This is a genomic window from Pseudomonas sp. KBN10P06128 (genome assembly GCF_037574945.1).
GTDB lineage: Bacteria > Pseudomonadota > Gammaproteobacteria > Pseudomonadales > Pseudomonadaceae > Pseudomonas > Pseudomonas aeruginosa.
This window is the reverse complement of the sequence record NZ_JBBELR010000001.1, coordinates 2,877,622-2,930,320: the sequence shown is the minus strand read 5'-3', so window position 1 is coordinate 2,930,320 and position 52,699 is coordinate 2,877,622. Positions and strand designations below refer to the sequence as shown.

63 protein-coding genes (2 of these 63 running past the window's edge) are annotated in these 52,699 nt (G+C 66.6%); 17 read left to right on the top strand and 46 right to left on the bottom strand.

Translation table 11 applies throughout. The features are described 5' to 3' along the window. On the top strand, nt 1-66 hold the 3' portion of the coding sequence (locus tag VQ065_RS14000; protein ID WP_003087777.1) for a hypothetical protein. The gene continues 282 nt to the left of window position 1, outside the view; the window shows 66 of its 348 coding nt (coding positions 283-348); its start codon lies off the left edge, out of view; it ends in the stop codon at nt 64-66. A 56-nt stretch (nt 67-122) separates the two neighbouring features. Here the strand turns inward: VQ065_RS14000 and cysB are convergent, their stop codons facing one another. The 4 genes from cysB to VQ065_RS13980 form a co-directional block, all read right to left on the bottom strand. Beyond that, entirely contained in the window at nt 123-1,097 is a 975-nt protein-coding gene (gene cysB, locus VQ065_RS13995) for an HTH-type transcriptional regulator CysB (RefSeq protein ID WP_003087775.1), read from the bottom strand. 131 nt (nt 1,098-1,228) lie between these two features. Beyond that, the gene (locus tag VQ065_RS13990; protein WP_003087770.1) at nt 1,229-1,726 is read right to left on the bottom strand and encodes a universal stress protein; all 498 of its coding nucleotides are present in this window, start codon (nt 1,724-1,726) and stop codon (nt 1,229-1,231) included. Between the two features lie 162 nt (nt 1,727-1,888). Next, the gene (locus VQ065_RS13985; RefSeq protein WP_003113573.1) at nt 1,889-2,836 is read right to left on the bottom strand and encodes a putative 2-dehydropantoate 2-reductase; all 948 of its coding nucleotides are present in this window, start codon (nt 2,834-2,836) and stop codon (nt 1,889-1,891) included. Next, nucleotides 2,836-3,213, bottom strand: a complete 378-nt coding sequence (locus VQ065_RS13980) for a thioredoxin family protein (protein WP_003120319.1) — start codon at nt 3,211-3,213, stop codon at nt 2,836-2,838. The genes VQ065_RS13985 and VQ065_RS13980 overlap by 1 nt, the downstream gene beginning before the upstream one ends. 317 nt (nt 3,214-3,530) lie before the next feature. Here VQ065_RS13980 and VQ065_RS13975 point away from each other — a divergent pair, with 317 nt between their 5' ends. After that, entirely contained in the window at nt 3,531-4,607 is a 1,077-nt protein-coding gene (locus VQ065_RS13975; RefSeq protein ID WP_003087765.1) for a 3-deoxy-7-phosphoheptulonate synthase, read from the top strand. A 56-nt stretch (nt 4,608-4,663) separates the two neighbouring features. Here the strand turns inward: VQ065_RS13975 and VQ065_RS13970 are convergent, their stop codons facing one another. Then, a complete protein-coding gene (locus tag VQ065_RS13970) occupies nt 4,664-4,948 on the bottom strand; it encodes a GNAT family N-acetyltransferase (protein WP_003087762.1) in 285 nt (94 codons plus the stop codon). Nucleotides 4,949-5,332: 384 nt separating this feature from the next. On the opposite strand from VQ065_RS13970, the gene VQ065_RS13965 reads away from it, so the two are divergent. Further along, complete coding sequence (locus VQ065_RS13965; RefSeq protein ID WP_003087759.1) at nt 5,333-6,022, top strand: crotonase/enoyl-CoA hydratase family protein; 690 nt, start codon at nt 5,333-5,335, stop codon at nt 6,020-6,022. A 150-nt stretch (nt 6,023-6,172) separates the two neighbouring features. Continuing rightward, on the top strand, nt 6,173-6,361 hold the full coding sequence (locus VQ065_RS13960) for a hypothetical protein (RefSeq protein WP_003087758.1): 189 nt from the start codon (nt 6,173-6,175) through the stop codon (nt 6,359-6,361). A 71-nt stretch (nt 6,362-6,432) separates the two neighbouring features. Here VQ065_RS13960 and VQ065_RS13955 read toward each other — a convergent pair whose 3' ends face one another. Continuing rightward, the gene (locus VQ065_RS13955; protein WP_003087757.1) at nt 6,433-6,939 is read right to left on the bottom strand and encodes a macro domain-containing protein; all 507 of its coding nucleotides are present in this window, start codon (nt 6,937-6,939) and stop codon (nt 6,433-6,435) included. Between the two features lie 220 nt (nt 6,940-7,159). Here VQ065_RS13955 and VQ065_RS13950 point away from each other — a divergent pair, with 220 nt between their 5' ends. The 3 genes from VQ065_RS13950 (at nt 7,160) to VQ065_RS13940 (ending at nt 8,288) form a co-directional block, all read left to right on the top strand. Beyond that, a complete protein-coding gene (locus VQ065_RS13950) occupies nt 7,160-7,648 on the top strand; it encodes a hypothetical protein (RefSeq protein ID WP_003087756.1) in 489 nt (162 codons plus the stop codon). 154 nt (nt 7,649-7,802) lie between these two features. Then, nucleotides 7,803-8,021, top strand: coding sequence for a hypothetical protein (locus VQ065_RS13945; protein ID WP_003087755.1), 219 nt, complete (start codon nt 7,803-7,805; stop codon nt 8,019-8,021). Between the two features lie 27 nt (nt 8,022-8,048). Further along, nucleotides 8,049-8,288 (top strand): hypothetical protein, encoded by a 240-nt coding sequence (locus tag VQ065_RS13940; protein ID WP_003087754.1) that lies wholly within the window; start codon nt 8,049-8,051, stop codon nt 8,286-8,288. 57 nt (nt 8,289-8,345) lie between these two features. Here VQ065_RS13940 and VQ065_RS13935 read toward each other — a convergent pair whose 3' ends face one another. Then, nucleotides 8,346-9,068 (bottom strand): amidotransferase, encoded by a 723-nt coding sequence (locus VQ065_RS13935; protein WP_003087753.1) that lies wholly within the window; start codon nt 9,066-9,068, stop codon nt 8,346-8,348. 244 nt (nt 9,069-9,312) lie between these two features. Here VQ065_RS13935 and VQ065_RS13930 point away from each other — a divergent pair, with 244 nt between their 5' ends. Continuing rightward, nucleotides 9,313-9,684 carry a glutaredoxin family protein gene (locus tag VQ065_RS13930; protein ID WP_003087752.1) on the top strand — a complete coding sequence of 124 codons (372 nt, stop codon included), beginning with the start codon at nt 9,313-9,315 and terminating at the stop codon, nt 9,682-9,684. 8 nt (nt 9,685-9,692) lie between these two features. Here the strand turns inward: VQ065_RS13930 and VQ065_RS13925 are convergent, their stop codons facing one another. Both VQ065_RS13925 and VQ065_RS13920 read right to left on the bottom strand, forming a co-directional pair. Beyond that, nucleotides 9,693-10,691, bottom strand: coding sequence for a Vgb family protein (locus tag VQ065_RS13925; protein WP_003087751.1), 999 nt, complete (start codon nt 10,689-10,691; stop codon nt 9,693-9,695). Between the two features lie 22 nt (nt 10,692-10,713). Further along, complete coding sequence (locus VQ065_RS13920) at nt 10,714-11,685, bottom strand: aldo/keto reductase (RefSeq protein WP_014603717.1); 972 nt, start codon at nt 11,683-11,685, stop codon at nt 10,714-10,716. A 151-nt stretch (nt 11,686-11,836) separates the two neighbouring features. Here VQ065_RS13920 and VQ065_RS13915 point away from each other — a divergent pair, with 151 nt between their 5' ends. Further along, nucleotides 11,837-12,751, top strand: coding sequence for a LysR family transcriptional regulator (locus VQ065_RS13915; protein ID WP_003087749.1), 915 nt, complete (start codon nt 11,837-11,839; stop codon nt 12,749-12,751). A gap of 250 nt (nt 12,752-13,001) precedes the next feature. On the opposite strand, the gene VQ065_RS13910 is transcribed toward VQ065_RS13915, so the two are convergent. The 3 genes from VQ065_RS13910 to VQ065_RS13900 all read right to left on the bottom strand — a co-directional run bounded on the left by VQ065_RS13910 (nt 13,002) and on the right by VQ065_RS13900 (nt 17,824). After that, nucleotides 13,002-15,146, bottom strand: a complete 2,145-nt coding sequence (locus tag VQ065_RS13910; RefSeq protein WP_003087748.1) for a 3-hydroxyacyl-CoA dehydrogenase NAD-binding domain-containing protein — start codon at nt 15,144-15,146, stop codon at nt 13,002-13,004. A gap of 13 nt (nt 15,147-15,159) precedes the next feature. Beyond that, nucleotides 15,160-16,365: an acetyl-CoA C-acetyltransferase gene (locus VQ065_RS13905; RefSeq protein ID WP_003087747.1), complete on the bottom strand. Its 1,206-nt coding sequence runs from the start codon at nt 16,363-16,365 to the stop codon at nt 15,160-15,162. 571 nt (nt 16,366-16,936) lie between these two features. After that, nucleotides 16,937-17,824, bottom strand: a complete 888-nt coding sequence (locus VQ065_RS13900; RefSeq protein WP_003087746.1) for an AEC family transporter — start codon at nt 17,822-17,824, stop codon at nt 16,937-16,939. Nucleotides 17,825-17,936: 112 nt separating this feature from the next. Here VQ065_RS13900 and VQ065_RS13895 point away from each other — a divergent pair, with 112 nt between their 5' ends. After that, on the top strand, nt 17,937-18,758 hold the full coding sequence (locus VQ065_RS13895) for a cytochrome c (protein WP_003087745.1): 822 nt from the start codon (nt 17,937-17,939) through the stop codon (nt 18,756-18,758). Between the two features lie 7 nt (nt 18,759-18,765). Here the strand turns inward: VQ065_RS13895 and VQ065_RS13890 are convergent, their stop codons facing one another. The 6 genes from VQ065_RS13890 to VQ065_RS13865 all read right to left on the bottom strand — a co-directional run bounded on the left by VQ065_RS13890 (nt 18,766) and on the right by VQ065_RS13865 (nt 24,231). Next, on the bottom strand, nt 18,766-19,497 hold the full coding sequence (locus VQ065_RS13890) for a proteasome-type protease (RefSeq protein WP_003087744.1): 732 nt from the start codon (nt 19,495-19,497) through the stop codon (nt 18,766-18,768). Nucleotides 19,498-19,578: 81 nt separating this feature from the next. Continuing rightward, the gene (locus VQ065_RS13885) at nt 19,579-20,379 is read right to left on the bottom strand and encodes a transglutaminase family protein (protein WP_003087743.1); all 801 of its coding nucleotides are present in this window, start codon (nt 20,377-20,379) and stop codon (nt 19,579-19,581) included. Further along, entirely contained in the window at nt 20,376-21,329 is a 954-nt protein-coding gene (locus VQ065_RS13880) for an alpha-E domain-containing protein (protein ID WP_003087742.1), read from the bottom strand. The genes VQ065_RS13885 and VQ065_RS13880 overlap by 4 nt, the downstream gene beginning before the upstream one ends. A 2-nt stretch (nt 21,330-21,331) precedes the next feature. Next, entirely contained in the window at nt 21,332-22,744 is a 1,413-nt protein-coding gene (locus tag VQ065_RS13875) for a circularly permuted type 2 ATP-grasp protein (protein ID WP_003087741.1), read from the bottom strand. A gap of 349 nt (nt 22,745-23,093) precedes the next feature. Beyond that, nucleotides 23,094-23,792, bottom strand: coding sequence for a type 1 glutamine amidotransferase (locus tag VQ065_RS13870; RefSeq protein ID WP_003087739.1), 699 nt, complete (start codon nt 23,790-23,792; stop codon nt 23,094-23,096). 97 nt (nt 23,793-23,889) lie between these two features. Continuing rightward, on the bottom strand, nt 23,890-24,231 hold the full coding sequence (locus VQ065_RS13865) for a ribonuclease E inhibitor RraB (RefSeq protein WP_003087738.1): 342 nt from the start codon (nt 24,229-24,231) through the stop codon (nt 23,890-23,892). A 352-nt stretch (nt 24,232-24,583) separates the two neighbouring features. Here VQ065_RS13865 and VQ065_RS13860 point away from each other — a divergent pair, with 352 nt between their 5' ends. Then, nucleotides 24,584-26,641, top strand: coding sequence for a putative bifunctional diguanylate cyclase/phosphodiesterase (locus VQ065_RS13860; protein WP_003087737.1), 2,058 nt, complete (start codon nt 24,584-24,586; stop codon nt 26,639-26,641). Between the two features lie 170 nt (nt 26,642-26,811). Further along, nucleotides 26,812-29,106, top strand: a complete 2,295-nt coding sequence (gene bglX / locus VQ065_RS13855; protein ID WP_003087736.1) for a beta-glucosidase BglX — start codon at nt 26,812-26,814, stop codon at nt 29,104-29,106. A gap of 102 nt (nt 29,107-29,208) precedes the next feature. Here the strand turns inward: bglX and pscL are convergent, their stop codons facing one another. The 28 genes from pscL to popN form a co-directional block, all read right to left on the bottom strand. Beyond that, nucleotides 29,209-29,853, bottom strand: coding sequence for a SctL family type III secretion system stator protein PscL (gene pscL, locus VQ065_RS13850; RefSeq protein ID WP_003087735.1), 645 nt, complete (start codon nt 29,851-29,853; stop codon nt 29,209-29,211). Continuing rightward, nucleotides 29,832-30,452 carry a SctK family type III secretion system sorting platform protein PscK gene (pscK, locus tag VQ065_RS13845; protein ID WP_003087734.1) on the bottom strand — a complete coding sequence of 207 codons (621 nt, stop codon included), beginning with the start codon at nt 30,450-30,452 and terminating at the stop codon, nt 29,832-29,834. The genes pscL and pscK overlap by 22 nt, the downstream gene beginning before the upstream one ends. An 8-nt stretch (nt 30,453-30,460) precedes the next feature. Then, a complete protein-coding gene (gene pscJ, locus VQ065_RS13840; RefSeq protein ID WP_003120329.1) occupies nt 30,461-31,207 on the bottom strand; it encodes a SctJ family type III secretion inner membrane ring lipoprotein Psc in 747 nt (248 codons plus the stop codon). Beyond that, the gene (gene pscI, locus VQ065_RS13835; RefSeq protein ID WP_003120330.1) at nt 31,204-31,542 is read right to left on the bottom strand and encodes a SctI family type III secretion system inner rod subunit PscI; all 339 of its coding nucleotides are present in this window, start codon (nt 31,540-31,542) and stop codon (nt 31,204-31,206) included. Before pscI ends, pscJ begins: the two co-directional genes overlap by 4 nt. After that, nucleotides 31,542-31,973 (bottom strand): YopR family T3SS polymerization control protein PscH, encoded by a 432-nt coding sequence (pscH, locus tag VQ065_RS13830; RefSeq protein ID WP_003087731.1) that lies wholly within the window; start codon nt 31,971-31,973, stop codon nt 31,542-31,544. Before pscH ends, pscI begins: the two co-directional genes overlap by 1 nt. After that, nucleotides 31,970-32,317, bottom strand: a complete 348-nt coding sequence (pscG, locus tag VQ065_RS13825) for a YscG family type III secretion system chaperone PscG (RefSeq protein ID WP_003109513.1) — start codon at nt 32,315-32,317, stop codon at nt 31,970-31,972. The genes pscH and pscG overlap by 4 nt, the downstream gene beginning before the upstream one ends. 2 nt (nt 32,318-32,319) lie before the next feature. Continuing rightward, nucleotides 32,320-32,577 (bottom strand): type III secretion system needle filament protein PscF, encoded by a 258-nt coding sequence (gene pscF, locus VQ065_RS13820; protein WP_003087729.1) that lies wholly within the window; start codon nt 32,575-32,577, stop codon nt 32,320-32,322. Between the two features lie 2 nt (nt 32,578-32,579). Beyond that, a complete protein-coding gene (gene pscE / locus VQ065_RS13815) occupies nt 32,580-32,783 on the bottom strand; it encodes a YscE family type III secretion system co-chaperone PscE (RefSeq protein ID WP_003100751.1) in 204 nt (67 codons plus the stop codon). Further along, nucleotides 32,746-34,044: a SctD family type III secretion system inner membrane ring subunit PscD gene (pscD, locus tag VQ065_RS13810; RefSeq protein WP_003087726.1), complete on the bottom strand. Its 1,299-nt coding sequence runs from the start codon at nt 34,042-34,044 to the stop codon at nt 32,746-32,748. Before pscD ends, pscE begins: the two co-directional genes overlap by 38 nt. Before the next feature lies 1 nt (nt 34,045). Next, nucleotides 34,046-35,848 (bottom strand): SctC family type III secretion system outer membrane ring subunit PscC, encoded by a 1,803-nt coding sequence (gene pscC / locus VQ065_RS13805; protein ID WP_023094103.1) that lies wholly within the window; start codon nt 35,846-35,848, stop codon nt 34,046-34,048. Continuing rightward, entirely contained in the window at nt 35,848-36,270 is a 423-nt protein-coding gene (pscB, locus tag VQ065_RS13800) for a YscB family type III secretion system chaperone PscB (RefSeq protein WP_003109510.1), read from the bottom strand. The genes pscC and pscB overlap by 1 nt, the downstream gene beginning before the upstream one ends. A 33-nt stretch (nt 36,271-36,303) precedes the next feature. Continuing rightward, nucleotides 36,304-37,134 carry a T3SS regulon anti-activator ExsD gene (exsD, locus tag VQ065_RS13795; protein ID WP_003109509.1) on the bottom strand — a complete coding sequence of 277 codons (831 nt, stop codon included), beginning with the start codon at nt 37,132-37,134 and terminating at the stop codon, nt 36,304-36,306. A 97-nt stretch (nt 37,135-37,231) separates the two neighbouring features. Continuing rightward, nucleotides 37,232-38,068 (bottom strand): T3SS regulon transcriptional activator ExsA, encoded by an 837-nt coding sequence (gene exsA, locus VQ065_RS13790; RefSeq protein WP_003120334.1) that lies wholly within the window; start codon nt 38,066-38,068, stop codon nt 37,232-37,234. Nucleotides 38,069-38,365: 297 nt separating this feature from the next. Next, nucleotides 38,366-38,779, bottom strand: a complete 414-nt coding sequence (gene exsB, locus VQ065_RS13785) for a YscW family type III secretion system pilotin ExsB (protein ID WP_003087711.1) — start codon at nt 38,777-38,779, stop codon at nt 38,366-38,368. An 8-nt stretch (nt 38,780-38,787) separates the two neighbouring features. Continuing rightward, the gene (gene exsE, locus VQ065_RS13780) at nt 38,788-39,033 is read right to left on the bottom strand and encodes a T3SS regulon translocated regulator ExsE (RefSeq protein WP_003117722.1); all 246 of its coding nucleotides are present in this window, start codon (nt 39,031-39,033) and stop codon (nt 38,788-38,790) included. A gap of 8 nt (nt 39,034-39,041) precedes the next feature. After that, complete coding sequence (exsC, locus tag VQ065_RS13775; RefSeq protein ID WP_003100769.1) at nt 39,042-39,479, bottom strand: type III secretion system regulatory chaperone ExsC; 438 nt, start codon at nt 39,477-39,479, stop codon at nt 39,042-39,044. A gap of 125 nt (nt 39,480-39,604) precedes the next feature. After that, a complete protein-coding gene (gene popD / locus VQ065_RS13770; RefSeq protein ID WP_014603714.1) occupies nt 39,605-40,492 on the bottom strand; it encodes a type III secretion system translocon subunit PopD in 888 nt (295 codons plus the stop codon). An 11-nt stretch (nt 40,493-40,503) separates the two neighbouring features. Continuing rightward, nucleotides 40,504-41,676, bottom strand: coding sequence for a type III secretion system translocon subunit PopB (gene popB, locus VQ065_RS13765; RefSeq protein WP_003087710.1), 1,173 nt, complete (start codon nt 41,674-41,676; stop codon nt 40,504-40,506). Then, nucleotides 41,657-42,163, bottom strand: a complete 507-nt coding sequence (pcrH, locus tag VQ065_RS13760; RefSeq protein WP_003087708.1) for a SycD/LcrH family type III secretion system chaperone PcrH — start codon at nt 42,161-42,163, stop codon at nt 41,657-41,659. Before pcrH ends, popB begins: the two co-directional genes overlap by 20 nt. A gap of 8 nt (nt 42,164-42,171) precedes the next feature. After that, nucleotides 42,172-43,056 (bottom strand): type III secretion system needle tip protein PcrV, encoded by an 885-nt coding sequence (gene pcrV / locus VQ065_RS13755; RefSeq protein ID WP_003087704.1) that lies wholly within the window; start codon nt 43,054-43,056, stop codon nt 42,172-42,174. Nucleotides 43,057-43,065: 9 nt separating this feature from the next. Next, nucleotides 43,066-43,362 carry an LcrG family type III secretion system chaperone PcrG gene (gene pcrG, locus VQ065_RS13750; protein ID WP_003087702.1) on the bottom strand — a complete coding sequence of 99 codons (297 nt, stop codon included), beginning with the start codon at nt 43,360-43,362 and terminating at the stop codon, nt 43,066-43,068. 27 nt (nt 43,363-43,389) lie between these two features. Continuing rightward, the gene (gene pcrR / locus VQ065_RS13745; protein WP_003087699.1) at nt 43,390-43,824 is read right to left on the bottom strand and encodes an LcrR family type III secretion system chaperone PcrR; all 435 of its coding nucleotides are present in this window, start codon (nt 43,822-43,824) and stop codon (nt 43,390-43,392) included. Continuing rightward, nucleotides 43,821-45,941, bottom strand: a complete 2,121-nt coding sequence (gene pcrD / locus VQ065_RS13740) for a SctV family type III secretion system export apparatus subunit PcrD (protein WP_003087696.1) — start codon at nt 45,939-45,941, stop codon at nt 43,821-43,823. The genes pcrR and pcrD overlap by 4 nt, the downstream gene beginning before the upstream one ends. Then, nucleotides 45,938-46,267 (bottom strand): type III secretion system chaperone PscY, encoded by a 330-nt coding sequence (gene pscY / locus VQ065_RS13735; RefSeq protein WP_003087695.1) that lies wholly within the window; start codon nt 46,265-46,267, stop codon nt 45,938-45,940. The genes pcrD and pscY overlap by 4 nt, the downstream gene beginning before the upstream one ends. A 4-nt stretch (nt 46,268-46,271) precedes the next feature. Continuing rightward, the gene (gene pscX, locus VQ065_RS13730; RefSeq protein ID WP_003109499.1) at nt 46,272-46,637 is read right to left on the bottom strand and encodes a type III secretion system protein PscX; all 366 of its coding nucleotides are present in this window, start codon (nt 46,635-46,637) and stop codon (nt 46,272-46,274) included. Beyond that, on the bottom strand, nt 46,634-47,005 hold the full coding sequence (gene sycN / locus VQ065_RS13725; RefSeq protein ID WP_003087694.1) for a type III secretion chaperone SycN: 372 nt from the start codon (nt 47,003-47,005) through the stop codon (nt 46,634-46,636). The genes pscX and sycN overlap by 4 nt, the downstream gene beginning before the upstream one ends. Then, a complete protein-coding gene (pcr1, locus tag VQ065_RS13720; RefSeq protein ID WP_003087693.1) occupies nt 46,992-47,270 on the bottom strand; it encodes an Acr1 family type III secretion system gatekeeper subunit Pcr1 in 279 nt (92 codons plus the stop codon). The genes sycN and pcr1 overlap by 14 nt, the downstream gene beginning before the upstream one ends. Beyond that, the gene (gene popN / locus VQ065_RS13715) at nt 47,251-48,117 is read right to left on the bottom strand and encodes a SctW family type III secretion system gatekeeper subunit PopN (protein ID WP_003087692.1); all 867 of its coding nucleotides are present in this window, start codon (nt 48,115-48,117) and stop codon (nt 47,251-47,253) included. The genes pcr1 and popN overlap by 20 nt, the downstream gene beginning before the upstream one ends. Nucleotides 48,118-48,307: 190 nt before the next feature. Between popN and pscN the strand changes: the two genes are divergently transcribed. The 5 genes in view from pscN to pscR are tightly spaced (each overlapping or abutting the next) and all read left to right on the top strand, a layout consistent with a single transcriptional unit that may run on beyond the window. Beyond that, nucleotides 48,308-49,630: a SctN family type III secretion system ATPase PscN gene (gene pscN / locus VQ065_RS13710; protein WP_003100796.1), complete on the top strand. Its 1,323-nt coding sequence runs from the start codon at nt 48,308-48,310 to the stop codon at nt 49,628-49,630. Beyond that, the gene (gene pscO, locus VQ065_RS13705) at nt 49,627-50,103 is read left to right on the top strand and encodes a type III secretion system central stalk protein PscO (RefSeq protein ID WP_003087688.1); all 477 of its coding nucleotides are present in this window, start codon (nt 49,627-49,629) and stop codon (nt 50,101-50,103) included. Before pscN ends, pscO begins: the two co-directional genes overlap by 4 nt. Beyond that, complete coding sequence (gene pscP / locus VQ065_RS13700; RefSeq protein WP_074198390.1) at nt 50,091-51,215, top strand: type III secretion system needle length determinant PscP; 1,125 nt, start codon at nt 50,091-50,093, stop codon at nt 51,213-51,215. The genes pscO and pscP overlap by 13 nt, the downstream gene beginning before the upstream one ends. Further along, nucleotides 51,212-52,141 carry a SctQ family type III secretion system cytoplasmic ring protein PscQ gene (gene pscQ, locus VQ065_RS13695; protein ID WP_003087676.1) on the top strand — a complete coding sequence of 310 codons (930 nt, stop codon included), beginning with the start codon at nt 51,212-51,214 and terminating at the stop codon, nt 52,139-52,141. Before pscP ends, pscQ begins: the two co-directional genes overlap by 4 nt. Continuing rightward, a protein-coding gene (gene pscR / locus VQ065_RS13690; RefSeq protein ID WP_003087674.1) for a SctR family type III secretion system export apparatus subunit PscR crosses the window boundary here: on the top strand, nt 52,138-52,699 show its 5' portion. It continues 92 nt past the right edge of the window; only the first 562 of its 654 coding nucleotides appear in the window; the start codon lies at nt 52,138-52,140; the stop codon falls past the right edge of the window. Before pscQ ends, pscR begins: the two co-directional genes overlap by 4 nt.

The window sequence follows — 52,699 nt, the reverse complement described above, 5'->3', positions numbered from 1 at the left end:
GCCGCGGACGCCGATCGCGAAGCGCTGGCCAGGCTGGCCGGACGCGACAATCTCGACATGCTCTGAGGGCCAGCCATGAAAAAGCCCGGCACCAGGCCGGGCTTTTTCATGGGCCGAGGCGATCAGTAGACCGGCAGTTCGATGCCGTCGAACAACTCGTCCAGCTCGGCCTTGTTGTGGCATTGCACGGCCTTGGCCAGCAGCTCGCGGGTCAGGTGCGGAGCGAATTTCTCGATGAAGTCGCACATGAAGCCGCGCAGGAAGGTGCCGCGGCGGAAGCCGATCTTGGTCACGCTGGACTCGAACAGGTGGCTGGCGTCGAGGATCACCAGGTCGTTGTCGAGCTTCGGATCGACCGCCATGTGCGCCACGATGCCGACCCCCAGGCCCAACCGCACGTAGGTCTTGATCACGTCGGCATCGGCCGCGGTGAATACCACCTTGGGCACCAGTCCGCGCTGGCTGAAGGCTTCGTCGAGCTTGGAACGGCCGGTGAAGCCGAACACGTAGGTGACGATCGGCTGCTCGGCCAGGGCTTCCAGGGTCAGTTTCGGCAGCTTGGTCAGCGGATGCCCGTGGGGCACGATGACACAGCGATTCCAGCGGTAGCAGGGCATCATGATCAGGTCGCCGAACAACTCCAGCGCCTCGGTGGCGATGGCGAAGTCGACGGTGCCGTCGGCCGCCATTTCGGCGATCTGCATCGGCGTGCCCTGGTGCATGTGCAGGGAGACGTCCGGGTACTGCTTGATGAAGCCGCTGATCACGTTGGGCAGCGCATAGCGCGCCTGGGTGTGGGTAGTGGCGATGGACAGCGTGCCCTTCTTCTCGTTGGAGAATTCCTGGGCGATCTGCTTGATGCTCTCGACCTTGCGCAGGATCTCGCCGGCGGTATGGATGATCCGCTCCCCCGCCGGCGTCACCCGGGTCAGGTGCTTGCCGCTGCGAGCGAACACCTCGACGCCCAGTTCGTCCTCCAGCAGGCGGATCTGCTTGCTGATGCCCGGCTGCGAAGTATAGAGGCTCTGCGCCGTGGCGGAGACGTTGAGGTCGTGGTGCGCAACCTCCCAGATATAGCGCAATTGCTGAAGCTTCATGGAGATTCCTCGAAAAGGTTGTCGCGACCGGCGATCAAGAACCGAAGGTATATAACCATATTAATGGTTTGAGGAATAAAATTAGACGTTTTTTTTGATTTTGCACGCTTTTTCACCAGCCGACCGCTGGCCTACAGGTCGCGACTACGGTGCTGCAACATCGGCACCAGGTACACCGGTACCTCCGCCAGTTGCACCAGACGCGCGGCAGTCCGGCCCAGCGGCGTATCGAGCTGGGTGCCGTGGCTATGGCTGCCGGCGACGATCAGGTCCACGGCCAGCTTTTCCGCCTCATCGAGGATCATCTGCGGCGGGTCGCCCTGCACCACCCGCACGCTCTTGACCAGCGCCGCATCCTGGGGCAACTCGCCGAGTTCATCGCGAAACCCTTCCAGGACCCGCTTCTCGATGCTTTCCATGACGTTGTCCAGCCCTTGCGCCCGCAGGTCCTGGAGACGCTCGGTGTCAAGGTAAGTCTGCAGGACCGACTCGGCGAACAGCCCGAGGGGCTCCACCACATGGACGACATAGAGCTCGGCGTTGTAGGCGCGGGTCAGCGACAGGGCGTGTTGCAGGACATAGGGAGCATAGAGCCCCAGATCGGTGGCATAGAGAATCGAACGAATCATGCGGCCTCCTCGACAGCCTGCGCGGCGGGCCTCATTAGCAGATTAGCAGCAAGCATCCATTCTCCTAGCGTTCCCTGCTGTTTCGGGCTTTTTCCGGCCCGTTGGGGTAAATCCCTTTTCTCCCTGCGAGCGCGGCGCCGGCTGGTCGCCGCGCTCGGCCCTTCAGCGCGGTTGCGCTTCGAGGAAGCGCAACGCCTGGTGCAGCGCCTCGACCCTGGGCATCCGGTAGCCCGCAGCAGCAGCGCGGGCCAGGGGCGCGGCATAGATCGCCGCCAGCTCCAGTGGCCGCCCATGGGCGAAGTCGTGGTACATGCTCGGCCGATAGTCGGGCATCCGCTCGGTCGCCGCCAACAGTTGGTCCGCATAGCCCTCAGGCAGGATGAAGCCGCAGGCGCCGGCAGCACCGATGACTTCCTCCATGATCGCCTCGATCAGCGACCGACTGTCCGCGTTGGCCATCAGCGGCGCGGTGCTGCTCTTCAGCAATACCGACAGCCCGTTGTAGGGGATGTTCCAGACCAGCTTCTGCCAGCGCGCCTGCTCCAGGTCGGGCATCGCCGTGGACTCCAGCCCGGACTCGCGGAACAGCGCGGCACCCTCCTCGACGATCTCGCGCCGGCGGCGCTCGTCGGCCGGTCCGGAATGATAGCCGAGATTCACTCCGCCGTAGGCCTGGTGCTCGATCACGCCCGGTTCGCCGCGATGCACACAGATGAAGCAGAGGCCGCCCAGCAGATGCAGGCTTTCCGGCAGCAGCGGCCGCAGCCGCTCCTCCACGCCCAGACCGTTCTGCAGCAGCAGAACCTTGGCTCCCGGCGCCGCCGCTGCGCGGATCAGGGGTGCCAGTTCGTCATTGCCGGTGGTCTTGGCGCCCACCAGCAACCAGTCGCAGGGCGGCATGTCCTGCGCCGAATGGTAGGCCTGGACCGGCGCCAGGCGCCGGAAGCCATGCACCGCACTATTCAGGCTGAGTCCGGCGCGATTGACCGCCTCGAACTCGCTGCGCAGGAGAAAATGCACGTCGTGACCGGCATGCGCCAGCATCAATCCATAGAAGCCGCCGATGGCTCCCGTACCGATGACGCCGATCCGTTGCTGCTTTGAATCCATCAGGGCAACTCCTCAGGTAAAGCGGTCGACCCCGCCAGCACCGCACCCCGCAAGGCTTCCTGGTGCAGCGGAACGTTCAGTGCGCCATGGAAGCGGCCGTCGCGGACCATGAACAGGGCCGGCAGGTGAAAGACGCCGTAGCGTTCCACCAGGCCGCCATTGCGGCCGGCGTCCACCCAGCACAGGCGCTCGATGGGCAGGTCCATCGCGGGGAGATGGCGCCGGGCCCAGCGGCACGACGCGCAGCCTTCGCTGGTGAATACCAACAGCGAAACCCCTTCCAGGGCAAGCAACTGCCGGTCGGCGTCCAGATCGGTGAGTTCCAGGGACGGCACGCTGCTGACCTCGATAGAAAGGAAGAAATGGGGCCCGACCATCATCCGTATGCTTCGGCTCCTGCGATAGCGCTGGCGCCCTCCTCGGCCAGCGGATACGCGCAAGGCGCGCCCCTCCGCAGCACCTGCACAATATCGTCCGCGGCGGCCTCGCCTGCAACTCCGCTGGCAGCCTTGGCCCGGAGCAACGAAGAAAACGTGCGCAGAGCGGGGAAAACACCGGCGAACCGCGTCCCGCCCATTGTCTAGGCCCGGCCCGACACGTTAAGGTTCGTCTCCCCGTTTGCGAACTTCATGCCTGCGCCCTTTCGCAGGGGGCCTCCCGGCGGCCGGCGCCCGTGACCTGATTGAGTACCACGATGGCTGATTTACAGATCGACGACCTTAACGTTGCCTCCAACGAGACCCTGATCACGCCGGAGCAGCTCAAGCGTGAAATTCCCCTGACCGACAAGGCGCTGCAGACCGTGGCCCATGGTCGCCAGGTGGTGCGCGACATTCTGGATGGCAAGGACCACCGTCTGTTCGTGGTGATCGGCCCCTGCTCCATCCACGACATCAAGGCCGCCCACGAATACGCCGACCGCCTCAAGGCGCTCGCGGCCGAAGTGGCGGATACGCTGTTCCTGGTGATGCGCGTGTACTTCGAGAAGCCGCGTACCACGGTGGGCTGGAAAGGCCTGATCAACGATCCGTACCTGGACGACTCGTTCAAGATCCAGGATGGCCTGCACATCGGCCGCCAACTGCTCCGCGACCTCGCCGAGAAAGGCTTGCCCACCGCCACCGAAGCGCTCGACCCGATTTCCCCGCAGTACCTGCAGGACCTGATCAGTTGGTCGGCGATCGGCGCCCGTACCACCGAATCGCAGACCCACCGCGAGATGGCCTCCGGCCTGTCTTCCGCGGTCGGCTTCAAGAACGGCACCGATGGCAGCCTGACCGTGGCGATCAATGCCCTGCAGTCGGTCTCCAGCCCGCATCGCTTCCTCGGCATCAACCAGCAGGGCGGCGTATCCATCGTCACCACCAAGGGCAACCGCTACGGTCACGTGGTGTTGCGCGGCGGCAACGGCAAGCCGAACTACGATTCGGTCAGCGTCGCGCTCTGCGAGCAGGACCTGAACAAGGCGAAAATCCCGCTGAACATCATGGTCGACTGCAGCCACGCCAACTCCAACAAGGACCCGGCCCTGCAACCGCTGGTGATGGACAACGTCAGCAACCAGATCGTCGAAGGCAACAACTCGATCGTCGGCCTGATGGTGGAAAGCCACCTGGGCTGGGGCAGCCAGCCGATTCCGAAGGATCTCGACCAACTTCAGTACGGCGTCTCCATCACCGACGCCTGCATCGACTGGGCGACCACCGAGAAGAGCATCCGCAGCATGCACGCCAAGCTCAAGGACGTGCTGCCGAAACGCCAGCGCGGCTGAGCGAGGTGGAAACGAAAACGCCGGGCTGATGCCCGGCGTTTTCATTGCGCGCCTGCTCAGGCGGCCGGATCGGCCTGACGCTGGCGACGCTCGATGTAACGCTCCACGTAGGAGCAGGACGGGATCACGCTGTAGCCCATGCGGTCGGCGTACTGCAGGGCGTGCTCGGTCAACGCGGCGGCGATACCGCGACCACGCAGCGAATCCGGTACGAAGGTCCGGTAGATATCCAGCGTCTGCTTGCCCAGGTCCATATAGGCCAGATAGGCACGATGGCCATCCACCGTCGTCTCGAATTGATGGCCGCCCACGTCATGATGGATGGACAGGGACTCGCTCACTTTGGATCTCCTCAACGGGTTCGTAACCCGACCCGCGCCTGATTGATAGGTTCCTCGCGAGGAAGCCCCCGCGTACCGGCCTCCAGCGGACCGCCGGAGACCTTCGTCCGTTCTCGTCCCGGTGGCGGATCGCGCCTGGCGGACATCCTCGAAACGGCTGGCCTGCACCGCATGCAAGGCCGGACTAACGATAGGGCCCATATTGCTGTCTTCCCCGGTCAGACTCAACCGTTTCTTCTGGCAGGAACGCGCAGGCGTCGCTGGAGCCCTGGCCGGGAGGCCGCGCAAGCGCAATCGCGCATGACCCGCGGGTCAGCCAAAGCGCTTTACGCCGACGGCGGCCATCAGTAAGGTCTGCGCCACTCCACCAAAAGGAATCCTGCCATGAGCGAGTTGATCAGCTACCAGTTCGAAGACGGCATCGCCACCCTGACCCTCAACAACGGCAAGGTGAACGCCATCTCCCCGGCGGTGATCGACGCCTTCAACCAGGCTCTCGACCAGGCCTTGCAGGACAAGGCCGTGGTCATCGTCACTGGCCAGCCGGGCATCCTCTCCGGTGGCTACGACCTGAAGGTCATGACCTCCGGCCCGGAGAATGCCGTCAACCTGGTCGCCGCCGGCTCGACCCTGGCTCGCCGCCTGCTCTCCCATCCCTACCCGGTGATCGTCGCCTGCCCCGGGCACGCGGTAGCCAAGGGCGCCTTCCTGCTGCTCTCGGCCGACTACCGGATCGGCGTCGACGGGCCGTTCCAGATCGGCCTGAACGAAGTCGCCATCGGCATGACCATGCACCATGTCGGCATCGAACTGGCCCGCGATCGCCTGCGCAAGTCGGCGTTCACCCGCTCGGTCATCAATGCCGAGATGTTCAGTCCGGCCGCTGCGGTGGATGCCGGCTTCCTCGACACCCTGGTCAGCGCCGACCAGTTGCAGGAAAGCGCGCGTGCAGCGGCCCAGCAGTTGAAGAAACTCAACATGACCGCGCACCGCAATACCAAGCTCAAGGTGCGCAAGGCACTGCTGGAAACCCTCGACCAGGCGATCGAGCTGGACAAGAAGCACCTGGGCTAAGGCCCGCTCCAGCGAAAGCCCGGTTGATACCGGGCTTTTTTTGCGCCCAATAATTACTTATTACGCAAAGGTAACTCTCCAGAACTGCTATTTTTAAAAAATTATTACGAATTATCCTGATGACATTCCCAAGGAAAACCGGAGGTCATCATGAAACGCAACGTCTTCGCCGCCATTCTCCTCGGCATGGCTACCACCCTCGCAGTGCAAGCCAGCTTCGCCGACGAATCCAGCCTGATGGAAAACCGCATGGTCCAACTGAACCAGCACGCCATCGAGCAGGCCCAGCAGCAACAGGCCACGGCGCCAACCGCGAGCGACACCGATGCGCAGGGTTGAACGCCGCCTGCCAGGAACGTTTTTCTTTTCCCCGCAACCCTGAAAAGCCCGGCTCACGCCGGGCTTTTCGTTCAGGCCAGCTTTTCCTCGGCCGCCACGCCCTTGCGATAGACCTCGTAGAGAATCACCGGGATCTCCAGGTCGCCCAGGTGGCGAACCACCAGCGGCTTGACCTCGGACCAGTCCAGCCCGCCCACTCCCGTCGCCACGCAGGGCAGAGCCAGGCTGCTCACCCCTTCGCTGCGCACATAGCGGGCCAGCTCGCGCAGGGCATGGCCGACATCCTCCAGGCTCGCCTTGCCCGGCTTGGCGCTACGACCGCTGTGCAGCATGCCCTGGGTGATCAGGTTGACGATGCACTGGGTCTTGCCCTGCTCGTCGACCCCGGCCCAGACCCAGATGCCGCCCGGCTCGGGCGCCCTGGCATGGGCGGCATGCCGGTAGTCGCGAACCATCGACGGCCAGCGTTCGCGCAAGGCGAGGGCCAGGCCGCTGTCGAAATGGTCCTGGGGCGCGATGCCGTGGGCGATCACCTGGGCCCCGGAAAGCAGAATGTCACCTTCAACTTCACGAATCATGAGCGTTTCCTTCTTGGCTTCGGGACAGGCGCTTCGTGCGCCGCCCTGCATCTTTCACCGTACGCCTTGCCCGCCGGCGCCAGTTGATGCGTATCAAGAACGGCCGGTCCCATCCGCTACGGGCCGACTAGACTGCATGCGAGGGAACCTTGGAGGCGCCTCGCCTCTCCATTGGATTCCAGCCTCGTGCCGTCTCATCCATGACAAGGAAACAACCGCCATGCCGAAATGGATTGCACTTTGCCTGATCCCGCTGTTGGCAAGCTGCGCCACCTGCCGCCAGGACAGCGACAGGGAAAAACTGCTGTACGAGAACGACATGCTGCAGGCGAAACTGATCATCGTCGCCAACGACCGCGATCGCCTGCCGCTGGCCCAGGCCCTGCTGGAGCGCGCGGCGCGCGACGACCGCAGCGGCGAGGCGGACTTCTACCAGGCCGTGCTGATCGCTCGCCGCGACGGCCAGGCCAGCGATTGCGAGCGCATCACCCGCCTCCTCGAACGTTCCGCCGAGCGACGCTACCCGCTGGCCAACGCGATGCTCTACAAGATCTACGCCGAGCCCTTCCTGTTGCCGCGCGCCGACATTCCCAAGGCCGAGACCTATCGCCAGGCCTACGCCGAGCTGCCGGTCGCGCGCAGCGGCTACCCCTCCTTCGAGCGAGCCCGGCAGGTGGTCGATCGCCTGCTCGCGCCGACTTCGTCCTGATCCATCGGGCCCGAACCCGGGCCCCGCAACCCGTACCGGTCGTTCGGCCAAAGCATCATTTCTGTCGATAGTTAATAGCGCGACAATTCGTTATCCAATCGAATTCTTCTCCGCGATCCTATGCCCATCCGAGGTATCGATCACGGAAGCCGCCATGAAACGTCGCAGCCCACGCCATTACGCCCGCAACACCGCCCTGGCCACCCTGGGTCTATACGCCATCCTCATGCTGGTCGTGCTGAGCCTCGTCGCCGGCGCCGAAAGCGTCAGGAACGCCACACCGGACAACGACACCGCCACGACCTTCTCCAACCAGATCGGCCAGGCCCTGCCAGGCCTGCTCTCGGGGTTGAACAGTCGACGCGCCGGTTGAACGCCGGCTTCTTTCCCGGGAAACAGCATGAGAAGGCAAACACGGAAATTCTGGATCGTCGCCGCCCTGGCGATATTGACCAATGGCTACTCGCTACTCGGCCTCGCCCAAGGCTCGGCAGGCGCACTGGCGCGCACCATCGAATGCAACCAGGCGATGGTCCGCGCGCTGGCGGCCAACCTGGCGCTGAAGCTGCAGAGCGGCACCCCGCCGGCACGCCCGCAGCGCTGGATCCCGGAGCGCTTCATCCTCGACTGCCCGGCCTGAAACGAAAACGCCGCCAACCCCGGGAGGCTGGCGGCGCTCGCATGGCGCGGGGCCGGCTCAGGCGCCGGTCGGCTGGCGCGCGACGAAACGCATCATCCATTCGGCGACGACGGTGCCCTGGTGATCCCTCGCCAGGCTATCGACCCCCTTGCGATAGAGTTCCTCGCCCAGGTGCTGCTGGCGCAGTTCGAGCAGTTCGCGGGAATAGTCGTGGACGAACTCGGGATGCCCCTGGAAGCACAGCACCTGGTCGCCGATGGCGTAGGCGGCATAGGGACAGAAGTCGCTGGAAGCGATCACCCGCGCGTTTTCCGGCAGCCGGGTGACCTGGTCCTGGTGGCTGATCAACAGGGTCAGGTCCGGCAGCGCCGGGCTCATCCAGTCGGCCCGTTCGTTCAACTGGTACTGGTGGATGCCCATGCCCCAGCCCTGGCTGGCGCGCTCGGCCTTGCCACCGAGCAGCAGGGCCAGCAACTGGTGGCCGAAACACACGCCGAGGAGCTTGTCGCCGCGCTCGTAGCGGTCCAGGAGGAAGGTCTTCAGGGTCTGGATCCACGGGTCGGGACCGAAGGAGTCGGCCTTGCTGCCGGTCACCAGGTAGGCGTCGAAGCGCTCGTCGTCCGCCGGATAGCGCCCCTCCACCACGTTGTAGATGACGAATTCGGCGGCGATCGGTTGCTTGGCGAACAGTTGCTGGAACATCCGGCCGTAGCCTTCGTAGCGCTCGATCAGCTCGGGACGAAGGATATCGGTTTCCAGGATACAGATGCGGAGCGACATAAAGACTCTCTGAAGAAGTGGGGTTATTGTCGTTTTCGTTTGATTTAATTAACACAGGAGCGCGGGCAAGGGAACCGTCGCCCTGGCCTCGAAAGGAATATCCGGACGATTCGCCAAAAAACAAGCAGCCCGCAGAAAGATTCCCGAGACGCCCAGCCGTAAAGAAATCTGCACAGGAGACGGAAGGACTCCCCATGCCCGGAACCGCCACGTAAACTGGCGGTTTTCCCGCGAGGCACACGCCATGTTGCTCAAGGCAGTACGTAACGGACTGGGTCAGGCGATTATCCTCGCCGACTTCGTCAGCCGCCCCCGCAAGCTGCAGCGCAGCGCCGAGGCTCAGGCCGAGGTCGAGCGGGCGCTGCGGAACCTGTCGCTCTACCAGTTCCGCGCCTGTCCGTTCTGCGTGAAGACACGCCGCGCCATGCACCGGCTGAACCTGCCGATGCAACTCAAGGACGCCATGAACGATCCGCAGGCCCGCCAGGCTTTGCTGGAAGGCGGCGGCAAGGTCAAGGTGCCGTGTCTGCGCATCGAGGAAAACGGCCAGGTGCGCTGGATGTACGAATCCAGCGAGATCATCGCCTATCTGGAAGGTCGTTTCGCCAACGCCTGAGCGGCCGATCAACGGCCCCCGGCCGCGTCCAGGGGCAGCCGGTGGATCAGGAAACGCGCCGGCACCTCGCCCTCGCGCCCCGGCAACAGGCGGTGGCGAATGCGGGACTCACTGACATAGGCGCAACCCTGTCCGGTGACGGTCAGGTTGACCGGCGACTCCAGGCCCTCGCGTATCACTTCGATGCCGCGCCGCCCTGGAGCGAGCGGCTCGGCGATCCGCAGCACCTTGCCGGCGCCGCTGCGGATGGCGTTCTCCAGCACGATCAGCGAGCCGTCCGGAGCCAGCGCCATGCCATCCGGATTCTCCAGCGTTCGGGGCAGCTCCATCTCGCGCAGCCGCGGACGCGTGGCGACCCCTTCGACGACATGGATCGCCCCGCTACCGAAGTTGCCGACCAGCAGGGTGTCGTCGTCCACCCGGACGATGCCCGCCGCGCCCAGCCCGCCGGGGCCGGCCAGGCGGCTGTCGCGCAGCAACACCTGGAACGCCGGTTCCCCGGGCCGCAGCCGCATCAGGCTGCCATCCCGGGTTTCGCTCAGGTAGACCGTTCCGTCGGGCGCCACCGCGAGATCGTTACCCATCCCGTCGCCGGGCAGGGTCAGATATCGGCGCACGGCACCGCTCGCGAGATCCAGGGCGAACACCCCATGCGGCCGGCGCCGGCCAGCGGGTAGGAAGTCCGGCGAATTGCCCCAGAGCAGGCCACGCGGCTCGTCCAGCCGCAGCGCGGTGGCAGCGAAGATCGCCGGGCTGCCGGCGAAGAAGGTTTCCCACTCGCCCCCGGGAGGCTTGCGCAGGATGCGCCCGCTGGTGACCAGGCCGACGTACAGCGTTCCATCGGCGGCATGGGCGATGCCGTTGGGATACCGGGCCCCCGCTGGCAGGACGATGCTCGTCGCGGCGCAGGACGGCTCGCGCTCGCCCGGCGCACGGGCGAAAACCGGCAAGACGGTCGCCGATACCATGGATACCAGCAGCAACACGGAAGCCTGTCGTCTCATCATGCTTTCTCCGTCGATGTGCGCCCTACCAGCGCGGGGTCCGGGCGCGCACCGTGAGCGGCGCCTCCAGCGTGGCGCACTCCTCTTCGGCGAGGTCCAGCGTCAGCGCCGCGAGGGCATCCTCGAGGTGATGCGGCCTGGACAGGCCGACGATCGGCGCGGCGACACCGTTCCGGCCAAGCAGCCAGGCCAGGGCGAGTTGCGCCGGTGGAAGCCCGCGGGCTGCGGCGATTTTCTCCAACGCGCCGAGGGTCGACTCGACTTCCTCCCTGCCGCCGTACCAGCGCGGGGCCTGTTCGTCCGTCCGGGTCCGCAGCGTGCCGGCGCTTCGCGCTCCTGCCAGCAGCCCACGCGCCAGCGGCGACCAGGGCGTCAACGCGATCCCCTCTTCCCGGCACAGCGGCACGAGGTCCTCCTCGTCCTCGCGAACGATCAGGTTGTACTGGCTCTGCATCGAGATGAATTGCGCCAGGCCGTGGTGGCGCTGGAAGGCGAGCATCTTCATGAAGCGCCAGGCCGGCATCGACGAGGCGCCGAGGTAACGGACCTTGCCGACGCGCACCAGGCTGTCGAGGGTTTCGCAGGTTTCCTCGATCGGGGTGTCCGGATCGAAGCGATGGATCACGAAGAGATCCAGGTAGTCCGTACCCAACCGCCGCAGCGAGGCATCCACGCTGGCAAGCAGGTGCTTGCGCGACAAGCCGCAGGCGTTGGGCCTGTCGCTCATGGGAAAGAACGCCTTGGTGGCGATTACCAGGTCCTCGCGCTGCGCGAAGTCCCTGAGCGCGCGCCCGAGGATCCGCTCGCTCTCGCCGGTGGAATAGATATCGGCACTGTCGAAGAAGTCGATCCCGGCTTCCAGCGCCTCGCGAATGAACGGACGCGCCCGTTCCTCGTCCAGCACCCACGGACGCCACGCCGGATCGCCATAGGTCATGCACCCCAGGCAGAGTCGGGAGACTTTCAGGCCGCTGTTGCCAAGACGGACATGCTGCATCGTACGACCTCGTCGGAAGGCTCTGAAAAGAGCGGTTTCCCCGGCCCCACCCTGTTCATGAGCCAGGTTTCCCGACGATGCTATATTGCTGCCGAATAGCTAACTATCCTGGAAAAATCTCTTTCATTGATCGAGTTATTTTAATAATCCAATGAAGAAGCCCGATCTCGCCGGTCTCGCCGCCTTCGTCGCCATCGCTCGCGAACGCAGTTTCCGCCGCGCCGCCGCCACCCTCGGCGTAACCCCGCCGACGCTCAGCCACACCCTGCGCGAACTGGAAACCCAGCTCGGCATCCGCCTGCTCAACCGCACCACTCGCAACGTCTCGCCGACCGAGGCCGGCGAGCACCTGCTGGCACACCTGGACCCGGCGTTCGAAGACATCGCCGCCGCGCTGGACAGCCTTAACCGCTTTCGCGAAACGCCTCACGGCCTGGTACGAATCAACGCACCGCGAAACGCCATCGGTCTCGTCCTCGCACCACGTTTCGGCGAACTGGCCCGCGACTATCCCGGCATCACCCTGGAAGTGGTGGCGGACGAGGGTTTCGCCAATATCGTCGAAGCCGGTTTCGACGCCGGCATCCGCCTCGGCGAAGACCTCCAGCACGGCATGCGCGCCGTGCGGGTCGGCCCGGACCTGCGCTTGGCCATCGTCGCGACCCCGGCCTACTTCCGACGGCAAGGCAGGCCGGGTAGCCCGGAGGAATTGCTCGGCCACCGTTGCATCGGCTGGCGCAAGGTGTCTTCCGGAGAGCTGTACAAATGGCAATTCAGCAAGGGCACGAAAGCGCTTTCGGTGGCCGTGAGCGGACCGCTGGTCCTCGACGACCCGCGCCTGATGCTACAGGCGGCGCTGGCCGATGTCGGGATTGCCTTCGCCATCGAGGAGGAAGTCGCCGAGCACCTCGCCGCCGGCCGCCTGGAACGGGTCCTGGCGGATTGGTGCGCCCCCTTTCCCGGTTTCCATCTCTATTATCCGAACCGCCGCAACCACCCGGCGGCGTTGAGCGCCGTGATCGACCTGCTGCGCTACCCCGGCGAGGAACACCCAGGTCCCGCGTAGGCACATCGGCGGAAGCGCCCGTGGCAGCCTGGAGGCTGGCCCGTACCGACGCACGGCGTAGGGCGGATAACCGCATCGCGGTTATCCGCCAAACTCGGCATATCGGCGGATAGCGCCCATGGCGCTATTCGCCCTACCCGTGGCGGCCTGGCTGGCAAGAACCAGGGGATACCGGGGTGGCGTCATCCGCCGCGGTACGCGACCACGAGAAAGCCGGCCCGAAGGCCGGCTCTCCATGCGACGTCAGGACTCAGAACAGCTCGCCCTTCGCCGCCTTCTCCAGCAACAGCGCCGGCGGCTCGAAGCGCTCGCCGTACTGTTCGACCAGGTATTGGGCGCGGGCGATGAAGTCCTTCAGGCCGTACTGGTTGATGAACTGCAAGGCGCCCCCGCTCCAGGCGGCGAAACCGATACCGAAGATCGAGCCGATGTTCGCGTCGGCGGTGGAGTGCAATACCCCCTCCTCCACGCAACGCACGGTCTCGATGGCCTGGATGAACAGCAGGCGGTCGCGTACGTCCTCGGCGGATATTTGCGCATCGGGCTTCTCGAAGCGGCTCTTGAGTTCCGCCCAGAGATGTTTCCTGCCGTTCGCCGGGTAGTCGTAGAAGCCGGCGCCGGCCGCCTTGCCCGGGCGCTTGTACTCATTGACCATCAGGTCGATCACGGCGAACGCGGGGTGCGTCGGCAGAGCCTTGCCCTCGGCCTCGAGGTCACGGGCGGTCTGGTTGCGGATGTGGGTCATCAGGCTCAGCGAGACTTCGTCGGAAATCGCCAGCGGCCCCACCGGCATACCGGCCTGGCGCGCCTGGTTGTCGATCATCGCGGCGCTCACGCCTTCGCCGAGCATGGCGATGCCTTCGTTGGTGAAGGTGCCGAATACCCGCGAGGTGAAGAAGCCGCGGCTGTCGTTGACCACGATCGGCGTTTTCTTGATCTGCAGCACGTAGTCGAAACCGCGTGCCAGGGTTTCGTCGCTGGTCTTTTCGCCGCGGATGATCTCCACCAGCGGCATCTTGTCCACCGGGCTGAAGAAGTGCAGGCCGATGAACTTCTCCGGCCGCGCCACCGCCTGGGCCAGCCCGGTGATCGGCAGGGTCGATGTATTGGACGCCACCACCGCATCGGCCAGGGCATGCTTCTCGGCCTCGGCGGTGACCTTGCCTTTCAGCGCGCGGTCCTCGAAGACCGCCTCGATGATCAGGTCGCAGCCTTCGAAGTCGGCTTCGCTGACGCTCGGCACGATCCGCGCGAGGAAGGCGTCGCGCTTCTCGGCGGACAGGTGCCCGCGCGCAACCTTCTTGTCCAGCAGCCTGGCCGAATAAGCCTTGCCCTTCTCCGCCGCTTCCAGCGAGACGTCCTTGAGCACCACCTCGATGCCGGCCGCCGCCGATACGTAGGCGATGCCCGCGCCCATCATCCCGGCGCCGAGCACGCCGACCTTTTTCGTCTCCCGCACCGGATACCCCTGCGGCCGCGACTTGCCGGCGTTGATCTCGTTGAGCTGGAACCAGAAGGTGCCGATCATGTTCTTCGCCACCTGGCCGGTGGTCAGCTCGGTGAAATAGCGCGCCTCGATCAGTTGCGCGGTGTCGAAATCGACCTGGGCGCCCTCCACCGCCGCGCACATGATCTTCTCGGGCGCCGGGAAGCAACCCTTGGTCTTGTCGCGCAGCACCGACGGTGCGATGGCCAGCATCTGCGCCACGTTGGGACTGGCAGGCGTACCGCCGGGAATCTTGTAGCCGGCGCTGTCCCAGGGCTGCTTCGCCGCCGGGTTGGCGAGGATCCAGGCGCGGGCCTTCTCCAGCATTTCCTCGGGGCTGTCGGCCAGTTCGTGGATCAGCCCGGCCTTGAGCGCTTCCGCCGGACGCACCTTCTTGCCTTCGGCGAGGTACGGCAGGGCTTTCTCCAGGCCAAGCAGGCGCACCATACGTACCACCCCGCCGCCGCCCGGCAACAGGCCGAGAGTCACCTCCGGCAGGCCGAGCTGCACGCCGGGATTGTCCAGGGCGATGCGGTGGTGGCAGGCCAGGCAGATCTCCCAGCCGCCGCCCAGCGCAGCGCCGTTGATCGCGGCGACCACCGGCTTGCCGAGGGTCTCCAGGCGCCGCAGTTGGCCCTTGAGTTCGAGGATGCCCTGGTAGAAGGCCGGGGCGTCGGCCTTGGTGACCTTGATCAGCTCGTTGAGATCGCCGCCGGCGAAGAAGGTCTTCTTCGCCGAGGTCAGCACCACGCCGGCGATCCCCTCTTTCTCCGCCTCCAGCCGCGCGATGGTCTTCGCCATCGCCTCGCGGTAGACACCGTTCATGGTGTTGGCGCTCTGCCCGGGCATGTCCATGGTCAGGACGACGACGTTGTCCTGGCCTTTTTCGTAACGGATAGCGTCAGTCATTCCGGTTCTCCCTTCACACGCGCTCGATGATGGTGGCGATGCCCATGCCGCCACCTACGCAGAGGGTGGCCAGGCCGTAGCGCAGGTTGCGCCGCTCCAGTTCGTCGAGCAGCGTGCCGAGGATGATGCAGCCGGTGGCGCCGAGCGGGTGGCCCATGGCGATGGCGCCGCCGTTGACGTTGACCTTGCTTTCCGCCACGCCCATGTCCTTCATGAATTTCATCACCACCGAAGCGAACGCCTCGTTGACTTCGAACAGGTCGATGTCTTCCACCTTCAGGCCGGCCTTGGCCAGGGCCTTGCGGGTCGCCGGCGCGGGGCCGGTAAGCATGATGGTGGGGTCGGTGGAGGTCACCGCGGTAGCGACGATCCGCGCCCGCGCCTTCAGGCCCAGTTCGCGGCCCTTGGCCTCGGAGCCGATGAGCATGGCGCTGGCGCCGTCGACGATCCCCGAGCTGTTGCCCGGCGTATGCACGTGCTCGATGCGCTCGACCTGGCTGTACTTGCGCAGCGCGGTGGCGTCGAAGCCCATCTGCCCCATCATCTCGAAACTCGGCTTGAGCGCGGCGAGCCCTTCCAGGGTGGAGTCGGCGCGAATGAACTCATCGTGGTCGAGCAGGACGATGCCGTTCTGGTCGGCGACCGGCACCAGCGACTTGCCGAACAGCCCTTCGGCGCGGGCCTTGGCGGCCTTCTGCTGGGAGCGCAGGGCGAAGGCATCGACATCGGCGCGACTGAAGCCTTCCAGGGTGGCGATCAGGTCGGCGCCGATCCCTTGCGGGACGAAGCTGGTGTGCAGGTTGGTTTCCGGATCCAGTGCCCAGGCGCCGCCGTCGGAGCCCATCGGCACGCGTGACATGGACTCGACGCCGCCGACCAGGACCAGGTCCTCGAAGCCGGAGCGTACCTTCATCGCCCCCAGGTTCACCGCCTCCAGGCCGGAGGCGCAGAAACGGTTGATCTGCACGCCGGCAACCTGTTCGTCCCAGTCGGCCACCAGCGCCGCGGTCTTGGCGATATCGGCACCCTGGTCGCCCACCGGCGTCACGCAGCCGAGCACGATATCGTCGACCTGGGCGGTATCCAGGTCGTTGCGCCGCTGGACCGCGCGCAACAGCCCGGCCATCAGGTTCACCGGCTTGACGCTGTGCAGCGCGCCATCCTTCTTGCCCTTGCCGCGGGGAGTACGCACGGCGTCGTAAATGAATGCGTCGGTCATGGCGGTCTCTCTTATCCTGTTCTCGTCCGGCCGAGCGGGCCTCCGCCTACCTTAAACAGGCTCGCCGGCGGGACAATGACCGAACCGCTCAGGCTGATTGACCGCCCAGCTCAGCCTGCAACGCCGGGAAGATAGCACCATGCCATCTTTCGACCGGAAACCCGGACACCGGACGAACGGTCGAGACGCACGCCAGAGCCGTCACCACGCTGTCATATAGAGGGAATATGTCTAGACCGGAGCAGCTTGTATCCAAGTGGTCTAAGCCCGCGCAGGCCGGGGCTTAGACTGATTCATGCAAGCGTTCGAAAGGGAGGTCGACGCCGGGGATGCCGGGCCGACCGAAGAGTACGCCACTGCGTGGCAAGCCGTTCCGCCGGGCCGTAGCGCGGAGCAGGCAGCCACCCGACAACAAGAAAGGCAGACAGGCCATGTTGAACGAGCAGCCAAAAAGATGGCGGCAAGCGAGCCTCATCGTCTTCGCCACCACAGTCATCCTGATCCTTCCCAACCTTAACAGTCTGATCCGCTAGGGCACCCTGCTGCCTGCACGCTGCGCACCGCCTCGCGGTCAGCGCAGCGCAGGCAGCCACCAGGTCAGCAGCAGCGGAATGAAGGCGAACGACAGCAAGGTCGAACACAGCACCAGGCTGGCGACCTGATCCGGCGAACGATTGCCGCGCAAGGCGTAGAGATAGTTGAACACCGCCACCGGCATCGACGATTGCACCACCAGCACCCCCTGCGCCAGCGGCGGCAATTGCAACGCCAGCGCCACCGACCAGCCCACCAGCGCCCCCAGCAGAAGACGCAGGCCGCCATAGAAGAAGCCATTGCCCAGTTGCCGCGGACGGATGCTGGCCAGGGACACGCCGAGGGTGATCAGCATCAGCGGAATGGTCAGCCCGGCCATCAGGTCGACGGTATTCGCCATCCAGCGCGGCAGTTGCAGGTCGAGCCCCATCAACAACAAGGCCAGCAGCACGCTGAGCAGAATCGGATTGCCCAGCAGCGAGCGCCAGGAGCGCTCGCCGCTCATCCAGAACACGCCGAGGCTGAAGTTGCCGATCGACATGATCAGGTAGAACGCCACCGCTAGGGTCATCCCCGCCTCGCCGAACGCATACAGGCACACCGGCAGGCCCATGTTGCCGACATTCGGGAAGCTGTAGGCCGGCACCAGCACCTGCCACTCCTGGCGCCCGAGGCGCGCCGCCGCCCAGCCCAGCGCAGCCATGCAGACGCAGATCAGCGCGCTGGCCAGGGCCATCCGGCCGAAGCTATGCAGGTCCACCCGGGTATGCGCCAGGGTGGCGAGGATCAGGCATGGCGAACCGATGTTGAACACGATGCGCGAAACGAACTCGGTCGGATAGGCGTGTCCGAGACGGACCCAGACATAACCGACACCGGCGCCGAACAGCACGGGCGCCATCACGGCGAACAACTCGGCGAGCACGGGAACCCCTTGGTTAGCCAGCTATGCAATGGCCCGCATGCTACCGCGAGGCCCCCGTTCCGTGCCAATCTCTCGCTCCATGTCATAACCGGCGGATGCACGAGGAACCCGCATGCCTGTCACTCTCCCGCGCCTGGCGTTGCTAGGTGCCCTGCTCTTCCCTGTGGCTGCCGCCTGGGCCGCCGAGCTCCGCCTGGAACTGCCGGGGGGCACGCAGACCTGGAGCAGCGAAGAACTGCTCAGGCATCCGCAGGCCCGCGACCTGGACATCCCGGCCGACGTCGCCTACCGCCGGAACATGCGCTACCGCGCCGTGCCACTGGCGGCCTTGTTGAAAGGCGTGCATCCCGAAGACCATTTGCAGGCCGTGGCCAGCGATGGCTTCGCCGCCGAGTTGCCGGCCGCCCCGCTGCTCGCCGAACAGGGCTCGCAAGCCTGGCTGGCGATAGAGGATCCGCAGCGCCCCTGGCCGCCGTTGGGCGCCGGCAAGCCGTCCGCCGGGCCGTTCTATCTGGTCTGGAGCAAACCCGAGGAAAAACGCATCGGTCCGGAGCAATGGCCCTTCCAGGTCGTCCGCATCCGCTATCAGCCCCCTCTGGCCGAACGCTTCCCGGCCCTGCTGCCGGCCGCCGACGCCAGCGCGGAAGTGCGCGCCGGCTTCGCCGTGTTCCAGAAGAACTGCCTGGCCTGCCACCGTCTCAACGGTGCCGGCGACGCCCAGTTCGGCCCGGACCTGAACCTGCCGTACAACCCCACCGAGTACTTCCAGCCGCAATTCCTCGCCCGCTACATCCGCGACCCGCAGGCGCTGCGGCAATGGCCACAGGCGAAAATGCCGGCGTTCCCGGAACGGGTGATCGACGACCAGGAGTTGCGCCAGCTGATCGGCTACCTGCGCCACATGGCCGGCCGCAAAGCGGGCGCGGCCGGCTGAAGCGGCGTCAGATGTTGTACGCCGAGGGCGGCGACGGCAGGCGCTCCAGCAAGTCGTGCAGGCCGGCGCTCCACTGGCGGCGGATGGCGCTGAAATAGGCGTCGTCCTCGGTGACCCGGTAGCCCTCCGGCAGGATCAGGCTGTCGCGGTGGTAGACCAGCAGGTCCAGCGGCATGCCCACCGAGAGGTTGCTGCGGATCGTCGAGTCGAACGACACCAGCGCGCAGCGCAGGGCCTGCTCCAGCGGCGTGTCGAAAGTCAGGTTGCGGTCGAGGATCGGCTTGCCGTACTTGCTTTCGCCCAGTTGCAGGAAAGGCGTGTCCGGCGTGGCCTGGATGAAGTTGCCCTGGGGGTAGATGCTGTACAGCGCCGGCGGTCCGCCGGCGATCTGCCCGCCGACCAGGAAGGAGCAGCTCAGGTCGGTATTGCCGGCCAGATTGCCGCCGTCGCGGGTCATCACCTCGCGGGTGGTCTCGGCGATCAGCGCCGTGGCGTCGTAGACCGAGGGCACGTTGAGCAGGCTGGCGCCGTCCCGGCGGATGCGCTGCTGCAGCAGGTTGATCACCGATTGCGAGGTCGCCAGGTTGCCGGCCGTCTGCACCACCAGCAGGCGCTCGCCGGGCGTGCCGAAGGTGAACAGCTTGCGGAAGGTGGCGATATGGTCGATCCCGGCGTTGGTCCGCGAATCGGAGGCGAACACCAAGCCGTCGGCCAGGTGCATCGCGACACAGTAGGTCATCTCGAATCTTCCTTATTCCGTCCGTCCCCGCCCCTCAAGCGTAAAGGCAATCGCCGATAACGCCAGGCGCGCAATGGATCGTCACTGTTGCTGCACCTGCAGCAGCGGCGCGCTGACCAGCACCCGCGCATGCATCTGCTCGCAACCGCCGCCACGGCGCAAGCCGCGCACCGGGCAGGCATCCAGGTAGTCGAGGCCGACGGCCAGCTTGAGATGGCGCTCCGGACGGCCGAGCCGGTTGGTCACGTCGAAGCTGTACCAGCCGTCGCCGAGCCAGGCCTCGGCCCAGGCATGGCTGGCCAGGTGCGTGTCGTCCTCGGTGTAGAGGTAGCCGGAGACATAGCGCCCCGGCACACCCTGGCTGCGGATGCAGGCGAGGAAGGCATGGGCATGGTCCTGGCAGACCCCGGCCCGTGCGCCGAAGGCCTCGATGGCGGTGCTGTCGACGCGGGTCGCCCCCGGCTGGTAGAGGATATGCTCGTGCAGCGCATGCATCAGGTCGAGCAGGCCGCCGCGGTCCTTGCGGCCGCCCATGGCGCGTTCGGCGAAGGCGCGCATCTCGGCATCGGCGCCGGTCAGGCGGGTGCTGCGCAGGAACGGCAACGGCGACTGGCGATCGTGCTCGACCTCGCGCTCCTCATCGATCTCGACCAGGCCGTGGGCGGCGATCAGGACCGACTCATGCGGTTCGTCCAGGGTCAGGACGTGCAGGATGTTGCCGTACGGATCGCGCAGCGGCCGCGCCGGGCGCGGCAGGTCCAGGCGCCAATCGACCACGTGCTGGCGCTCGCTGTCCTGCGGGGTCAGGCGCAGGTACTGGATGCTGGCGCGCACCCGGTCTTCGTAGCGATAGGTGGTGTCGTGGGTGATCGAGAGTCTCATGCGGCCTCCAGGTAGGAGCTGTGAATGGCGTTGGCCAACTGGCGAACCAGCAGGATGTAGTCGGTGATCCAGGTATGCAGGCCCTGCTCCAGCACCTCGTCGATGCCGGTGTAGCGCACCCGCGCCTCCAGCTCGGCGGCCAGGCGCTGCGCCGGCCGGCCGTTGACGCCGGGCAGGCCGGAAAGGATCTCGCTCAGTTCCTCGATGCAGGACAGCAGCGAACGCGGCACGTCCTCGCGCAACAGCAGCAATTCGGCGATGTTGCGCGCGTTGGGCGAGGCGCGGTACAGCTCGGTGTAGCCCTCGAAGGCGGATAGCGCCCGCAGCAGCGCGCTCCACTGGTAGTAGCCGCGCGCGGTGCCCTCGTCCGCCCCGGCGAGCGCCGCTTCGCCCTGGGTCTGGTAGCGCGCATCGAGCAGGCGCAAGGTATTGTCGGCGCGTTCGATGAAGGTTCCGAGACGGATGAAGCGGAACGCATCGTTGCGCATGCTGGTGGCGAAGGTCGCGCCGCGGAACAGGTGCGAGCGGTCCTTCACCCATTCGCAGAAACGACTGATGCCATAGCGCAGGATGCCCTCGGCGGCGATGCCGCGCATTTCCAGCCAGGTGGCGTTGATGTTCTCCCACATGTCCAGGGTGATCCGCCCGCGTACCGCATGGGCACTGGCGCGCGCTGCAGCCAGGCAGCTGTAGATGCTCGCCGGGTTGTCCGGGTCGAGGGCGAAGAAACTCAGCAGGCGCTCGGCGGCCAGTTCGCCGTGGCGCTCCAGGTAGGCGTCGAGGGTGCCGGTGATCAGCAGCGGCATGGCCAGTTCGTCCAGGCCGCCGCCGTTGCGGTCCTGCGGCAACAGCGACAGCGAGTAGCTGACGTCGAGCATGCGGGCGAGGTTCTCCGCGCGTTCCAGGTAGCGCGACATCCAGTACAGGTCGGAAGCGGTCCGGCTGAGCATGCTTATTCCTCCACCACCCAGGTGTCCTTGGTGCCGCCGCCCTGGGACGAATTGACCACCAGCGAGCCTTCGCGCAACGCCACCCGGGTCAGCCCGCCAGGCACCAGGCGAACCCGATCCGGCGCCGACAGGACGAACGGCCGCAGGTCGATATGGCGCGGCGCGACGCCGCTCTCGACGAAGGTCGGACAGGTCGACAGGGACAGCGTCGGTTGCGCGATATAGGCCTCCGGGCGAGCCTTCAGGCGCTCGCGGAACAGCTCGATTTCCTCCCGGCTGGCCGCCGGTCCGACCAGCATGCCGTAGCCGCCGGAACCCTGGGTCTCCTTCACCACCAGCTCCGGCAGGTGCGCCAGGACGTGCGCCAGTTCCTTCGGCTTGCGACATTGCCAGGTCGGCACGTTGTGCAGCAGCGGGTCTTCGCCGAGGTAGAAGCGGATCATGTCCGGCACGTAGGGGTAGATCGACTTGTCGTCGGCCACCCCGGTACCGATCGCGTTGGCCAGCACCAGGTTGCCTGCCCGGTAGGCGGCCAGCAGGCCGGGCACGCCGAGCAGCGAATCCGGGTTGAACGCCAGCGGGTCGAGGAAGGCGTCGTCGATCCTTCGGTAGATCACGTCCACCGGTTGCGGTCCGGCCGTCGTGCGCATGTAGACCCGCTCGTCGCGGACGAACAGATCGGCGCCTTCGACCAGTTCCACGCCCATCTCGCGGGCGAGGAAGGCGTGTTCGAAGTAGGCGCTGTTGAAACGTCCCGGCGTCAATACCACCACGCTCGGCGATTCGACGTCACTGGCCCGCTTGAGGGTGTCGAGCAGCAGGTCCGGGTAGTGGTCGATCGGCGCCACGCGCTGGCGGACGAACAGCTCGGGGAACAGGCGCATCATCATCTTGCGGTTTTCCAGCATGTAGGAAACACCGCTGGGCGTGCGCAGGTTGTCCTCCAGCACGTAGTAGTTGCCGCTGCCGTCGCGGACCAGGTCGACCCCGGCAATGTGCGCGTAGACGTTGCCCGGCAGGTCCAGTCCCTGCATCGCCAGTTGGTACTGGTCGTTGGCCAGGACCTGCTCGGCAGGAATCACGCCGGCCTTGAGGATGCGCTGTTCGTGGTAGAGATCGGCGAGGAACAGGTTCAGCGCCTGGACGCGCTGGATGCAGCCGGCCTCGATGTGCGCCCACTCCGCCGCGGGAATGCTGCGCGGGATGGTGTCGAAGGGGATCAGGCGCTCGGTGCCCTGCTCGTCGCCGTACAGGGTGAAGGTGATGCCGGCGCGGTGGAACAGCAGGTCGGCTTCGCGCCGGCGTTGCAGCAATTGCTCTTCAGGGGTGTCGGCCAGCCAGCGAGCGAATTCCCGATAATGCGAGCGGCATTCGCCGCCAGCATCGTGCATCTCGTCGTAAAACATGCGTGCCATGCCGGACTCCTTGTCGTCACGAACGATGGGGAACTCGCAAAGCCCGTGCCAGCGCGCGGATCACGGCTCGTCGGCGATTCGCAGGGTCGGCGCGGCGGGTTCGCCCCAGTCTGGTGCATCCTGCCCACAGGGAGAGGAAGGGCGCCCCGTTCGACGGCATGCGCGCCCCGCGGCCACGGACCGGCATCGACCTGCCGATCGCGAAGCGACCTGTGGGACCGATAAGTCTAGAACAGACCCGGAAGGGAGACGGCTTCTCCCCTCCCTTCCATGCAGACAGCCGTCTCGCTCGAACGAGCGATAAAGCGGACCGGCGGTAGTGCCAGGGAGGCGCCCGCGGCCGGGAAGGTCAATCGATCAGCGACAGCCAATGACGGTAGAAACCCTCGGCCACCCGATTCAGCCCGGCAACCTTGGCAGGCAACCCGGCCAGCATGTCCTCGGCGGATTGCTGGCTGGGCTGGGAGGGATCGAGCAGGTGCGGCCAGCCGGCGATCCAGCGCCGCACCAGTTCCTCGGTCATTTCCGGATGGCCTTGCAGGCCGAGTACGTGATCGCCCCAGGAAAACCCCTGGTTCTCGCACCACGGGCTGGACAGCAGGCGCTCGGCGCCCTGCGGCAGGTCGAAGGCATCGCCGTGCCACTGGAAGATCGAGAAGCGCTCCGGCAGCCCGGCCAGCCATGGACTGTCGCGGCTTTCCCGCTGCATGGGCTGCCAGCCCATTTCGGTGTAGGGCTGGTGCCGCACCGTCGCGCCCAGGGCGCGGGCCAGCAACTGGCCGCCGAGGCAATGGCCGATCAGCGGGATGCGCCGCTCGATGAAGCGACGCAGCAGCGCCAGTTCGTCGCGCAACCAGGGCAGGTCGTCGTTGACGCTCATCGGCCCACCCATGATCGCCACCGCTCGCGGGCGTTCGGCGTCGAGACCGGCGAGTTCGCCGAGGTCGGCGCGGATCACGCGGAAGTCCAGGCCGCGCGCCGCCAGCACGGCACCCAGATGGCCTGGCGGACAGAACTCGGCATGGGTCAGGATCAGAATATCGCTCATGGCTTACCTCCTTCCCCAGTCTGAAGGAAAGCCTTCGAGGAAGGAAAGCCCGACGCAGGAGCCCCGGCCCAGGATCGCGGCCGGGGTCCCGCCGCCGTCACGGACGCAGCGAAGTGACCTCCTGGGTCACGCCCCACCCGTCCAGCACGCCGCCCAGCGGCACCACGACTTCCTCCAGGTCGTGTTCGAAGGCACCGATGGCGGCATGGGTGGCGTACATCACCTTGCTGACCTGCAGGTTCCAGGAGCCATCGTCGCGAGCGACGACCTGGGCCCTGAGCGACTCGCCGCGAAACTGGCCCGCTGCCTGGCGGGCCTCCCGCTCACTGGGAAAGATGGCGAAGAAGTCGATGGGATGGATGCGCGCGAAGTCGAAGCCGCCTTCTTTCATGCGACGCAGGACATTCACGCTGACATCATCCGAGAAGGGCTTTTCCATGAGACGCACCTCCTGTCGAGACATTCAGAAAATTCACCGATTCCCCATTCAGCTGAAGCCATCGTCGGCGATCATGAGAGTTTTGTGATCAGGCCAGAGGAGGATCGGACGACCATGGCTTCTTTCAGGGTAGCGTCAACCTGCCAGCGCTGCCGAGCTTTCCGCCGCCTGCCCCGGCGGGCGGCGACCGGCGGCAGACAAAGCGCTGTACAAAAGGCCCGGCCGTTGAGCAAGATTCCGCCTGCGCCGGCGACCGTTGGTCCTGCCCGATGGCATTGGCGAAAGCGACTCGTGCAATAATGTCAGGTTGATATCAACCACTTCTCTCCCGCTATCCCGTTCGGACGCTTTCATGCTTATCAGCAGCTACAACCAGGTTCTTGTCGCCTTTTCCCTGATTGTGGCCATCCTGGCGTCCTACACCGCTCTCGACATGGCCGGCCGGGTGACCCTGGCGAAAGGCCGCGAGGCGCTCTCCTGGCTGATCGGCGGCGCTTTCGCCATGGGCTTCGGCATCTGGTCGATGCATTTCGTCGGCATGCTCGCCTTCAGCCTGCCGATCCCGCTCGGCTACGACCTGGGCCTGACCCTGCTGTCGCTGCTACTGGCCGTCGGCAGTTCGGCCTTCGCCCTCTGGCTGGTGTGCCAGGCGGAACTCCCCTGGCAACGCCTGGCGCTGGGCGCCCTGCTGATGGGCAGCGGCATCGCCGCCATGCACTACACCGGGATGGCCGCCCTGCTGATGATGCCGGGGATCGTCTACGACCCGCTGTGGCTCGGCCTCTCCATCCTGATCGCGGTGATCGCCTCCGGCGCCGCGCTGTGGATCGCCTTCCGCCTGCGCCATGGCAGCCGGCGCATCGTCCTGGTCCGGGCCGGCGCCGCCCTGGTGATGGGCTGCGCCATCGTCGGCATGCACTACACCGGGATGGCCGCCGCGCAGTTCCCCCTGGGCAGCTTCTGCGGCGCCGCCGGCCGAGGCATCGACAACGGCTGGCTGGCGGTGCTGGTCATCGTGATCACCCTGGCGGTGATCGCCATCGCCCTGATCGTCTCGGTGCTGGACTCGCGCCTGGAGGCACGTACCTCGGTGCTCGCCACCTCCCTCGCACGAGCCAACCGCGAGCTGATCCAGTTGGCCCTGCACGACAACCTGACCAAGCTGCCCAACCGCATGCTCCTCGACGACCGCCTGGAGCAGGCGATCCAGCAGGCGATCCGCGACGATCGCCGGTTCGCCGTGCTGTTCATGGACCTGGACGGCTTCAAGGCGGTCAACGATGCCTACGGCCATCACCTCGGCGACCTGTTGCTGATCGAAGTCGCCGAGCGTATCCGCGCCAACGTCCGCGCCCAGGACACCATCGCCCGCCTCGGCGGCGACGAGTTCGTCCTGCTGATCGAGGCCCGCGAGCCCGCCGACGCCGCGACCCTGGCCGAGAAACTGGTGAAGCGGATCAGCCAGCCGTACCAGATATCCCGCCACGAGGTGCGGATCTCGGCGAGCATCGGCATCGCGCTCTACCCCGGCGACGGGCAGACCCGCCACGAACTGATGATCAATGCCGACGCGGCGATGTATCACGCCAAGGACCAGGGACGGAACGGCTACTGCTTCTTCGAGAGTTCGATGAACGCCAACGCCCAGGAACAGTTGCAACTGCTCCATGACCTGCGCCAGGCCCTGGAGCGCCGGCAGTTGGTCTTGCACTACCAACCCAAGGTACTGGCGCCGAACGGACCGATGGTCGGCGTGGAAGCGCTGCTGCGCTGGGAGCATCCGCAACACGGACTGATCCCCCCCGACCAGTTCCTGCCGCTGGCGGAAAAAACCGGCCTGATCGTGCAGATCGGCGAGTGGGTGCTCGACGAAGCCTGCCGGCAGATGCGCCTCTGGCTGGACGGCGGGCATGCGGAGTGGAACATCGCGGTGAACCTTTCGGCCCTGCAGTTCGCCCATGCCGGCCTGGTCGACTCGGTGCGCAACGCACTCCTGCGCCACAGCCTGGAGCCCAGCCACCTGATCCTCGAGGTGACCGAATCGACCGCCATGCGCGATGCCGATGCCAGCCTGGTGATCCTCGAGCAGTTGTCGGCGATGGGCGTCGGCATCTCCATCGACGACTTCGGCACCGGCTACTCCAGCCTGCTCTATCTCAAGCGCCTGCCGGCGAGCGAACTGAAGATCGACCGTGGCTTCATCAACGAGCTGGCCCACGACAGCGACGACGCCGCGATCGTCTCGGCGATCGTCGCCCTCGGCCGCACGCTGAACCTGAAGATCGTCGCCGAGGGCGTGGAAACCGAGGCCCAGCAGGAGTTCCTGACCCGCCTCGGCTGCAATTCGCTGCAAGGCTTCCTGCTCGGCAGGCCGATGCCGGCCGAGCAGTTGCTCGCCAGCGTCGCCTGAGCGCCGCCAGCGGCGCGCCACGTGACCTGTCAGAACCGGCAGATTCGCCCATCGCCGTCTCGTTGACTTCCGCCCGCGCTGCGAACACCTTATGTCGCGCCCGCCGGGCGGCATGCCGCGACATGTCACGCCGCCACGACGAGCGTCTATCCAATAACGAGAAAACATGCATGAACAGGCTGTGTGTACTGGGGCTTCTCATCGGGCTGAGCGGGAGCCCGGCACTGGCGGCTGGCCAGGGCGAATCCGGCAATCCACCGGCTACCGACAAGGAGCGTTTCATCGCCAGCCTGATGGCTCGCATGAGCAACGCGGAAAAGATCGGCCAGCTACGCCTGGTCAGCGTCGGCGCCGACCATCCCAAGGAAGCGCTGATGGCGGACATCCGCGCCGGCAAGGTCGGCGCCATCTTCAATACCGTGACCCGCCCGGACATTCGCGCCATGCAGGATCAGGTCCGCCATAGCCGCCTGAAGATCCCGCTGTTCCATGCCTACGACGTGGCCCACGGCCACCGCACCATCTTCCCCATCAGCCTCGGCCTGGCCGCCAGCTGGGACCCCGAGGTGGTCGCCCGCAGCGCGCGGATCTCCGCCCTCGAAGCCAGCGCCGACGGGCTCGACATGAGCTTCTCGCCGATGGTCGACATCACCCGCGACGCGCGCTGGGGGCGGGTCTCGGAAGGCTTCGGCGAAGACACCTACCTGACCTCGCTGCTGTCCGGCGTGATGGTCCGTGCCTACCAGGGCTCCAATCTGGCCGCCCCGGACAGCATCATGGCGGCGGTCAAGCACTTCGCCCTGTACGGCGCGGCCGAAGGCGGCCGCGACTACAACACCGTGGACATGAGCCTGCCGCGCATGTTCCAGGACTACCTGCCGCCCTACAAGGCCGCGGTGGACGCCGGCGCCGGCGCGGTGATGGTCTCGCTGAACACCATCAACGGCGTGCCCGCCACCGCCAACCGCTGGCTGCTGACCGACCTGTTGCGCCAGCAGTGGGGCTTCAAGGGGCTGACCATCAGTGACCACGGCGCGGTGAAGGAACTGATCAAGCACGGCCTCGCCGGCAACGAGCGGGACGCCACGCGCCTGGCGATCCAGGCCGGTGTCGACATGAACATGAACGACGATCTCTACTCGACCTGGCTACCGAAGCTGCTGGCGGCCGGCGAGATCGACCAGGCCGACATCGATCGCGCCTGCCGCGACGTGCTGGCGGCGAAGTACGACCTCGGCCTGTTCGCCGATCCCTACCGGCGCCTGGGCAAGCCGGACGACCCGCCGTTCGACACCAACGCCGAGAGCCGCCTGCACCGCCAGGCCGCCCGCGAGGTGGCTCGCGAAGGACTGGTCCTGCTGAAGAACCGCGACGGCCTGCTGCCGCTGAAGAAGCAGGGGCGGATCGCGGTGATCGGCCCGCTGGCCAAGAGCCAGCGCGACGTCATCGGCAGTTGGTCGGCAGCCGGCGTGCCACGCCAGGCGGTAACCGTCTACCAGGGCCTGGCCAATGCCGTCGGCGAGCGTGCCACCCTGCTCTACGCCAAGGGTGCCAACGTCAGTGGCGACCAGGCGATCCTCGACTACCTGAACAGCTACAACCCGGAAGTCGAGGTCGATCCGCGCTCCGCCGAGGCGATGCTCGAGGAGGCCTTGCGCACCGCGCGCGACGCCGACCTGGTGGTCGCCGTGGTCGGCGAATCGCAGGGCATGGCCCACGAGGCCTCCAGTCGCACCGACCTGCGCATCCCGGCCAGCCAGCGGCGGCTGCTGAAGGCACTGAAGGCCACCGGCAAGCCGCTGGTGCTGGTGCTGATGAACGGCCGACCGCTGTCGCTGGGCTGGGAGCAGGAAAACGCCGACGCGATCCTGGAAACCTGGTTCAGTGGCACCGAAGGCGGCAATGCCATCGCCGACGTGCTGTTCGGCGAGCACAACCCCAGCGGCAAGCTGACCATGTCCTTCCCGCGCTCGGTGGGCCAGGTACCGGTCTACTACAACCACCTGAACACCGGCCGGCCGATGGACCACGACAACCCCGGCAAATACACCTCGCGCTATTTCGACGAAGCCAACGGCCCGCTCTACCCGTTCGGCTACGGCCTCAGCTACACCGAGTTCAGTCTCTCGCCCCTGCGCCTGTCCAGCGAACGGCTGGCCCGCGGCGACACCCTGGAAGCGCGGGTCACGCTCAGCAACAGCGGCAAGCGCGCCGGCGCCACGGTGGTCCAGCTTTACCTGCAGGACCCGGTCGCCAGCCTCAGCCGTCCAGTGAAGGAACTGCGCGGGTTCCGCAAGGTGATGCTGGAGCCCGGCGAATCGCGGGAGATCGTCTTCCGCCTCGGCGAGGCGGACCTGAAGTTCTACGACAGCCAGCTCAGGCACACGGCCGAGCCAGGCGAGTTCAAGGTCTTCGTCGGCCTGGACTCGGCGCAAACCGAAAGCCGCAGCTTCACCCTGCTCTGAAGGCGCCGACCGCACCGCCAGCGTCGCCGCCGCGGGCGAACGGCAGCGCCTCAGCCCTCGGCCCGGAGCCAACACCCGGGCCGGGGGCGGCGCCTGGTTCCCTCAACCGGCGTCCCCTTCCTCCTCGCCGCTCCGCGCCACGCCCTCCGTCAATGCGGCCTGCAACGCCGCCAACTGGCTGTCGAGCGATGCGTCGATGATCCCGATCTCGGTTTCCAGGATGCAACCGCCCTGGTCCAGCCGGGCATCGCCGACCACTTCCAGGTAGCCCACCTCGGGGAAATCCTTAAGCACCCGGGCGACCTGCTCGCGCACCGCGACCAGCTGTTCCGGCTGGACGTGCAGGATCACCTGCTTCTGGTTGCTCACCAATGCCAGTGCCTCGCGCGTGGCCGCCAGGGTCAGCTCGACAGCGTCGTAGTGGCGCAACACCTTGCGCACCGCCTGCAGCACCACCTCGCCAAGCTGGCGATCGACCTGCCGGTAGTAGCGATTGCAGCGCAGTAGCGTTTCCTGGATCAGCCCGGCCTGGCGCAGACGCGCCTCCTCCAATCCGGCCTCCCAGCCCAGGCGCTTCTGCTCCTGGTAAACCTCGTGGGCCTCGCGCTCGATTTCGGCGGCACGCTCGCGTGCCGCTTCCACCAGGCGGTTGGCGCTGAGGTAGTCCTGGTAGTCGCGGGCGCGCAACAGGGCCTGCCCGGGGGCCAGCCGTACGCGACTGGCGTCTAGTTCAACAAATGGAAGCATTCATCGCTCGCTTGTCGGGCGACCTTCAGGCACAGGGTCCGCGCCAGGGATCGCCGTTGTTCGTCGAAGGTCCAGTCCGCCGGGGCCGGCATGGCCTCCAGACGCAGGCGCAGGCGCCGCGAGAAACCGCAGTCGGCATCGCTACAGGCGGCCAGCCAGAAAGCCAGGCCGCAGCGCCGGAAATAGCCGTCTTCCGGGTTTTCCGGCAAGGCCCGCTGCCAGCCGGGCGGCCAGCGACCGATGAGCAGGTCGAGCTGCTCCAGGCAGAAGCGCTGGCCCTGTTCGCCGATCTGCGCGCGGATGCGCCGTACCCGCGCACCGTCCAGCACCTGCCGCAAGGCCTGGCCGTGCAGCAGCGCGCCGAGCCAGCCCAGGGTCCGTTCCAGCGCCGCCTGCGGGTAAAGGGCCAGCCCACCCAGTTGCGCGGGCATGCGGAACGCGCAGTCCAGTTCCAGCTGCTCCAGCAGCCAGGCGTTGAGAACGCTCTGTCGCCGCCAGTCCGGCAGCGCCGGCAGCAACCGCAGCAATACCGCGGGCAAGTGCGACTCGTGGATGTAGCGGGCCGGGCAGAAGCGCAACTGGTAGGCCGTCAATGGCATCGCGCCGCTCAGCCCCGTTGCCGGTGCCAGAAGAACTGCGCCAGGTTGCTCGCCAGCAGCAACGCCAGCAGCAGGCCGAACAGACCGAGCAGGCGTCCGCGCGAGTGCTCCGCCACCTGGATCGAGAAGACACTCTCGAAGCGTGGCGCCAGCGGGACCTGGCGGACCCCGGCCGACGGCACCAGCACCACGCTGATGCGGTCGTAGCTGAGGCCTTCGATGCCGTTGTTCACCAGTTGCTTGATCTGCGGCACGTAGGCATCCAGTTGCACGTCGGCGGCGTGCTTGATGAACACCGAGGCCGATGCCGGCGAGGACTTCCTGCCCAGTCCGTCGCGCTCCTCGGGCAGCACCACATGGACCCGCGCCACCAGCACGCCATCGATCTCGGAAAGGGTATGGGAAATCTCCTGGGCCTTGGCGTAGTTGAGCCGCGCGCGCTCTTCGATGGGCGAGGAAATCAGCCCGTCCTTGGGAAACACATCCTTCAGCGTGGAGAAGTTCTCCCGCGGATAGCCCTTGCGCTTGAGCACCTCCACCGCCTCGGCGATATCCGACTCCTCCACCAGCAGGCGCACGGTGCCATCCTTGTCCGCCTGCTTGTCCGCGGAAACGCCCTCCGAACGCAACAGCGCCAGCATCTCGTTGCCTTCCTTCTGGCTGATCCCGGTATAGAGTTCGACCTTGCACCCGCCCAACGCCAGGACCAGCGCCAGGAGCGCCATGCGCGACAGACCTTTCACCGTTCGCCTCATTGGGTCTTCATCAGGGTTTCGACGTTCTGGCTCATGCGCCCGACGGTCTTGGCGATCAGCTCTTCCTGCATGGTGATGCGCATCAGCGACCACTGCATCTGCATCAGGCTGTTGGGATCGTCGCCGGGCGTCGACAGCTCCACCTGCAACTCCTGCTTGGCCTGGCTGAAACGCTCCCTGATCTGCCCCAGTTCGCTGAGCAGGTCGCCGCCCAGGCTGCCGGCACCGCCCATCGCCCGTTCGAACTCGGCGACGTGGGCCGCGCCGGCCGGGCCGCCGGAGAGTTCTTCGAGACTGGTGATCTGCGCCTGGGCGCCCATCCGAGAGATATCCATCATGACTCCAGGTCGAGTTTGTGGCTGTTGCGCACGAGGTTGTCGAGCATGCCGTTGAGCGGGATCAGCACCTGCAATTCGCGACGCACCAGTTGCGCCAGGTATTCGCCGCCCGGCGCATGCTCGACTGCACCGAGCAACTGGAGGAGAAAGGTTTGCTGCTGGCGCCCCAGCGGCAGTTCCGCGCGGAGCATCGCCTTCAGCTCCAGGCGGTCCGCCTCCAACCCTTGCAGCGGCTGGGCAAAGCGCTGCAGCAGGCGCTCGCCGAGAGCGCCGCTCTCCAACCCGGCCAGGCGGCGTCCGGCCGCCGGCGGCTCGCCGCCGAGGGCCTGCTCGAAAGCCAGCACCTGATCGACAGCCGGCAGGTTCGCCGCCTTTGGACTGGCCGACGGATAGACGGCGAATCCCGGCGGCGTGTCGATGCGGCTCATGTCCGCACCTGGGCGCGCATGCCGGCGGCGAAGTCGGCCAGGGCAGGATCGCTGCTGCCGCCCAGCCCGGCCAGCCTGCGGTCCAGCGCGGCGCCCAGCCCCAGGTGCCACTCGCACAAGGCGAACCAGGGCTCCAGCGCCGGCCAGGGATTGCCATGGGCGAAGACCAGGGCCTCCTGATAGCGCCCCTGGTTGGCCAGGCTGGAAATCCGGATCAGCCGTGCCGCTTCGTCCTGTCCGAGGCGCTCCAGCCACTCGGCGATGCACAGCGCCTCTTCGTGGCAGTGCTGCCCGCTGCCGGCCAGCGCCAGTTCCGCCAATTCGCGTATCAGTGAAGTGTCCATGTTCAGATCTTCTGCAGGATGCCTTGCATCAGGTCGCGCAGCGCCCGGGTCACCGTCGAGTTGATGTTGTAGATGACCGACCACTTGTTGATCTTGTGTTGCAGCTCGGCCAGCAGCGCCGGGTTGTCGGCATTGTCGGTCCCCTGCAAGGCCTTGATCGCGTCGTTGACGTCCTTGTTCGCTGCGTTGGCCTGCTCCTTCAGGGCATTGGCCACGGTATCGAGGGTATTCCCCGGGTTGGGGTTGAATATCTGCGCCATGCTTAGTCCTCTGTGAGCTGCGAAAGAATGCCGAGACCGCCTTCGAGGGCCCGGGCCTGCTGTTGCAGGAATTGAAAGCGCTCCGGGCCGGCGCCTCTGGCCAGTTCCCGGCGACACTCCGCCAGCGCCGCCTGCAGACGCTGCCGGAGCGCTGCGGCATGCGTGCCGTCAGCGACCGACAGTCGCGTTTCCAAGGCTGTCATCATGGAGCACCTCCCCTTTGAGATTGATGATGAAACGCTGCTTGCCGCGGGCCACCAGGATCGACTCCGGCTCGATGGCGAGGATTCGCACACCGCGGGATGTCGAGGCGCCCACCGGGTATTTCTGGCCGTCGCCGAGCACTACATAGGGCACCCGCCCCAGCGACACCGAGCGCACCGTGAACTCCAGTTCGTCGCCGCTGGCGCGCTTGCCGCGACTGAGCAGCTCCAGGCTCGGGCGGTTGCCGAACTCCTGCTGGAACTCGCGCTGCAGGCGGTAGAAGGCGTTGAGCTGGACCTCGTCGAGCGTACCGCTCAGCTCGATGCGCTCGCCGCGCTCGCGGAAACTCAGTTGCCGGTCGAGGCCGGCGTCCGCCAGCAGGCGCTCGAGGCGGCGCAGGTGTGAGCCGGCCACCCGGACCTGGTTTTCCACCCCGAGCAGGCCCGGCACCTCGGACTCCAGCAATGCGTCGATCCGCGCCCAGCGTTCGTCCTGTTCCGCCAGTTCGCCGTTGAGCCGGACCCAGCCAGGCTTGTCCGCGTTGCTGCTGAGGATCTGCCGATAGCCGAATTTCTGCAGGATGAAATCCACGCCCTGGCGAATGTCTTCCATGCTCCGTGCTTCCAGTCGGTAGTCCACGCCGCTGCCATCGAGGTAGCGCTGCAGCGCCAGGCGCCGTGCGTTGTCCTCCAGGTAGCCGCCGAGCAGGAGACTGTCGCCCTGGCGCTGCACATCCACCTCGCTCATGCCCTGCTCGCGCAGGTAGGCGCGCACCTTCGCCAGGGGCTCCTCGCCGGCCATGCCGTGCTGGCGGGCCGACCAGGGTTCGACGAGCATGCCCAGCAGACACAGCGCCAGCGCCAGGCTGACGCCGAGCAGCCAGACCCCGCCGGCACGGGCGGACGACTTGCGGCGCACTGGCGCGGTCTGCACCTCGGCTTCGGGGAAACGCTCGGGAAAACTCCGCTGCGGGTCGCAGAATGCCCAGCGCAGCGGGCCGCAGGTCTGCCCGGCAAGCGCCTGCAGGATCGCTCCGGCGACTTGCGCCTGGCCGTCCTGGCGAGGCTCGCAGCCCTCCGCCCACTCCAGCAGGCGCACGCCCTGGGCATCGACCTCGAGCACCAGGTGGACTGCCGCGATGCCCTCGTCGAGCAACACCAGGTCGGCCTGCAACGGATCGCTGCCAAGCGCCACCCGGCCCTCTCCGAGCGAGACTTCGGCGCCCTGGTTCAGCCCGCTGTAGAAGCGGATCTTCCAGGCCATGCTAATTCCCGCGCTCCGCGCCGACGCACCAGGCGCCGTCCTTGGGACAGGCGCCGTCGGTCACCCGCCAGCCCTCCTGCGCCCCCATCCGGCAGGGCGTGAGGAACGAACCCTGGCCGGCCTGGCGCAAGCGCTCCTGTTCGGCCTTGGCCGGCGCCAGCGCCTGGCAGCGGGCGCTACCGAGCAGCTTGCGCAACGACAGGCTCTGGTTCGACAACTCGTCGATTTCAAGCAGGCCGCCGCGCAGGTCGCGACGGTTGTTCAGCGCCAGGTAATGGCCGACGCCATCGTCGATCAGGCGCGGCTCGATGAGGAACAGCCGCACCGAGCGGCGCACGGTGTCCGCGGTAGTGCGGAACAGCGCGCCGAGATAGGGAATGTCGCCGAGCCAGGGTACCTTGCGCTGGCTCTGGCTCAGTTCGTCGCGGTAGATGCCGCCGATCAGCAGGCTCTGGCCATGGCCCACGCGGGCGATGGTATCGATCACCGTGCGGTTGATCGTGGGGATCTTGTCCAGGCCGGCGCTGTTGGGTTTCTGGCTGCCGTCCTCGATGTGCAGGCTGAGGCTGATCTCCGGCGTATCGCCGAGAGTTACCACTCGCGGTGTCATTTTCAGCATGGTGCCGTAGGTGATCGCCTTCAGCTCGGCCACCCGCTCGCCCGTGACCCGCACATAGTAGGTTTCGCTCTGGTCGAGCACCGCCTGGGTATTCTCCTGGGTCAGCAGGGTCGGCCGGGATCCGATCTGCGCCTGCCCCTGGCTCTGCAACAGGGTGACCTTGGCCAGCAGGAAATCCAGCCCGCGACTGTCCACCAGGCTGCCGACCGCCCCGTTACCGGCGCCGCCGCCCTCCTCGCTATCCTGGCCGGTGGTGCGGATCTGGATCGACTTGTTGTTGCCCAGGCGAATCCCGGCGCTCCAGTCGACGCCCAGCTGGGCGAGGTTCTCGGCATTGATGTCGATGATCGACAAGCCGACCTCGATCCGCGCCGAGGGCCGGTCGAGGGCTTCGATCAGGCGGCGATACATGGGCAACCGGTCCTTGTGGTCGCGCACCACCACCGCGTTCAGCGACGGTTCCGCCTGGACCACCGCATGGCTCGATTGCGGTCCCGGGCGCAGCTTGCCCGGCTCGTCGCCCACCGCAACCACGTTGGCATCGCTGAGCACCCGCGAGAGGATGCTGGCGATGCCCGGCGCCTCGATCTCGTCGTCGCGGTACTCGATCTTGCGGTCCTCGGCGACCGCATAGCGCAGCGGGAAGATCTCCACGCTGAGGTCGCCGGTCTTTTCGCTGCGCAGGGTGTATTGCTGCTCCAGCACCTGGGCGGTCTGCTCGACCAGTTCGAGATAGCGCCCCGGACCGGACACGTGCACCAGCCGCCCGGAAGGGTCGGCACGCCAGCCGAAGCGCGGTTCCCAGATGCCGGCGGCGGTCAGCGCGCGCTTCAGCTCGGCCTCGCCGACCTGCTCCAGCCTCACCAGCCGCGATTGCATCTCGGTGGTCTTGAATACGTACAGCACGGTGCCGTCGTAGTACCAGCCGAGGTTGTAGAGGGAGGCCATCAACTGCAGGAAGGCCTGCGGGCTTTCCAGGTCGAAGCGACCGCTGACCTGGTCGTTGACCTTGTCGCTGACGATCACCGAGGCATCGTAGTTGGCGCCGAAGTTGGCCAGCACGTCGCGCAGGCTTTCGCCCTGCGCCACATAGTCGTAAGGCAGGCTGGGCCAGTCCAGCGGCTGCGCGCGCAAGACCGCGCCAGGCAGCAGCGCCAGCAGTCCGCCGATCAGCAGGCGGCGCATCAGGGACGCCACACCGGAACCTGCGGCGGCAACCCGCGGGGCAGCGGCTCCAGCTCCGGCGCCAGCGCCTCGAGCAGCCCCACCTGGGCGGCCAGGGCCCGTTCGAGTCGCTCGGGATCGAGGCCATCGAGGCCCAGCCGCGCCTGCAACAGCAGGCGCCCGTCCGCATCCAGGACGATGGCCTGGGGATAGCGCCGGCTCCAACTGGCGACCCGCGACAACAGCGCCCGCAGCAACCCCTGCTGGTCGCGCTGCGGGTCCAGGGGGGCGTGCTCCAGCGGGCTTTCCAGCAGCAGGTCGTCGCCCTGGCGCAGCAACAGGACGCTCTGTCCGTCGATGCGCAGGTGGTACGAACCCGTCCGATCGGCAACAAAGGGCCCTTGGCCCAGGCGAGTGGCCAATCCGCTCAACAGATGATCCATGATTCCTCGGTAGGGCCGGCTTTCGCCGGCCGCTCAGCTCTGCCAGTAGAAGTGATCCTGTGCCTGGCACAGGTTGCGTTCGTGCAGCCAGGCCTGGACGGCGTCCGCCGCGCCGACGTCGTCGTCCAGCCGGCAGAGAGGTTGCCAGAGGCATTCGAGGACCTCGGGGATCGGCTCGAAGCCGGCCAGCCCGCCGCTGGCGAGCAGCGTCGCCATGCCCCGCTGCCAGTTCGGCCAGGCGCTCTTCGCCAATGCCGAAGCCGTCTCCAGCTTGCCGGCCAGTTCGGCCACCTGTTCCTGGGTGCGCGCCTGGCACTTGGCGACCCTGGCCAGTTCCTCGCGGGCCTGCTCCGGCTCCAGCTCGGCCACGCGGGACCAGAATTCGGACTTGATTCGCAGTTGCCGAGACTGGGTTTCCAGCTCCACCAGCGACAGGCGCCAGCCGGGGATCGCCTGGTCGAGCAGGCTTTCCCACCAGCCATAGACCGGCAGCAGGACCCAATCGATCATCGACTGCGGCACGGCGAGGTTGACCCGATCGCCCAGTTCGGCGCACCAGCCGTCGTCGTCCTGCGCCGCGCAGAGGAGAATCTGCCGCACCTCTTCGCGCCCCAGTGCCAGGCCGCGCGCCAGGCGCTGCTGCAACCATTCGCAGCGGAACAGTTGCTCCAGCCGCAGGCGCGGCAGCATCCGCTGCAGCAACGCCAGTTGCCGCGCACTGATGATTCCGGACTCACGATACAAACTGCTCGATGCGTAACCCGGCACCCGACCCCGCGAGCGGGCGTCCGAGCCCACCACGGATACCCGCCTGCCGGCGAACACCGCTTCTCGGGAGTACTGCTTATCGTCTTCCTGCTCCATTCTCTGCCTTGGCTTCCTCACTACATTGCGCGCTCGTCAGAGCCTGCAATTTGGGCCGATTCTACTCATGCAGCCGCTACCGGGCTTTCAAAAAACGTCAGTTATTTTTAGCCCGGCATTCGTCCTTCCCCTGCCGCGAGCGGCTCGGTGTGCAGCCGAAACGGCGGCGATAGCTCTGGGTGAAATAGGACTGACTGGAAAAGCCCGCCTCCATGGCGATGTCGACGATGCTCATGTCGCTGTTGAGCAGCAACTGATGGGCATAGAGGATTCTCCGCTCGCTGATCCAGGCGCGCGGCGAAACCCCGTAGACACTGCCGAACAGCTCCTTGAAGGTGGTCAGCCCCATGCCGAACTCGCGGGAGAAGTCGGACAGCTTCCACTCGTTGAGGTAGTGCTTCTCCATGAATAGCTGCAGACGCTCGACATGCCGGTTGCTCAGTTGCCGCAGGACCGACATCAGCAGCGGCCCCTGCGGACTGAACGCGAAGAGCATCAGCAACTCCTCGATCTTCAGGCAGGCGAGCATCGGCGGATGCTCATGCACAAGCAATTCCTTCAACCCCTTGACGCAACCGGCCAGCAGAGGCGTGGCAGCGAACGCGATGATGCCCGGCACGGGCTCGTCGCAACGCTCGACTTCGCTCAACAGCGCGCCGAAGCGCTGGACGAAGCCTTGTAGAAACTGGGCAGATAATGGAATCCAGAGTATTCGGCTGTCCTTTCCCTTGGTACTTACGACATAGCTTCCGCGGCGGACGAAAAGCAACTCGCCAGGCGCCAGGCAAAAAGTGGAATCGATGTCCTGGACGGTCAGTTCGCCCTCGAGCAGAACATATACGCCCTCTTCCTTGTTTACCCTGTATTCGAAAGTTGGAATGTTCCAATGACAAGACGTTATCTGCTTTCGGCCAAGAGATTTGGCTCCTTGCATATTATAAGAACCCCAACACTTCCCGTCGTACCTTGAATGCCCCGCCTAGCGGAGAGGCATGAATACGCTCCGTTTTATTGATTTTCAAAGCCATGAGCACGGAGTCGATTTTATAATAATCAGGATTATCCGACGTGCGCTGATTCGCAGAGCGAGTCGGCTTCCGCCAATTAATCCAGCCTTCTTTAGAAGCGGAACAAAAGTACCAGTTTTATTATTCGAGGCCTTCCCTGACAACGAACGAGACTTGCACTTCTTTAATCTCCATACGCACTTTCCGAAACAGCAGGCAATGTATCAATCGTTGCCAGATCTTTCTTCCGGGCGAGCGGCCGTACAATTCGGAAAACAGTCGCGCCGAACCAGCCGGACCCGCTCATCGACGCCCGCCGCCACCCGCTGCCAGGCGCTCGCCTGGACCGCCGCGACGCCCACCCAGGAAAGCTCGGTGCGCAGGTACAACGCCTCGCCCTCCAACCTGTCGACCTCCAGATCGAAGGCATAGCGCAACGGCAACCCGGACACCCGGTAGCGCCGCTCGGCAATCGTTTGCATTCTTCCCTGAACGACGGCATACAGGCGCAGCCTGAGTTGCGCCTGGCGCGCCTGCAGGGAAACGCCGCCCACCGAACCGCCCACCGTCACCTTCGGCGACATCGGCGCGGGCTGGCTGACGCAACCGCCGAGCAGCAACGCCAGCGGCAACAGCATCCAGCACCTCACCTGCGCCGGACCGTGCGCGCCTCCAGCGGCGTGCCGTCGCCGTCGGCGAGGCGCTGCAAGGCCTGCTCGCTGCGCGGATCGCCAGCCACGTTGCGCGCCAGCCAGCGCGCCAGCCCGGCCACGCTGGAACGGTCGTCGCCGCGAACGGCCGCGCGGGTCACCGAACGCCCCTCGAAATGCCCCACCGTCTCGGCTCCTGCGTCTTGGGACGGCTGCACCGGCGAAATCGATTCGATTTTCATGGGGCCACTCAAACCCTCATGCCGACCGCAGCGACCGCCTCGCGATCGCTGTCGCACGGCAGCAGGCGTTGCCAGAACTCGGCGTGGTCGAGCAGGTTGGCCAGGGTCGCCTCGAAGCATTCGAGGGTCAGTTGCGCTGCGAGAATCTGCGCATACAACTGGACCTTGCCGGTCAGCTCGTCGAAGCCGAAATGCAGATCGAAACGGTGCCAATGGCGGTTGAAGCTGGCGAGCTGGCGAAAGATCCCCTCGCCCAGCACATCGATGCCCGCCACATCGGCCTCCAGCAACAGACGCTCGCGCTCGGCGAGCAGCAACAGGGTGACGCCCACCTGTTCGTCGAACAGCAGGCTCGCCATGCCCTCTTCGTCGAGGGACAGGGAAGGCAAACCGATACGGCCTGCGAACTCGGCAAGCAGTCGGTTGACCTTGCTCGTTAAATCCATGGGGGCGCCTCCTAAAGCTCAGCGCATGCTAGCACCGGGCTATGCATCGCTTTTGTCACTGAGAGACTTTTCTTTTAAGAAAAAAGCCACATCGCTGTGGCCTTTTCCTCCCGCGCGGAGACGGCTCAGACCACTCCGGCCGCCGCACGCCAGGCCTGGTTATGGCTCTGGGTGTACTGCTGGATGAGCTGCAGGACGTCCTTCATGAAGCCGGTATCGAAGCTCATCTGGTCCTCGACCTTCTGCTTCTGGCTCTGCCCGATGGTGGCGTTGACCTCCTCTTCCCGGGCGCTCGCCTGCGACTCGCCCTGGCGCACCTGGACCGAGGCGTTGGCCATCTGGACGAAGGACTGGATCACCGTGTTGGCCACCTGCAGGGCGCCGTTGCGGCTCTCGAAGGCACGGCCCGCCGCGCGCAACGCCACACTGTCCTGCGCCTGGTCCGCCGCCCAGACCTTGCCGACGATCTTGCGATCCTCATCGGAGGTCTTGCCCAGCGCCTGCATCTTCGCGTCGATCAGTTCGTTGCGCCCATCGATGTTCTTCTGCAGGGTCTTCTCCTGGCTGATGGCCTTGCCGTTCTTCAACGCGCCGAGACTGCCGACCACTGCCGAGGCCAACGCGCCGACGCCGGCGATCACCGCCATGGCGATCATCAGCGTGGCGCCGCTGCGCATCTCGTCCACCTGCGCCTTCTGCGCATGGATGATCGCCTGGTTCTCGTTGTCGCGCTGGAGCACGCCCAGCTCGCGCGCCTTCTGCGCGATGCGGAAGAGAATCAGCAGAAGCTCGACGCTGCTGTCCAGCTCGCTGCCGGCCGCTTCCATGCGCACCGGGTCGAGCGCCTGGCGCGGAGCGTTCAGCTCGACCCGGTCGGCCCGCGTGGCCGGCGCCTGCGCCAGTTCCGCAGCCGCTTGCGGCGTGCCGACGGAACGCCCGGCGGCGCCGGGAGCGATCGGCTCGGAGGGGATCGCGGCCTGGGTAGCCGCCAGGGAATATTGCGTATCGATCATGTGACGCCTCCTCAGATCGCTGCCGGTCGGCTGGACAGGTTGTGCAGGGTTTCACCCTTGGCCTGGAGCATGGCGAAGATCCGCTCCATGATTTCCTGGAATGCTTCCAGCATGCGGCTCAGCTCTTCCTTCAGGCGCTCGATCACGCCCTGCAGGGTGGTCAGGTCGGCACGCGATTCCTGCACGTCGGCCTGGCGGTTCGCGGCCTTCGCCTGGAATCCCGAATGAGTGGCCTGGGCCGCGCCGTTGGCGACGTCCAGGGTCAGGTCGGAAACCTGCACGCCGAGTTTCAGCGAGTGCGACAGCGATTGGCCGGCCAAACTGCCGAACTTGCCGCCCAGGTCGGCGACCTTGCTCGCCAGGCTGGCGGTCATCTCGGCCGCCTTGCCGCCGATCTTCGCGCCCAGCTTGGCCAGCCCGCCGACCGCTGAGCCGCCGAAGCTGACCACCGCCGCCAGCAGCGCGACGGCGATCTCGATACCCATCAGTGCCGGGCCGAGCTTTTCCATCACTTCCTTGCTGATCAATCCGTCCGCGGCTGCCTGCTGTACCGACTGGGAGACCACTCCCATGACACCGCCCGCGATCATCAGTGCACCCGCGGCCGCGCCGACGCCGGTTGCCACCATGATTGCGCCGACGATGATCGAAGCTATTGCACTGATCCAACCAAAGATTTTGGCTGCCAGACCGGACTTCTGGGCTTCTTTCGCGGCTTCTTCCGATTCCCTGATCTTCTGCTGGTTGTCCTCCATCTTCTGCAGGTTCTGCTTTCGCGCCTGCTCGATTTCGGTCAGCTTGAGTTTCTTCTGCTGGTTCTCGACTTCGCCGGTGATTTTCGCCAGCTCGATCTCGAACGCCTGCGGCGACATCAGGCCGGCGGACAACAGCGTCGAAGCGCCGGCCAGCACAACCTGCCGCGCCAGTCCGGCATCCTCGCCCACTGCTTGCACCAGGCTGGCGATCTCCGCACGATTGGCGACCTCCAGGCGCTGCTGGCTGGCTGCGGAAGGCGGCGTCAGCGCCACCCCCGTGCCGCTCGCGGAAGCCGCGGCCGGCGCCGCCAGGCGCTCCACCCGCAGACTCTCGACATCCCTCGCGACCGGCCTGCCGAGCGCCGGGATATCCCCGGCGTCGGCCACCCCGTAGGGCAGTCCGGCGCGTTCAAGCGTTATCGGATTCATATGTTCGATCCTTTCTCGCGGTTACGGCTTCCAACATGGCGCCGGCACGCGCGGCCAGGGCCTCGTGCGCCGGCTGTGCCGCGGCCAGGGCCCGGGCCGAGTAGAAGCCACTCTCGGCTCCGTCGAGATCACCCAGTTGCAGGTGGCACTCGGCGGCATGGAAGGGAAAGCGCGGCTCGTTGATGTCCATCAGCGCGCCGTAGCTGTAGCTCTGCAGGGCCTGTTCATAGAGACCGAGGGACTGGCGGCAGGCGCCCAGGCCGAGAAAGTAGCGGGCGTCGTAGTGGTCGAGCATGCACAGTGCCTGGAAGATCTTCTGCGCGTCGTCCCACTTGCCCGCCTGGTACTGGTTGAAGCCCAGCGCATAGAGCTGCTCCAGGGTGTCCTCGCTGAGTCCGCGAAGCATCGCCAGGGTGCCGCCGTCGCGCAGGAAGGCCTCCAGCGCCTGTTGCTGGTCGGTGTCGGAAGGGGTCGCTTGCTGGTTCATGGATACCTCTAGATCGCGCTGAGAATGTCGCGCAGGACGCTGTCGTATTTCTGGATGAAGCGGTTGAGCGCCTCGACCGCCGAGTTGTAGCGGGAGCTGGTGTCGTTGAGCAGGGTGGTCTTCTCGTTGACCTTGTCGTTCAGCGGACGCGAGCGGTCGCTCACCGTGGTGGCGAAATTGCCGACCGGGTTGTTGTCCTTCTCGAAGGGGTACTCATCCCTGAGGCCCTTGAGTTCCCCGCTCTGCTTCGGCGAGCCGCTGAGAAAATCCTTGATCGACAGCTTGCCGCTGAAGGTATCCAGATTGCTCAGCAGCGCATACTCGGGGCTGTCCTTCCACCTGGGATCGCCGACGGCATAGCCATAGAGCGTGGGGTCGACCAGATCGATACCGCCAGCGTCGATCCTGATGCCCTGCTTGGCCGACAGCGCGGCGTTGATCTGCGACTGGATCACGCTGTAGACCTTCAACTCCGCGGTCAGCGCCTTGAGCTCGTCGAGCAGCGCCTTGCGCTTGCCGTCCTGGGTCTGCAGGACATCCTTGTAGACACCGATGACATCCTCGTCGAGACGGCCGTGCAGGCTGAAATAGGCCGACACCAGGAACTCGCGCAAATCCCACTGCGCACCGGGCTGCCGACGTGCCTGCAGGACTTCGCGGAGTACCTCGAGGCCCTGCCCCGGAGGCGCGGACGGATTGGCCGCGAGCAACCAGGCGAGCGCCTTGAGCACTTGCGCCTCGCTCAGCGGCTGGCCGGCGTGGGCCAGCACGATCCGCTCGCTGCGCAACAAGGCCAGCAGTTCCTCCTGCTCGGCACTGGCAGGCGCCGCCGGCGCGGCCAGGAGTTCGTCCAGGAACAGCTCGCGACCGGCATTAAAGTTTCTGACTTCCATCGTGATTCCTCAGATCAACAAGCCACGCATCGGCGTCGGACGCCGCGGCCGGGTACCCTGCTCGCCCTGCGTCGGCTGGGAACTGCGCATGCGCCGCAGTTCGGCCAGCAGCTCCTCTTCGGCGGCTCGCGCCAGCTCTCGCTCCGGCGCCTGGAACAGCAGCTGGCCGGCGTCCGCGGCAAGCCCCAGGCCTTGCCACATTTCCGCCAGCAGGCGGCCGCGTTCCTCGCTGTCGCGAATCGCCAGTTCGGCGGCCTGGACGGTCGCCCGCAGGGTGTCTTCGGTGTATTCGTTCATGTCGCCCATGGTAGGGGTCGACGTCGCCGGAGCCTGTCAGGCACGGTCGGGTTTTTGTCGTTTTCGCAGGCTTCGCTGCGTCACCACCCGCCCGGCCTCCAGCTCGAACCAGCCGTCGGCGGGCTCGGCGGCGCCGGTCCAGCGGCGATAGAAGCGCTCCATGCGCTCGCCAGGCAGCGGGCTGCCGGCCAGCGCCAGGACCTTGCCGTAGAGACGCTGGCGCGGCCCCAGCGTATCGAGCGTGGCCTCCGCCAGCAGGTACAGCGCGGCGAATGGATTGGCCAATCCGCTGCGCGCCTGCCGCCGACGCAACATCACGATCCAGACCCGCTCGCCGTCGCAGCGCCAGGCCAGTTCGCAGCCATGGGCCAGGACCTGCCAGCCGAGCGCGATCGAGGTGTCGCGCAGGCAGTGCGGACGCACCGCCAGGCCGCGGGCGAGAAACCAGGGAATCAGCGGATCGGCGCTCACAACACGATCCTGCCAAGCGGCTGGATGTTGATCTGCTGGGTCAGCTCCTGGTAGGACAGCACCGGCAGCCCGGCATAGTCGCTCTCCACCAGCTTGCGCACGTAGCGGCGGATATCCATGGAAACGATCAGCACCGGCCGGTTCTGCATCTGCGCGAGATCGCCGACGGTCTGCCGCACGCGCTCGAGGAAGGCCTGGGTTATCGCCGGGTCGAGGGCCAGGTAGCTGCCGGCGCTGGTCTGGCGGATGCCACCGCGGATCTGCTCCTCCACCGCCTGGTCCAGCAGATAGGCGGGAAGGATGTTGTTGCCGCTGGAGTACTTGTAGCAGATGTAGCGCTTGAGGCTGCTGCGGATGTACTCGGTGAGCTGCACCACGTCCTTCTCCTTCTGCCCCCACTCCACCATCGCCTCGAGGATCGCCCGCATGTTGCGGATCGAGATGTCCTCGCCGACCAGGCGCTGGAGAATCTCGGTCATCCGCTGCAGGGGAACGATCCGCTGGGCCTCCTTCACCAGCTCGCCGTAACCCTGCTCCATCTGCTCCAGCAGGTAGCGCGTCTCCTGGATGCCGATGAAATCCTCGGCGTACTCCCGCAGCACATGGGACAGGTGCCAGGTGAGCACCTGCTCCAGGCCCAGGCAGGCACAGCCGGAACGCTCCAGGCGATCCTGGTGCGCCTGCTCCACCCAGCTCGCCTCTTCTCCCGGCACCTGCAGCTCCGCCGGCTCGTGGGGGACCGCGAGCAGTTCCAGCTGCGCGGCGCGTTCGCGCACCAGCAACCAGCCCGGCCGCAGGCATCCGCGCGCGACCGGGACCTCCTGTAGCTGCACCAGGTATTCGCCATCGCCCATCGCTTCGTTGAAGCGCAAGTGGATACCCGGGAACGGCACGCCGAAATCCAGGTACAGCGCGCGTCGTACCCGCACCAGCTCCTCGTTCAGCGACATCGCCTCCAGACGTTCCTGGAGGCTGGCATCGACGTCGATCAGCAACGGCACGGTGAGGGCGAACTCTTCCTGCTCGGCGAGACGCCCGGCCTTCGGCTTGCCGCCGCCAGCCTTGCCGCGCGCCTTGGCCGATGGCGCTCCGGCGCCCTGCGCGAGCAGCGCCGGCAGGTCGCGGGAACCGGCGCTGGCCTGGAGCCGCTGGCGCCAGAGCATGAAATAGCCGCCGCCGCCGACCAGCAGCGCGAGAGCCAGGAAGGTCAGGGTCGGGAAACCGGGAATCAGGCCGAACAGTACCAGCAACAGGCCGCCGATCAGCAGCGCCTTGGGCTGCGCCACCACCTGTTCGCCGATGTCGCTGCCGAGGTCCGCCGATTCGTCGGAAGACACCCGGGTGACGATGATCCCGGCGGTGATGGCGATCAGCAACGCCGGCACCTGCGAGACCATGCCATCGCCGACGGTCAGCACCGCGTACAGTTGCAGCGCGTCGGCGGTGCTCAGGCCCTTCTGCGTGACGCCGATGGCGATGCCGCCGAGGATGTTGACGACGATAATGATCAGCCCGGCGATGGCGTCGCCCTTGACGAATTTCATCGCGCCGTCCATGGAGCCGAACATCTGGCTTTCCTTTTCGATCACCGCGCGCCGCGCCCGCGCCTCGTTGACATCGATCACGCCAGCACGCATGTCGCCGTCGATGCTCATCTGCTTGCCCGGCATGGCATCCAGGGAAAAGCGCGCGCTGACCTCGGCGACCCGCTCGGCACCCTTGGTGATCACCAGGAACTGCACGATGGTGATGATCAGGAAGATGATGATGCCCACCACCAGGTTGCCGCCGACCACGAAGCTGCCGAAGGTGTTGACGATCTGCCCCGCGTCGGCCTGCAGCAGGATCATCCGCGTGGTGCTCACCGACAGCGCCAGGCGGAACAGCGTGGTGATCAGCAGCACTGCCGGGAACACCGAGAACTGCAACGGCGAGCCGATGTACACCGACATCATCAACAGGACCACGGAGATGGTGATGTTGACGGCGATGAGGATGTCCAGCAGCAGCGGTGGCAACGGCAGCACCATCATGAACACCACCGCCAGCAGCAACACCACCAGCAGGATGTCCTTGCGCTCGCCGACCCGGCCGAGAAGCCCGCTCAGGTCGTTCATTCCCGCGCCTCCAGCTCCAGCGCCCGGGCGTGCGCGGCACGCGCCGCGTCGAGACGCCCGGCGAGCTGTTCGGCACGGCTCAGGCAAAGCCACAGACCGGGCTCCTCCTCGCCATCCTCCTGCAACTGCCGGCACAGGCGCACGGCGGGCTCGCCGAGGCCTTGCTGGAGCAACGCCAGGAGCAAGGCGCGGCGCCCGTCGCGGCGCTCCGGCGCAACGCTCAGCAAGGCTTCCAGCAACACCTGGGCGCGTCGCGGCTGGCCGCATTGCAGGTGCAGCCAGCCCAGCATCAGCAACAGGCGCTGTTGCGTCGGTTTCAACGTCATCGATTCATACCTTGTGCAACAGGTTCAGGGCCATTTGCAGCAGTCGCTCGTCTTCGTCGCGCTCGCCGAGCAGGCAGGCCGCGGCCTGCAGGGCGGGCTGGCGGGGCAGCGTGAGGGCCAGGCGGAGATCGCGCAGCGCCCGGCGGAAGTCGCCGGGGCGCAGCAGGCCGTGGAACTCCAGCTGGGGCCGGGCGTAGTCGAACAGGCGCTGTTGCGCCTGCTGCGCGGGATACAGGCTGGCGACGTGGGTCTCCACCGGCCGGCCGTCGGGCGCCAGCAGGTGGCGCTCCGGCAGGGGCGGCGCGAACGGCTCGGCATGCGCCAGGTCGAGCCGTTCGATGCCAATGTGCCAGGCACCGACCCGGCTCATGCGGCGAGCACTTCGCTGCGCGCCGAGCGCAGCGCCTGCAAGGCCTGGTGCAGCGTCGGGATGCCGACCTGCCGGGCTTCCAGGGTGATGCACAGCAGCAGGCGCGATTCGCCGCTCCAGGCGCAACGCAGCGGCAGGCTCCCGGCCGCGCGCGCATGGCACAGGCGCAACGCCCGCAGGGTGCCGCGATAGGCCTGGTGCCAGGCCAGGTCACAGGCCAGCCAGAGCGACAACTGTTCGCCATGGCGTTCCAGCTGCAAGGTGCCGCTGTCCTCGAAATCCAGTTGCACCACGCGCGCCAGCGGCGCCGGTACGCTCACCCGCAGGTCCTGGCAGAACTGCGCGACGGCCAGCTCAACCCAGTCCATGCTGCTGCTCCTCTTCGCGCTCGATCGCCAGGTCGAGTGCCATCTGGCAGGCATTCAAAAGATTCTGGCGCTGCTCGTCGTCGCCGAACACTTCGACCGGCAACAGACGGTAGAGACGCTTCAGTTCGCGGAAGAAATGGATCTGCCGGGCGACGTCGGCCAGCGGCAACGGCTCGAGCAACGCCTGCACCTCGGCGACGCCGACCCAGCGCTTCTCGAGCAAGGCGATGACTGCGCCGGTCAATTCAGAAGGCCCGTATGCCATGGCCCCGCTCCCCTGTCACCAGCACCTGCCAGAGCGCCCCCACCTGCTCCGCCAGGCCGCCGAGCACGCGCAGCTTGTGCATGTCGCTCATGACCCGCTCCAGCTTCACCGGATCGAGCCGGCTCGACTGACTGTCCAGGTCGGCGCTCAGGGCTTTCTGCAGGAAGGCCACGACCCGCTCCAGCGGCGTCGCGGCGAAGCGCGCCTGGATGTCCTGCCAGGCCGCCGACAGGCCCCGGTAGTCGAGTACCGCGTCACGGTAGGTATCGCGCAGCGCCTGGATATCGCCGACACCGGCGGCGGAAGCCTCGGCGGCCAGCGGCTCGATGCGCAGGCCGAGTTCGATCTCCAGGCCCTGCTCGTCGGCCATCCGCAGCAACGCCTGGTCGACCAGCGCCAGCATCGCCCGCGCCTCCGGCCGCCCGGCCAGGACGTCGCGCGCCCGCGACAGCGCCAGGAAGCGCTGGCTGATCTCGCTGGAGAAGCCCTCCAGGTAAGCGCTGAGCTGCGCCAGGCTGCTCAGTTGACCGCTGCCCAGGTGGGCGATCAGCGCCTCGAGCTTCTGCTGGCTTTCCAGGTCCGGAATGCGCTTCCAGTACTCCTGCAGCATGGCCTGGACTTCGCTCAGGCGCGCATGGGCGTCGCTCAGGCGGCGCTTGGCCAGGGATTTCTCGGCGCGCTCGGAAAAGGCGAAGGTCAGCTCTTCCGCGGCATCGGCCAGCGACTGCGAAACGGAAACGTAGTGGACGCGCTCGCCCTGGAAGCTGCCGCCGGCCTGCTGTGCGGGGGCGTTGGCCGCTTCCCGCGGCGCGAGGGGCGCGGCGGAGGAACTCTGGAGGATGTCCATCGTGGCTGTGGTTCCTGGTCTGCAAAGGCGGCGCAGTATAGGAACCGGCCCGGCGCCGCCGATGCCAATATCGGCCGGTTTTTTTTAGCCGCGGCGGCAACCGATTTCTAAAAACTCCCGGCTGGCACTGAAATTCGTCGCGCGAGGCTTTCTCTATAGTGCGCGCCGACTCCAGCCGAACCGACCCGCCATGCCCGCGCCTCTCTCTCCTCTCATCGTCCGGATGCGCCACGCCATCGAAGGCTGCCGGCCGATCCAGATCCGCGGGCGGGTCACCCAGGTCACCGGAACCCTGCTCAAGGCCGTGGTGCCCGGCGTGCGCATCGGCGAACTCTGCCAGTTGCGCAATCCCGACCAGAGCCTGGCGCTGCTCGCCGAGGTCATCGGCTTCCAGCAGCATCAGGCGCTGCTCACCCCGCTCGGCGAGATGCTCGGGGTTTCCTCCAACACCGAAGTCAGCCCTACCGGCGGCATGCATCGCGTGGCGGTTGGCGAGCACCTGCTCGGGCAGGTGCTCGACGGCCTCGGCCGCCCCTTCGACGGCAGCCCGCCGGCCGAGCCGGCGGCCTGGTATCCGGTCTACCGGGATGCCCCGCAACCGATGAGCCGGCGCCTGATAGAGCGGCCGCTATCGCTGGGTGTGCGCGCCATCGACGGCCTGCTGACCTGCGGCGAAGGCCAGCGCATGGGCATCTTCGCTGCCGCCGGCGGCGGCAAGAGCACCCTGCTGGCCAGCCTGGTGCGCAATGCCGAGGTGGATGTGACGGTACTCGCCCTGGTCGGCGAACGCGGTCGCGAAGTCCGCGAGTTCATCGAAAGCGACCTCGGCGAACAGGGGCTGCGCCGCTCGGTGCTGGTGGTCGCCACTTCCGACCGACCGGCGATGGAGCGCGCCAAGGCCGGTTTCGTCGCCACCAGCATCGCCGAGTATTTCCGCGACCAGGGACGCCGCGTCCTGCTGCTGATGGACTCGCTGACCCGCTTCGCCAGGGCCCAGCGCGAAATCGGCCTGGCGGCCGGTGAACCGCCCACACGCCGCGGCTATCCGCCATCGGTGTTCGCCGCGCTGCCACGCCTGATGGAGCGTGCCGGGCAATCCGAGCGGGGCTCGATCACCGCGCTCTACACCGTGCTGGTGGAAGGCGACGACATGAGCGAGCCGGTGGCCGACGAGACCCGCTCGATTCTCGACGGGCACATCGTGCTGTCGCGCAAGCTGGCCGCCGCCAACCACTATCCGGCCATCGACGTGCTGCACTCGGTGAGCCGGGTCATGAACCAGATCGTCGACGACGATCAGCGCCATGCGGCCGGACGCTTGCGCGAATGGCTGGCGAAGTACGAGGAAGTCGAGTTGCTGCTGAAGATCGGCGAATACCAGAAAGGCCAGGACAGCGAAGCCGACCAGGCCATCGAGAAGATCGGGGCGATCCGCCAGTGGCTGCGCCAGGGTACCCACGAAACCAGCGATTACGCACAGGCCTGCGCGCAGTTGCGGAGCCTCTGCGCATGAGCCTGGCGCTGCTGTTGCGCGTCCGACGCCTGCGCCTGGACCGGGCCGAGCGCGCCCAGGGCCGCCAATTGCTACGGGTTCGCGCCGCGGCGCAGGAACACACCGAGCGCCAGGCGGCACAACGGGACTACCGCGACTGGCGACTGGCCGAAGAGCAACGGCTGTTTCTCGCCTGCCAGGCGGCCATGCTCGACCGCCGGCGCCTGGAAGCCTGGCAGCAGCAGGTAGGGCTGCTGCGGGAAAAGGAAGCCGGCCTGGAACAGGACTGCGCCGAGGCCGCGCAGCGCCTCGAAGGGGAGCGCGAGCGCCTGCGGCAGTGCCGGCGAGAACTGCTGGAACGCCAGCGGCAACTGGAGAAGTTCGCCGAACTGGAGCGCCACGTCGACGCCGAGCGCCAGGGGCTGCGCGAACGCAGCGAGGAAGGCGAACTGGAAGAATTCACCCGCCACGAGACCTGGCCATGCTCAAGCTGAACGCCGTGGATACGGCTCCGCTCGTGTCGTCCGACACCCCTGCCCCCCTTCCGCCGCTGCGCGCGCAGCAGATCGCCTTCGAACAGGCCCTGCCCGCGCACCGACCGCCGGCGCCCAGGCCACCGTTCGACAAGGGCGACGAAACGACAGAGGCCGAAGAGCCCGCCGCGACAGCCGACGCGCCGACCTCGACGCCTCTCGCCGACCAGCCCGCGGCGCCTGCCGCCGACCGGCCGCCGACCACTCGGCAAACCCCCGTGCCAGTTGCCGCGGACGCAACGCCAACGCCAACGCCAACGCCAACGCCAACGCCAACGCCAACGCCAACGCCAACGCCAACGCCAACGCCAACAGTGTCGCCGTCCGGATCGGTAGCACGGCAAGCGCCGGCGGTCTCCGCGCGCGTCGCGGCGTCCACGCAAGCCCGGGAGCCGGCCAGCGTTTCGGCGCCTCCAGTCGACGAACCGCCGCTGGTGCCGGTGTCCTCCCACCCGCAAATCGCAGGTCGGACGCATGAGCGGCCGCAGCCCGGCCCCGGCTTCCCGGCGAAAGCCGCAGCCGAGGTCGCGCCCACGGCGCAGGCCAGTGCCCAGGCTTCGCCGCCCGCGCCGACAGGGGGCGGCGAAGGCCGCGGAGAGGAGCGTCGGCAACCCGGAGAAACCGATCCATCCGCACTGCCCCCCGACGACCAAGCGCCTGTGCCACTGCCTGCCATGCAAACCCCCGGCGACCGCCTGCTGGCACGCCTGCTGGCATCGAGCGGGAGCCGGCCACTGCCGCTGGCCGATCTCGCGCGCCTGCTCGATGCCGTGCAGGGGCGCATCCAGGTCGCCAGCGCAGCCGAAAGCCATGCGGCGCGCCTGCAGGTGCGACTGCCCCAGCTCGGCGCCGTGGAGGTGCAGGTCCTGCATGGCCATGGCCAGTTGCAGGTCGAGATCAGTGCCAGCCCCGGCAGCCTGGCGTTGCTCCAGCAAGCCCGTGGCGAGTTGCTCGAACGCCTGCAACGGCTGCATCCGGAACAACCGGTGCAACTCACCTTCAATCAGCAGCAGGACAGCGGCCAGCGCTCGCGGCAACGTCGCTACCTGCATGAAGAGTGGCAAGCCGAATGAACGGTGCGGACCTCGACCTGCCGCTCGCCAGCCGCGCCGAACTGGATCTCCAGCGACGTCTCGCACGTTGCCGTCGCCACTATGTCGGCAACGCTTTGCAAGCGCGCCTGGACATCGCCCAGGCCGCCCCCGACGTCGATCTCGAACTGAGCCTGGCGTGGGACGGCCTGCCCCTGCGCTTTCTCTGCCAGGCCCCGGCGCTGGCCCGCTGGCTCGCGCCGAACCTGCAGGAGGCAGCCTTCGCCAGCCTGCCGGCGGCCCTGCAACTGGCCTTGCTGGAGCGCGAAGGCAACGTCTTTCCCGGCCTGGTCTGGTACGGCCTGAGCCCGGCGCAACCACGCGCTGCGATGGGCCTGCGCCTGAGCCTGGAACGCGACGACCAGCGCCTGGCGCTCTGGCTCGACGGCGATCCCGCGACGCTGCTGGCACGCCTGCCGCCGCGCCCCTCGGCGCAACGCCTGGCCATACCGCTGCGCCTGTCGCTGCAATGGCCCGGCCTGCCGCTGGAGGCCGGCGAGCTGCGCACCCTGGAGCCCGGCGACCTGTTGCTGCTGCCTGCCGGCCATCGCCCCGACGCAGCGCTGCTGGGGGTTCTCGAAGGACGCCCCTGGGCGCGCTGCCAACTCCACTCCACGCAACTGGAACTGCTCGACATGCACGACATCCCCTCCCTCGCCGACAGCGAGGACCTGCACGAACTCGACCAACTGCCGATCCCGGTCAGCTTCGAGGTCGGCCGCCGCACCCTGGACCTGCATACCCTCTCCACCCTGCAGCCAGGCTCGCTGCTCGATCTCGACTGTGCCCTGGACGGCGAAGTGCGCATCCTCGCCAACCAGCGCTGCCTCGGTATCGGCGAACTGGTCAGGCTCCAGGACCGGCTCGGGGTGCGCGTAACCCGCCTGTTCGGACACGACGAAGCATGATCCAGTTGCCCGACGAGCTCGGCCTGATCCTCGGCCTGGCCCTGCTCGCGCTGGTCCCGTTCATCGCGGTGATGGCGACCTCCTTCATCAAGATGACCGTGGTCTTCTCGCTGCTGCGCAACGCTCTGGGCGTCCAGCAGATTCCGCCGAACATGGCGATGTACGGGCTGGCGATCATCCTCAGCCTGTACGTGATGGCACCGGTCGGCTTCGCCACCCGCGACTACCTGCGCAACCACGACGTCAGCCTGAGCGACTCGGCATCGGTGGAACGCTTTCTCGACGAGGGCATGGCGCCCTACCGGAACTTCCTCAAGCGGCAGATCCAGGAGCGCGAACACACCTTCTTCATGGAAAGCACCCGCCAGGTCTGGCCCAGCGAATACGCCGAGCGGCTCGACCCGGACAGCCTGCTGATCCTGCTGCCGGCCTTCACCGTCAGCGAACTGACCCGAGCCTTCGAGATCGGCTTCCTGATCTACCTGCCCTTCATCGCCATCGACCTGATCATCTCCAACATCCTCCTGGCGATGGGCATGATGATGGTGTCGCCGATGA

Excerpts from the sequence above, each read along its gene's own strand:
- pcrG (WP_003087702.1), bottom strand. The coding sequence starts at position 43,362 with ATGGGCGACATGAACGAATACACCGAAGACACCCTGCGGGCGACCGTC.
- VQ065_RS13945 (WP_003087755.1), top strand. The coding sequence starts at position 7,803 with ATGAAACGTCGCAGCCCACGCCATTACGCCCGCAACACCGCCCTGGCC.
- pscH (WP_003087731.1), bottom strand. The coding sequence starts at position 31,973 with ATGAGCCGCATCGACACGCCGCCGGGATTCGCCGTCTATCCGTCGGCC.
- exsD (WP_003109509.1), bottom strand. The coding sequence starts at position 37,134 with ATGGAGCAGGAAGACGATAAGCAGTACTCCCGAGAAGCGGTGTTCGCC.
- exsC (WP_003100769.1), bottom strand. The coding sequence starts at position 39,479 with ATGGATTTAACGAGCAAGGTCAACCGACTGCTTGCCGAGTTCGCAGGC.
- VQ065_RS13890 (WP_003087744.1), bottom strand. The coding sequence starts at position 19,497 with ATGACCTACTGTGTCGCGATGCACCTGGCCGACGGCTTGGTGTTCGCC.
- pscX (WP_003109499.1), bottom strand. The coding sequence starts at position 46,637 with ATGAGCCGGGTCGGTGCCTGGCACATTGGCATCGAACGGCTCGACCTG.
- pscP (WP_074198390.1), top strand. The coding sequence starts at position 50,091 with ATGCTCAAGCTGAACGCCGTGGATACGGCTCCGCTCGTGTCGTCCGAC.
- VQ065_RS13935 (WP_003087753.1), bottom strand. The coding sequence starts at position 9,068 with ATGTCGCTCCGCATCTGTATCCTGGAAACCGATATCCTTCGTCCCGAG.
- exsA (WP_003120334.1), bottom strand. The coding sequence starts at position 38,068 with ATGCAAGGAGCCAAATCTCTTGGCCGAAAGCAGATAACGTCTTGTCAT.
- VQ065_RS13870 (WP_003087739.1), bottom strand. The coding sequence starts at position 23,792 with ATGAGCGATATTCTGATCCTGACCCATGCCGAGTTCTGTCCGCCAGGC.
- VQ065_RS13895 (WP_003087745.1), top strand. The coding sequence starts at position 17,937 with ATGCCTGTCACTCTCCCGCGCCTGGCGTTGCTAGGTGCCCTGCTCTTC.
- VQ065_RS13905 (WP_003087747.1), bottom strand. The coding sequence starts at position 16,365 with ATGACCGACGCATTCATTTACGACGCCGTGCGTACTCCCCGCGGCAAG.
- pscK (WP_003087734.1), bottom strand. The coding sequence starts at position 30,452 with ATGCCATTGACGGCCTACCAGTTGCGCTTCTGCCCGGCCCGCTACATC.
- VQ065_RS13925 (WP_003087751.1), bottom strand. The coding sequence starts at position 10,691 with ATGATGAGACGACAGGCTTCCGTGTTGCTGCTGGTATCCATGGTATCG.
- popN (WP_003087692.1), bottom strand. The coding sequence starts at position 48,117 with ATGGACATCCTCCAGAGTTCCTCCGCCGCGCCCCTCGCGCCGCGGGAA.
- VQ065_RS13860 (WP_003087737.1), top strand. The coding sequence starts at position 24,584 with ATGCTTATCAGCAGCTACAACCAGGTTCTTGTCGCCTTTTCCCTGATT.
- popD (WP_014603714.1), bottom strand. The coding sequence starts at position 40,492 with ATGATCGATACGCAATATTCCCTGGCGGCTACCCAGGCCGCGATCCCC.
- pcrH (WP_003087708.1), bottom strand. The coding sequence starts at position 42,163 with ATGAACCAGCAAGCGACCCCTTCCGACACCGACCAGCAACAGGCGCTG.
- VQ065_RS13915 (WP_003087749.1), top strand. The coding sequence starts at position 11,837 with ATGAAGAAGCCCGATCTCGCCGGTCTCGCCGCCTTCGTCGCCATCGCT.
- VQ065_RS13990 (WP_003087770.1), bottom strand. The coding sequence starts at position 1,726 with ATGATTCGTTCGATTCTCTATGCCACCGATCTGGGGCTCTATGCTCCC.
- VQ065_RS13910 (WP_003087748.1), bottom strand. The coding sequence starts at position 15,146 with ATGACTGACGCTATCCGTTACGAAAAAGGCCAGGACAACGTCGTCGTC.
- VQ065_RS13920 (WP_014603717.1), bottom strand. The coding sequence starts at position 11,685 with ATGCAGCATGTCCGTCTTGGCAACAGCGGCCTGAAAGTCTCCCGACTC.
- pcr1 (WP_003087693.1), bottom strand. The coding sequence starts at position 47,270 with ATGGCATACGGGCCTTCTGAATTGACCGGCGCAGTCATCGCCTTGCTC.
- pscQ (WP_003087676.1), top strand. The coding sequence starts at position 51,212 with ATGAACGGTGCGGACCTCGACCTGCCGCTCGCCAGCCGCGCCGAACTG.
- VQ065_RS13885 (WP_003087743.1), bottom strand. The coding sequence starts at position 20,379 with ATGAGACTCTCGATCACCCACGACACCACCTATCGCTACGAAGACCGG.
- cysB (WP_003087775.1), bottom strand. The coding sequence starts at position 1,097 with ATGAAGCTTCAGCAATTGCGCTATATCTGGGAGGTTGCGCACCACGAC.
- VQ065_RS13930 (WP_003087752.1), top strand. The coding sequence starts at position 9,313 with ATGTTGCTCAAGGCAGTACGTAACGGACTGGGTCAGGCGATTATCCTC.
- VQ065_RS13865 (WP_003087738.1), bottom strand. The coding sequence starts at position 24,231 with ATGGAAAAGCCCTTCTCGGATGATGTCAGCGTGAATGTCCTGCGTCGC.
- pscC (WP_023094103.1), bottom strand. The coding sequence starts at position 35,848 with ATGCGCCGCCTGCTGATCGGCGGACTGCTGGCGCTGCTGCCTGGCGCG.
- pscY (WP_003087695.1), bottom strand. The coding sequence starts at position 46,267 with ATGACGTTGAAACCGACGCAACAGCGCCTGTTGCTGATGCTGGGCTGG.
- popB (WP_003087710.1), bottom strand. The coding sequence starts at position 41,676 with ATGAATCCGATAACGCTTGAACGCGCCGGACTGCCCTACGGGGTGGCC.
- pscF (WP_003087729.1), bottom strand. The coding sequence starts at position 32,577 with ATGGCGCAGATATTCAACCCCAACCCGGGGAATACCCTCGATACCGTG.
- pscN (WP_003100796.1), top strand. The coding sequence starts at position 48,308 with ATGCCCGCGCCTCTCTCTCCTCTCATCGTCCGGATGCGCCACGCCATC.
- pscD (WP_003087726.1), bottom strand. The coding sequence starts at position 34,044 with ATGGCCTGGAAGATCCGCTTCTACAGCGGGCTGAACCAGGGCGCCGAA.
- VQ065_RS13980 (WP_003120319.1), bottom strand. The coding sequence starts at position 3,213 with ATGGTCGGGCCCCATTTCTTCCTTTCTATCGAGGTCAGCAGCGTGCCG.
- pscG (WP_003109513.1), bottom strand. The coding sequence starts at position 32,317 with ATGGACACTTCACTGATACGCGAATTGGCGGAACTGGCGCTGGCCGGC.
- VQ065_RS13960 (WP_003087758.1), top strand. The coding sequence starts at position 6,173 with ATGAAACGCAACGTCTTCGCCGCCATTCTCCTCGGCATGGCTACCACC.
- VQ065_RS13985 (WP_003113573.1), bottom strand. The coding sequence starts at position 2,836 with ATGGATTCAAAGCAGCAACGGATCGGCGTCATCGGTACGGGAGCCATC.
- pcrD (WP_003087696.1), bottom strand. The coding sequence starts at position 45,941 with ATGAACGACCTGAGCGGGCTTCTCGGCCGGGTCGGCGAGCGCAAGGAC.
- pscO (WP_003087688.1), top strand. The coding sequence starts at position 49,627 with ATGAGCCTGGCGCTGCTGTTGCGCGTCCGACGCCTGCGCCTGGACCGG.
- VQ065_RS13965 (WP_003087759.1), top strand. The coding sequence starts at position 5,333 with ATGAGCGAGTTGATCAGCTACCAGTTCGAAGACGGCATCGCCACCCTG.
- VQ065_RS13955 (WP_003087757.1), bottom strand. The coding sequence starts at position 6,939 with ATGATTCGTGAAGTTGAAGGTGACATTCTGCTTTCCGGGGCCCAGGTG.
- VQ065_RS13880 (WP_003087742.1), bottom strand. The coding sequence starts at position 21,329 with ATGCTCAGCCGGACCGCTTCCGACCTGTACTGGATGTCGCGCTACCTG.
- pscL (WP_003087735.1), bottom strand. The coding sequence starts at position 29,853 with ATGCTTCCATTTGTTGAACTAGACGCCAGTCGCGTACGGCTGGCCCCC.
- exsE (WP_003117722.1), bottom strand. The coding sequence starts at position 39,033 with ATGAAAATCGAATCGATTTCGCCGGTGCAGCCGTCCCAAGACGCAGGA.
- pscE (WP_003100751.1), bottom strand. The coding sequence starts at position 32,783 with ATGATGACAGCCTTGGAAACGCGACTGTCGGTCGCTGACGGCACGCAT.
- pscI (WP_003120330.1), bottom strand. The coding sequence starts at position 31,542 with ATGGATATCTCTCGGATGGGCGCCCAGGCGCAGATCACCAGTCTCGAA.
- pcrV (WP_003087704.1), bottom strand. The coding sequence starts at position 43,056 with ATGGAAGTCAGAAACTTTAATGCCGGTCGCGAGCTGTTCCTGGACGAA.
- pscB (WP_003109510.1), bottom strand. The coding sequence starts at position 36,270 with ATGGATCATCTGTTGAGCGGATTGGCCACTCGCCTGGGCCAAGGGCCC.
- exsB (WP_003087711.1), bottom strand. The coding sequence starts at position 38,779 with ATGCTGTTGCCGCTGGCGTTGCTGCTCGGCGGTTGCGTCAGCCAGCCC.
- VQ065_RS13950 (WP_003087756.1), top strand. The coding sequence starts at position 7,160 with ATGCCGAAATGGATTGCACTTTGCCTGATCCCGCTGTTGGCAAGCTGC.
- sycN (WP_003087694.1), bottom strand. The coding sequence starts at position 47,005 with ATGGACTGGGTTGAGCTGGCCGTCGCGCAGTTCTGCCAGGACCTGCGG.
- VQ065_RS13975 (WP_003087765.1), top strand. The coding sequence starts at position 3,531 with ATGGCTGATTTACAGATCGACGACCTTAACGTTGCCTCCAACGAGACC.
- VQ065_RS13875 (WP_003087741.1), bottom strand. The coding sequence starts at position 22,744 with ATGGCACGCATGTTTTACGACGAGATGCACGATGCTGGCGGCGAATGC.
- bglX (WP_003087736.1), top strand. The coding sequence starts at position 26,812 with ATGAACAGGCTGTGTGTACTGGGGCTTCTCATCGGGCTGAGCGGGAGC.
- pscJ (WP_003120329.1), bottom strand. The coding sequence starts at position 31,207 with ATGAGGCGAACGGTGAAAGGTCTGTCGCGCATGGCGCTCCTGGCGCTG.
- VQ065_RS13940 (WP_003087754.1), top strand. The coding sequence starts at position 8,049 with ATGAGAAGGCAAACACGGAAATTCTGGATCGTCGCCGCCCTGGCGATA.